The 54738-nt window shown below is 63.4% G+C and carries 61 protein-coding genes (1 of these 61 only partly in view); 42 read left to right on the forward strand and 19 right to left on the reverse strand.

The features are described from left to right. Positions 1-111 precede the first annotated feature (111 nt). The gene (locus NKH04_RS14135) at positions 112-861 is read right to left on the reverse strand and encodes a DUF1223 domain-containing protein (protein WP_352470828.1); all 750 of its coding nucleotides are present in this window, start codon (positions 859-861) and stop codon (positions 112-114) included. Positions 862-1036: 175 nt separating this feature from the next. Between NKH04_RS14135 and NKH04_RS14140 the strand changes: the two genes are divergently transcribed. After that, the gene (locus NKH04_RS14140) at positions 1037-1717 is read left to right on the forward strand and encodes a ceramidase domain-containing protein (RefSeq protein ID WP_352470827.1); all 681 of its coding nucleotides are present in this window, start codon (positions 1037-1039) and stop codon (positions 1715-1717) included. Positions 1718-1786: 69 nt separating this feature from the next. Here NKH04_RS14140 and acnA read toward each other — a convergent pair whose 3' ends face one another. Next, positions 1787-4477, reverse strand: coding sequence for an aconitate hydratase AcnA (acnA, locus tag NKH04_RS14145; RefSeq protein WP_352832352.1), 2691 nt, complete (start codon positions 4475-4477; stop codon positions 1787-1789). A gap of 282 nt (positions 4478-4759) precedes the next feature. Here acnA and ccmA point away from each other — a divergent pair, with 282 nt between their 5' ends. From ccmA to NKH04_RS14175, 6 genes are all read left to right on the forward strand, one after another. Then, positions 4760-5368, forward strand: a complete 609-nt coding sequence (gene ccmA, locus NKH04_RS14150) for a heme ABC exporter ATP-binding protein CcmA (protein ID WP_352832355.1) — start codon at positions 4760-4762, stop codon at positions 5366-5368. 196 nt (positions 5369-5564) lie between these two features. Then, positions 5565-6230 carry a heme exporter protein CcmB gene (gene ccmB / locus NKH04_RS14155; RefSeq protein ID WP_352470824.1) on the forward strand — a complete coding sequence of 222 codons (666 nt, stop codon included), beginning with the start codon at positions 5565-5567 and terminating at the stop codon, positions 6228-6230. After that, positions 6230-6607: an Imm50 family immunity protein gene (locus tag NKH04_RS14160; protein ID WP_352832358.1), complete on the forward strand. Its 378-nt coding sequence runs from the start codon at positions 6230-6232 to the stop codon at positions 6605-6607. Before ccmB ends, NKH04_RS14160 begins: the two co-directional genes overlap by 1 nt. Before the next feature lie 102 nt (positions 6608-6709). After that, positions 6710-6877 carry a heme exporter protein CcmD gene (gene ccmD / locus NKH04_RS14165; RefSeq protein WP_352456348.1) on the forward strand — a complete coding sequence of 56 codons (168 nt, stop codon included), beginning with the start codon at positions 6710-6712 and terminating at the stop codon, positions 6875-6877. After that, positions 6874-7449 (forward strand): DsbE family thiol:disulfide interchange protein, encoded by a 576-nt coding sequence (locus NKH04_RS14170; RefSeq protein ID WP_352491647.1) that lies wholly within the window; start codon positions 6874-6876, stop codon positions 7447-7449. The genes ccmD and NKH04_RS14170 overlap by 4 nt, the downstream gene beginning before the upstream one ends. A 15-nt stretch (positions 7450-7464) precedes the next feature. After that, entirely contained in the window at positions 7465-8508 is a 1044-nt protein-coding gene (locus NKH04_RS14175; protein WP_352491646.1) for a DUF2332 domain-containing protein, read from the forward strand. Positions 8509-8524: 16 nt separating this feature from the next. On the opposite strand, the gene NKH04_RS14180 is transcribed toward NKH04_RS14175, so the two are convergent. Beyond that, positions 8525-8692 (reverse strand): hypothetical protein, encoded by a 168-nt coding sequence (locus NKH04_RS14180; protein ID WP_023721879.1) that lies wholly within the window; start codon positions 8690-8692, stop codon positions 8525-8527. Between the two features lie 264 nt (positions 8693-8956). Between NKH04_RS14180 and NKH04_RS14185 the strand changes: the two genes are divergently transcribed. Together NKH04_RS14185 and NKH04_RS14190 are read left to right on the forward strand one after the other, a co-directional pair. Next, on the forward strand, positions 8957-9874 hold the full coding sequence (locus tag NKH04_RS14185) for an SMP-30/gluconolactonase/LRE family protein (RefSeq protein ID WP_352767356.1): 918 nt from the start codon (positions 8957-8959) through the stop codon (positions 9872-9874). Positions 9875-9906: 32 nt separating this feature from the next. Then, positions 9907-10116 (forward strand): tautomerase family protein, encoded by a 210-nt coding sequence (locus tag NKH04_RS14190; protein ID WP_352540817.1) that lies wholly within the window; start codon positions 9907-9909, stop codon positions 10114-10116. A 107-nt stretch (positions 10117-10223) separates the two neighbouring features. On the opposite strand, the gene NKH04_RS14195 is transcribed toward NKH04_RS14190, so the two are convergent. The 8 genes from NKH04_RS14195 to NKH04_RS14230 form a co-directional block, all read right to left on the reverse strand. Beyond that, on the reverse strand, positions 10224-10757 hold the full coding sequence (locus tag NKH04_RS14195) for an NADPH-dependent FMN reductase (RefSeq protein WP_352767671.1): 534 nt from the start codon (positions 10755-10757) through the stop codon (positions 10224-10226). Between the two features lie 40 nt (positions 10758-10797). Continuing rightward, on the reverse strand, positions 10798-11418 hold the full coding sequence (locus tag NKH04_RS14200) for a pyridoxamine 5'-phosphate oxidase family protein (protein WP_352685342.1): 621 nt from the start codon (positions 11416-11418) through the stop codon (positions 10798-10800). A gap of 88 nt (positions 11419-11506) precedes the next feature. Further along, positions 11507-12172 (reverse strand): septation protein A, encoded by a 666-nt coding sequence (locus tag NKH04_RS14205; protein ID WP_352493215.1) that lies wholly within the window; start codon positions 12170-12172, stop codon positions 11507-11509. A gap of 60 nt (positions 12173-12232) precedes the next feature. After that, complete coding sequence (ftsY, locus tag NKH04_RS14210; RefSeq protein ID WP_352873138.1) at positions 12233-13816, reverse strand: signal recognition particle-docking protein FtsY; 1584 nt, start codon at positions 13814-13816, stop codon at positions 12233-12235. A gap of 11 nt (positions 13817-13827) precedes the next feature. Continuing rightward, entirely contained in the window at positions 13828-15129 is a 1302-nt protein-coding gene (mtaB, locus tag NKH04_RS14215; RefSeq protein WP_352850296.1) for a tRNA (N(6)-L-threonylcarbamoyladenosine(37)-C(2))-methylthiotransferase MtaB, read from the reverse strand. After that, the gene (gene dapF, locus NKH04_RS14220) at positions 15129-16013 is read right to left on the reverse strand and encodes a diaminopimelate epimerase (RefSeq protein ID WP_352832365.1); all 885 of its coding nucleotides are present in this window, start codon (positions 16011-16013) and stop codon (positions 15129-15131) included. Before dapF ends, mtaB begins: the two co-directional genes overlap by 1 nt. 74 nt (positions 16014-16087) lie before the next feature. Next, positions 16088-16249, reverse strand: coding sequence for a DUF1328 family protein (locus tag NKH04_RS14225; RefSeq protein WP_031195454.1), 162 nt, complete (start codon positions 16247-16249; stop codon positions 16088-16090). Positions 16250-16319: 70 nt separating this feature from the next. Further along, positions 16320-17330 (reverse strand): MBL fold metallo-hydrolase, encoded by a 1011-nt coding sequence (locus NKH04_RS14230; protein ID WP_352832366.1) that lies wholly within the window; start codon positions 17328-17330, stop codon positions 16320-16322. A 305-nt stretch (positions 17331-17635) separates the two neighbouring features. Here NKH04_RS14230 and NKH04_RS14235 point away from each other — a divergent pair, with 305 nt between their 5' ends. Then, positions 17636-18175 (forward strand): protease inhibitor Inh/omp19 family protein, encoded by a 540-nt coding sequence (locus NKH04_RS14235; protein WP_352450179.1) that lies wholly within the window; start codon positions 17636-17638, stop codon positions 18173-18175. Between the two features lie 142 nt (positions 18176-18317). Next, the gene (zapE, locus tag NKH04_RS14240) at positions 18318-19520 is read left to right on the forward strand and encodes a cell division protein ZapE (protein ID WP_352832368.1); all 1203 of its coding nucleotides are present in this window, start codon (positions 18318-18320) and stop codon (positions 19518-19520) included. A gap of 34 nt (positions 19521-19554) precedes the next feature. Here zapE and NKH04_RS14245 read toward each other — a convergent pair whose 3' ends face one another. After that, the gene (locus NKH04_RS14245) at positions 19555-19980 is read right to left on the reverse strand and encodes a GNAT family N-acetyltransferase (protein ID WP_352832371.1); all 426 of its coding nucleotides are present in this window, start codon (positions 19978-19980) and stop codon (positions 19555-19557) included. 232 nt (positions 19981-20212) lie between these two features. Between NKH04_RS14245 and mdh the strand changes: the two genes are divergently transcribed. From mdh to lpdA, 11 genes are all read left to right on the forward strand, one after another. Further along, positions 20213-21181, forward strand: coding sequence for a malate dehydrogenase (gene mdh / locus NKH04_RS14250; protein ID WP_352456335.1), 969 nt, complete (start codon positions 20213-20215; stop codon positions 21179-21181). A gap of 41 nt (positions 21182-21222) precedes the next feature. Further along, positions 21223-22416 carry an ADP-forming succinate--CoA ligase subunit beta gene (sucC, locus tag NKH04_RS14255; protein WP_352832374.1) on the forward strand — a complete coding sequence of 398 codons (1194 nt, stop codon included), beginning with the start codon at positions 21223-21225 and terminating at the stop codon, positions 22414-22416. A gap of 261 nt (positions 22417-22677) precedes the next feature. After that, positions 22678-23049: a cupin domain-containing protein gene (locus NKH04_RS14260; protein WP_352540826.1), complete on the forward strand. Its 372-nt coding sequence runs from the start codon at positions 22678-22680 to the stop codon at positions 23047-23049. A 2-nt stretch (positions 23050-23051) separates the two neighbouring features. Next, positions 23052-23549: a DUF1579 family protein gene (locus tag NKH04_RS14265; protein ID WP_352832376.1), complete on the forward strand. Its 498-nt coding sequence runs from the start codon at positions 23052-23054 to the stop codon at positions 23547-23549. A gap of 12 nt (positions 23550-23561) precedes the next feature. Further along, positions 23562-24464 (forward strand): succinate--CoA ligase subunit alpha, encoded by a 903-nt coding sequence (gene sucD, locus NKH04_RS14270; RefSeq protein ID WP_352832377.1) that lies wholly within the window; start codon positions 23562-23564, stop codon positions 24462-24464. Positions 24465-24589: 125 nt separating this feature from the next. Continuing rightward, positions 24590-27577: a 2-oxoglutarate dehydrogenase E1 component gene (locus tag NKH04_RS14275; protein WP_352615459.1), complete on the forward strand. Its 2988-nt coding sequence runs from the start codon at positions 24590-24592 to the stop codon at positions 27575-27577. A gap of 29 nt (positions 27578-27606) precedes the next feature. Next, positions 27607-28908, forward strand: coding sequence for a 2-oxoglutarate dehydrogenase complex dihydrolipoyllysine-residue succinyltransferase (odhB, locus tag NKH04_RS14280; RefSeq protein ID WP_352470805.1), 1302 nt, complete (start codon positions 27607-27609; stop codon positions 28906-28908). Positions 28909-28917: 9 nt separating this feature from the next. Beyond that, entirely contained in the window at positions 28918-29499 is a 582-nt protein-coding gene (locus NKH04_RS14285; RefSeq protein WP_352832380.1) for a hypothetical protein, read from the forward strand. A gap of 65 nt (positions 29500-29564) precedes the next feature. Further along, positions 29565-30017, forward strand: coding sequence for a hypothetical protein (locus NKH04_RS14290; protein WP_352832430.1), 453 nt, complete (start codon positions 29565-29567; stop codon positions 30015-30017). After that, positions 30014-30769 carry an SDR family oxidoreductase gene (locus NKH04_RS14295; protein ID WP_352470803.1) on the forward strand — a complete coding sequence of 252 codons (756 nt, stop codon included), beginning with the start codon at positions 30014-30016 and terminating at the stop codon, positions 30767-30769. Before NKH04_RS14290 ends, NKH04_RS14295 begins: the two co-directional genes overlap by 4 nt. Positions 30770-30788: 19 nt before the next feature. Next, positions 30789-32195: a dihydrolipoyl dehydrogenase gene (gene lpdA, locus NKH04_RS14300; protein WP_352850294.1), complete on the forward strand. Its 1407-nt coding sequence runs from the start codon at positions 30789-30791 to the stop codon at positions 32193-32195. Positions 32196-33116: 921 nt separating this feature from the next. On the opposite strand, the gene NKH04_RS14305 is transcribed toward lpdA, so the two are convergent. Together NKH04_RS14305 and NKH04_RS14310 are read right to left on the reverse strand one after the other, a co-directional pair. After that, positions 33117-34184, reverse strand: a complete 1068-nt coding sequence (locus tag NKH04_RS14305; protein ID WP_352832385.1) for a TraB/GumN family protein — start codon at positions 34182-34184, stop codon at positions 33117-33119. 85 nt (positions 34185-34269) lie between these two features. Then, on the reverse strand, positions 34270-35208 hold the full coding sequence (locus NKH04_RS14310; RefSeq protein WP_352540833.1) for a tyrosine recombinase XerC: 939 nt from the start codon (positions 35206-35208) through the stop codon (positions 34270-34272). 115 nt (positions 35209-35323) lie between these two features. Between NKH04_RS14310 and rimM the strand changes: the two genes are divergently transcribed. Together rimM and trmD are read left to right on the forward strand one after the other, a co-directional pair. Further along, positions 35324-35923: a ribosome maturation factor RimM gene (gene rimM, locus NKH04_RS14315; RefSeq protein WP_352540834.1), complete on the forward strand. Its 600-nt coding sequence runs from the start codon at positions 35324-35326 to the stop codon at positions 35921-35923. Continuing rightward, on the forward strand, positions 35920-36618 hold the full coding sequence (gene trmD / locus NKH04_RS14320; RefSeq protein ID WP_352540835.1) for a tRNA (guanosine(37)-N1)-methyltransferase TrmD: 699 nt from the start codon (positions 35920-35922) through the stop codon (positions 36616-36618). Before rimM ends, trmD begins: the two co-directional genes overlap by 4 nt. Here the strand turns inward: trmD and NKH04_RS14325 are convergent. Beyond that, positions 36600-37352 (reverse strand): sulfite exporter TauE/SafE family protein, encoded by a 753-nt coding sequence (locus NKH04_RS14325; protein ID WP_023679781.1) that lies wholly within the window; start codon positions 37350-37352, stop codon positions 36600-36602. The genes trmD and NKH04_RS14325 overlap by 19 nt on opposite strands. A gap of 366 nt (positions 37353-37718) precedes the next feature. On the opposite strand from NKH04_RS14325, the gene rplS reads away from it, so the two are divergent. The 6 genes from rplS (at position 37719) to leuC (ending at position 42747) form a co-directional block, all read left to right on the forward strand. Next, positions 37719-38258: a 50S ribosomal protein L19 gene (gene rplS / locus NKH04_RS14330; protein WP_254817835.1), complete on the forward strand. Its 540-nt coding sequence runs from the start codon at positions 37719-37721 to the stop codon at positions 38256-38258. A gap of 262 nt (positions 38259-38520) precedes the next feature. Continuing rightward, entirely contained in the window at positions 38521-39318 is a 798-nt protein-coding gene (locus NKH04_RS14335) for a transporter substrate-binding domain-containing protein (protein ID WP_031212709.1), read from the forward strand. A 266-nt stretch (positions 39319-39584) separates the two neighbouring features. Continuing rightward, positions 39585-40400 carry an amino acid ABC transporter permease gene (locus NKH04_RS14340; protein ID WP_352540836.1) on the forward strand — a complete coding sequence of 272 codons (816 nt, stop codon included), beginning with the start codon at positions 39585-39587 and terminating at the stop codon, positions 40398-40400. 52 nt (positions 40401-40452) lie between these two features. Further along, entirely contained in the window at positions 40453-41088 is a 636-nt protein-coding gene (locus NKH04_RS14345; protein ID WP_352817296.1) for a class I SAM-dependent DNA methyltransferase, read from the forward strand. 47 nt (positions 41089-41135) lie between these two features. After that, positions 41136-41264: a hypothetical protein gene (locus tag NKH04_RS14350; protein WP_353044482.1), complete on the forward strand. Its 129-nt coding sequence runs from the start codon at positions 41136-41138 to the stop codon at positions 41262-41264. A 73-nt stretch (positions 41265-41337) separates the two neighbouring features. After that, positions 41338-42747, forward strand: a complete 1410-nt coding sequence (leuC, locus tag NKH04_RS14355) for a 3-isopropylmalate dehydratase large subunit (protein WP_352470795.1) — start codon at positions 41338-41340, stop codon at positions 42745-42747. A 58-nt stretch (positions 42748-42805) separates the two neighbouring features. Here the strand turns inward: leuC and NKH04_RS14360 are convergent, their stop codons facing one another. After that, complete coding sequence (locus tag NKH04_RS14360; RefSeq protein ID WP_023679773.1) at positions 42806-43117, reverse strand: hypothetical protein; 312 nt, start codon at positions 43115-43117, stop codon at positions 42806-42808. Between the two features lie 161 nt (positions 43118-43278). Here NKH04_RS14360 and NKH04_RS14365 point away from each other — a divergent pair, with 161 nt between their 5' ends. Then, on the forward strand, positions 43279-44475 hold the full coding sequence (locus NKH04_RS14365; RefSeq protein WP_352832390.1) for a GGDEF domain-containing protein: 1197 nt from the start codon (positions 43279-43281) through the stop codon (positions 44473-44475). Positions 44476-44550: 75 nt separating this feature from the next. Continuing rightward, the gene (locus tag NKH04_RS14370; RefSeq protein WP_352470793.1) at positions 44551-45771 is read left to right on the forward strand and encodes a GGDEF domain-containing protein; all 1221 of its coding nucleotides are present in this window, start codon (positions 44551-44553) and stop codon (positions 45769-45771) included. Here NKH04_RS14370 and NKH04_RS14375 read toward each other — a convergent pair. Beyond that, positions 45755-46114, reverse strand: coding sequence for a hypothetical protein (locus tag NKH04_RS14375; protein WP_352450158.1), 360 nt, complete (start codon positions 46112-46114; stop codon positions 45755-45757). The genes NKH04_RS14370 and NKH04_RS14375 overlap by 17 nt on opposite strands. Positions 46115-46370: 256 nt before the next feature. On the opposite strand from NKH04_RS14375, the gene NKH04_RS14380 reads away from it, so the two are divergent. The 7 genes from NKH04_RS14380 (at position 46371) to NKH04_RS14410 (ending at position 51767) form a co-directional block, all read left to right on the forward strand. Beyond that, on the forward strand, positions 46371-46751 hold the full coding sequence (locus NKH04_RS14380) for a hypothetical protein (protein ID WP_352470792.1): 381 nt from the start codon (positions 46371-46373) through the stop codon (positions 46749-46751). Positions 46752-46993: 242 nt separating this feature from the next. Further along, entirely contained in the window at positions 46994-47413 is a 420-nt protein-coding gene (gene sdhC / locus NKH04_RS14385) for a succinate dehydrogenase, cytochrome b556 subunit (RefSeq protein ID WP_292663224.1), read from the forward strand. Position 47414: 1 nt separating this feature from the next. After that, positions 47415-47810, forward strand: coding sequence for a succinate dehydrogenase, hydrophobic membrane anchor protein (sdhD, locus tag NKH04_RS14390; RefSeq protein WP_292663226.1), 396 nt, complete (start codon positions 47415-47417; stop codon positions 47808-47810). 4 nt (positions 47811-47814) lie between these two features. Beyond that, positions 47815-49653 (forward strand): succinate dehydrogenase flavoprotein subunit, encoded by a 1839-nt coding sequence (sdhA, locus tag NKH04_RS14395; RefSeq protein ID WP_352832396.1) that lies wholly within the window; start codon positions 47815-47817, stop codon positions 49651-49653. Between the two features lies 1 nt (position 49654). Further along, a complete protein-coding gene (locus NKH04_RS14400; protein ID WP_352470790.1) occupies positions 49655-50095 on the forward strand; it encodes a DUF3052 family protein in 441 nt (146 codons plus the stop codon). Then, positions 50095-50874, forward strand: coding sequence for a succinate dehydrogenase iron-sulfur subunit (locus tag NKH04_RS14405; RefSeq protein ID WP_292663232.1), 780 nt, complete (start codon positions 50095-50097; stop codon positions 50872-50874). The genes NKH04_RS14400 and NKH04_RS14405 overlap by 1 nt, the downstream gene beginning before the upstream one ends. A gap of 251 nt (positions 50875-51125) precedes the next feature. Beyond that, positions 51126-51767 (forward strand): YceH family protein, encoded by a 642-nt coding sequence (locus NKH04_RS14410; protein WP_352470789.1) that lies wholly within the window; start codon positions 51126-51128, stop codon positions 51765-51767. Between the two features lie 47 nt (positions 51768-51814). On the opposite strand, the gene NKH04_RS14415 is transcribed toward NKH04_RS14410, so the two are convergent. After that, positions 51815-52240 carry an OsmC family protein gene (locus NKH04_RS14415; RefSeq protein WP_352470788.1) on the reverse strand — a complete coding sequence of 142 codons (426 nt, stop codon included), beginning with the start codon at positions 52238-52240 and terminating at the stop codon, positions 51815-51817. A gap of 222 nt (positions 52241-52462) precedes the next feature. On the opposite strand from NKH04_RS14415, the gene NKH04_RS14420 reads away from it, so the two are divergent. The 3 genes from NKH04_RS14420 (at position 52463) to NKH04_RS14430 (ending at position 53732) form a co-directional block, all read left to right on the forward strand. Then, positions 52463-52702 (forward strand): hypothetical protein, encoded by a 240-nt coding sequence (locus NKH04_RS14420; RefSeq protein ID WP_352450153.1) that lies wholly within the window; start codon positions 52463-52465, stop codon positions 52700-52702. A 2-nt stretch (positions 52703-52704) separates the two neighbouring features. Then, positions 52705-53061: a YciI family protein gene (locus NKH04_RS14425; protein ID WP_352470787.1), complete on the forward strand. Its 357-nt coding sequence runs from the start codon at positions 52705-52707 to the stop codon at positions 53059-53061. A 143-nt stretch (positions 53062-53204) separates the two neighbouring features. Then, positions 53205-53732 (forward strand): hypothetical protein, encoded by a 528-nt coding sequence (locus NKH04_RS14430; protein WP_352818400.1) that lies wholly within the window; start codon positions 53205-53207, stop codon positions 53730-53732. A 136-nt stretch (positions 53733-53868) separates the two neighbouring features. Here NKH04_RS14430 and NKH04_RS14435 read toward each other — a convergent pair whose 3' ends face one another. Then, positions 53869-54738 carry the 3' portion of a ubiquinone biosynthesis hydroxylase gene (locus NKH04_RS14435; RefSeq protein WP_352818429.1) on the reverse strand. 375 nt of this gene lie beyond the right edge of the window, so 870 of the gene's 1245 nt are visible here — the last part of the coding sequence; the start codon falls outside the window, past its right edge — the gene reads right to left on this strand; its stop codon occupies positions 53869-53871.

Consider the following 54738-nt stretch of genomic DNA (forward strand, 5'->3'; position numbering starts at 1 on the left):
TGACCCAGAACACGATCCACCATCGCGAATCTCCCTGCTCCAACCTCACAACAGAATCACTGATCGGCTTCTGTGCAAAGATCTCACAAGGGGAGAAGGAGAGGTCCCCGCTTAAGGCTTGCGGATAAAGGCCGCGCCCAGGATCGGCCCGGGCATGCCGTCCTTGCCGACCGACTGCAGCAGCACGGCGCAGCCGCCCTTCTTGGCGATCTCGCTCATCGGCAGTTCGTAGCGCTGCGCCTTGCCGTGCCACATGCCGGCGGTCTGGATGCTGGAGACGGCGTTCCAGTAGGTCATGCTGCGGCCGCTGTTTTCGCCCTTGCCGATCTTTATCGTCTGCGGCGGATTGAAATAGACGATGACGACATGCGCGTCGGTTGGGCCGGTCACAGCGTCGCCGGCATCGATCATGACGCGATCGCTGGTCCGGCTGACCTTGATGCCGACGCGCATGCCTTCGCCGACCCTCTCCATGCGGGCCAGCGCGCCGTCGACTTCCTTGCGGCTGGCGCCGTTGACATGGCTGCGGCCGTTTATGACGGCTTGCGGGGTGTAGACGGAACGACTGCCGAAGGCGCGCATATACTCGTATTGCCGCTCGGTATTTTCCTTGCGGCTCAGCGTGTCCTGCCAGCCGAGGTAATCCCAATAATCGACATGATAGGCGAGCGCGACGATGTCCTCTTTGGCGGCGAGCTCGGCGAAGAATTCATCTGCCGGCGGACAGGAGTTGCATCCCTGGCTGGTGAAGAGCTCGACGACGCCTAATGGCTTGTCGGTTGGCTCGGCAAGGGCCCTGCCGGCAAACGCCGAGAGGGCCAGCGCAAGGGCCGCAAGCCGCAATGGTCTTCGAGATGGCATAGCCGTTCCGATCCCGCCGGTGACGCCGGCTTTGTTCTGGTTGTCGAAATATGTGGCAGAAGCGGCAGTCAACGGGAAGTCACGTTGCGGTGAAATTTTGCCGTTGCAACCGCTGGCAAGGGCGCAATAGGTGGACTTGCACTTTACGATGGAAGCGATTCGGGCGGCAATCAGCATGTGGCAATCTCTCCTGGCGCCGGTCGACCTCTATTGCGAACGGACGGGGCCGGAATTCTGGGCCGAACCGCTAAATGCGCTGAGCAATCTGGCTTTTTTTGCCGCCGGGCTATGGGGTGTCTGGCAGGTGCGCAAGCGCGGCACCGGCACCTTCGCCGAAGTGCTGGCCTGGTGGGTGGTGGCGATCGGCGTCGGCTCGTCGCTGTTCCACACCTTTGCCAACCGTGGCACGGTCTGGGCCGACGTGCTGCCGATCGCCGGGTTCACGCTGGCCTACACGCTGTTCAACCTGCGGCGTTTTCTCGGCATGAAATGGGGCAAGGCGATCGCCATTTTCGTCGCCTTCTATGCCGTCGCCGGGCTGGTGACCTTTGCCGTGCCCGACTGGCTGCGCCAGGCGTCGAACGGGACGACCGGCTATCTGCCGCCCTTCCTGGCGCTCGCCTTCTTCGGCGCCATGGTGGCGGCCAGCGGCAACCGTGCCGGCTGGTACAATCTGGCGGGCTCGGCGATCTTCGTCGTGTCGGTCATCTGCCGGATGATCGATCCGCTGGTCTGCGGCGGCTTTCCGCTCGGCACGCATTTCCTGTGGCACATATTCAACGGGCTGATGCTCGGCGTGCTGCTGGCGGCGACAGCGCGGTTTGGAAAGCCGGGAATTAGGGCAGTAGGGCAGTAGGGCAGTAGGGGAATAAGTCGCTTCTCCTTGCTTCACCCTACTGCCCTACTCCCTTATTGCCCTACTCCCTTAAGCGGCCAGATCGCGCAGCACGTATTGCAGGATGCCGCCATTCTTGAAGTAGTCGAGCTCGTCCAGCGTATCGATGCGGCAGATGATCGGAACCTCTTTGACGCTGCCGTCGCCGTAGGTGATCCTGGCGATCATCTTCTGCCGCGGCTTGATGTTGCCCAGTCCGTCGATCTCGACCAGTTCGTCGCCCTTGAGGTTGAGCGAGGCCCATGAGGTGCCTTCCTCGAAGACGAAGGGGATCACGCCCATGCCTACCAAATTGGAGCGGTGGATGCGCTCGAAGGACTGGGCGATGACCGCGCGGACGCCCAGCAAATTGGTGCCCTTGGCCGCCCAGTCGCGCGACGAGCCGTTGCCATATTCGACGCCGGCGAAGATGACCAGCGGCACGCCTTCCTTCTTGTACCGCATGGCGGCGTCGTAGATCGATTCCTCTTCTTTCGACGGGTAATGGATGGTGTAGCCGCCCTCGCGGCCGTTCTCGCCCAGCATATGGTTGCGGATGCGGATATTGGCGAAGGTGCCGCGCATCATTACCTCATGATTGCCGCGGCGTGTGCCGTACTGGTTGAAATCGGCGACGCCGACGCCGTGGTCGGTGAGATACTTGCCGGCCGGCGAGGCCGCCTTGATCGAACCGGCCGGCGAAATGTGGTCGGTGGTGATCTTGTCGCCGAACAGACCGAGCACACGCGCGCCCTTGATATCGCCGATCTTGCCGAAGCCCGACGTCATGCCGGCGAAATAGGGCGGGTTCTGCACATAGGTGGAATTGTCGTCCCAGGCATAGGTCTGGCCTTCCGGCGCCTTGACGTTCTGCCAGTACTCGTCGCCCTTGAAGACGTCGGCATACTTGCGGGCGAACAATTCGCGCGTGACGTTCTTCTCGATGAATTCCTGGATCTCGACCGAACTCGGCCAGATATCCTTGAGATAGACCGGATTGCCGTTGCGATCCTCGCCGAGCGGCTCGGTGGTCAGATCCTTGGTCACTGTCCCGGCCAGCGCGTGGGCGACGACCAGTGGCGGCGAGGCGAGATAGTTCGCTTGCACGTCGGGCGAGACGCGGCCTTCGAAATTGCGGTTGCCGGACAAGACTGCCGCAGCAATCAAGCCCTTATCGTTGATGGTCTTGGAGATCGGCGCCGGCAATGGGCCGGAATTGCCGATGCAGGTGGTGCAGCCGAAGCCGACCAGGTTGAAGCCGATCTGGTCGAGCTCCTTCTGCAGGCCGGATTTCTCGAGATATTCGGCGACGACCTGGCTGCCCGGCGCCAATGAGGTCTTGACCCACGGCTTCTGCTTGAGGCCGAGCCGGTTGGCATTGCGCGCCAACAGCCCGGCGCCGATCAGCACGCTCGGGTTCGAGGTGTTGGTGCAGGAGGTGATGGCGGCGATGACCACATCGCCATGGCCAAGATCGTAGCTCGTGCCCTCGACGGCATAGCGCTTGTCGATTTCGGCGGCCTTCCTGTATTCGGACTCCATGGCCTTGGCGAAGCCAGCCGGAATGTCTTCAAGTGCGACCCGGCCTTCCGGCCGCTTCGGGCCGGCCATCGACGGGACGACACTGCCGAGATCGAGCTCCAGCAGGTCGGTGAAGACCGGATCGGCCGAGCCGGCATCGCGCCACAAGCCTTGCGCCTTCGAATAAGCCTCGACCAGGGCGATGCGGCTTTCGTCGCGACCGGACATTGTCAGATAGCGGATGGTTTCGCTGTCGACCGGGAAGAAGCCGCAGGTGGCGCCATATTCCGGCGCCATGTTGCCGATGGTGGCGCGGTCGGCCAGCGTCATGTTGGACAGGCCCGGCCCGAAGAATTCGACGAACTTGCCGACGACGCCCTTCTTGCGCAGCATCTGGGTGACGGTGAGCACCAGGTCGGTGGCGGTGACGCCTTCCCTCAGCCTGCCGGTGAGCCGGAAGCCGATGACTTCAGGCAGCAGCATGGAGACCGGCTGGCCAAGCATCGCGGCCTCCGCCTCGATGCCGCCGACACCCCAGCCGAGCACGCCGAGGCCGTTGATCATCGTGGTATGTGAATCGGTGCCGACGCAGGTGTCGGGATAGGCGGTGGTCTCGCCGTCTTCGCTGTTGGTCCACACGACCTGACCGAGATATTCGAGATTGACCTGATGGCAGATGCCGGTGCCGGGCGGCACGACGCGGAAATTGCGGAACGCCTGCTGGCCCCATTTCAGGAACTTGTAGCGTTCCTCGTTGCGCTCATATTCAAGCTCGACATTGCGGGCGAAAGCCAGTGGCGTGCCGAATTCGTCGACGATGACCGAGTGGTCGATGACCAGATCGACCGGCACCAGCGGATTGATGCTTTGCGGATCGCCGCCGAGCGAGGCCATGGCGTCGCGCATAGCGGCAAGGTCGACCACGGCTGGAACGCCGGTGAAATCCTGCATCAGCACGCGAGCCGGGCGATAGGCGATCTCGACGCCGGCGGTGCCCCGGTCAGTCAGCCAGCCGGCGACCGCCTGGATGCTCTCCTTGGTAACGGAACGGCCGTCCTCGTTGCGCAGCAGATTCTCCAGCAGCACCTTCATCGAATAGGGCAATTGGGCAATACCGGTGAGGCCGTTCTTTTCGGCCTCGACAAGGTCATAGTAGATGTACTCGGTGCCGCTGGCGGTCAGCGTGCGGCGGCAATTGAAGCTGTCGAGTGATTTGGACACGTGCGATCCCTAACTGTCGGTTGCCGGAAGGGAACGGACGCCAGTGGGCATGCAAATCACGCGCAAAGGTGCGGGTACGGCCATTTCCGCTATCCGTTCCCAAGCGTCCGGGCCGTTCAAGGCGGCACGCGCGCTGGTTCGGCGCAAATTCGGTTCCCGTGCCGACCGCTGGCACGGATGATGCGGATATAGAGAATTTTCTGGAATAGTTCTAGACACGGAATCGCCATTTTTGGTGCGGCGCACCGAAGCCGCGCCTGAACTTTCGGCGAAGGGGGACGGATGCGGCTGATCGCCGAAAATCTGGGCGGCGAACGCGGCGGCGAGACGGTATTTTCCGGCATCGAATTCGCGCTGGGGGATGGCCAGGCGCTGGTCGTCACCGGGCCGAACGGCGCCGGCAAATCGACGCTGCTCAGGATCGTCGCCGGACTATTGCCAGTGGCGGCAGGCCGTGTGCGGTTCGAAGGTGGTGGCGAGGACTTTCCGTCGGCCGCCTCGGCCTGTCACTATCTCGGCCACCTCAACGCGATGAAGACGGCGCTGAGCGTTACGGAAAACCTGTGCTTCTGGCGCGATTTTTCGGGCGCCGGTTCCGCGGCTGTTGAAGAGGCGCTGGAAACCGTCGGGCTGGGCGGCATCGGCCATCTGCCGTTCGGCTATCTCTCGACCGGGCAACGCCGCCGCGCGGCGATTGCAAAACTGCTGGTAAGCCACCGGCCATTGTGGCTGCTCGATGAGCCGACGGCAGGACTGGACAAGGCTTCCGAGGAGAGATTCGGCGAATTGATGGGGAAGCACCTCGAGAGGGGCGGGATCGTGGTTGCGGCGACGCATTTGCCGCTGGGGATCGAGGGGGCACAAGGGCTGGTGATGGGCGAGGCCGTTTGATGTTGGTGCTCTACGGCGCCCCCCTCTGTCCTGCCGGACATCTCCCCCACGAGGGGGGAGATTGGCAGCTTCGTCGCTGCGCTCAACTCTCAACGATCGAGATTGGCGAAGGCAGTCGTGACAGCCAATCTCCGCCCTTGAGGGGGAGATGTCCGGCAGGACAGAGGGGGGTGCCCAGGCGAAAGCATCTCACATCATGCTAGCCCTCTTCCTGCGCGACATCCGCCTGAGTATCCGCGCCGGCGGCGGGGCGCTTACCGGCGTGATTTTCTTTCTCGCCGTTATCGCGACCATCCCCTTCGGCGTCGGTCCCGAGCTGAAGCTGCTGGCCCGCATCGGCCCGGCGATCCTGTGGATCGCCGCATTGCTGGCCTGCCTGCTCGGCCTCGACCGGCTGTTCCAGGCCGACCGCGAGGACGGCTCGCTCGATCTTCTGGTGCTTGGCAACGACCGGCACATGCTGGCCTTGACCGTTCTGACGAAATGCCTGGCGCATTGGGCGGGAAGCGTGCTGCCGCTGGTCATCGCCGCTCCCTTGCTCGGCCTGTTCATGAACATGGAGCCCATCGGCATCGGTGCGACGGCGCTGACGCTTCTGGTCGGTACGCCGGCGATCACCTTCATCGGTGCCGCCGGTGCCGCGGTGGCGGTGGCGCTGCCGCGCGGGGGCCTGCTGATCTCGGTGCTGGTGCTGCCGCTAACCATTCCCGTGCTGATCTTCGGCGTATCAGCAAGCTATGGCGCGGTGGCGAACCCCGATCCTTTTCTGCAGCCCTTCCTCATTCTCGCCGCGCTGACCCTGTTCCTTGCCGTGCTCGGGCCGGTGGCGGCGGCGCTGGCGCTTCGGCACGGAACGGATTGATGTGGCCGCTGCGCATAGAGAACCCGATCTTTCTCCAGACAATCTACGGCAACTATCCGGACCTGTCTTCCGTCCAGGTAACCAAGGCCGAAATCAATCGTGAAGGGCCTAGCATGTACCTTTCCTTCATCTCGACCGTCCTCCCCTACCGGCCCCCCGCCAAATGGGCGGCGTTCAATGCCGTGTCTTTCGGGCTTGAGTTCATCGCGGTCGAATCGATTAGCCTTCGCAAGTTCCGGAGCCATGGCTGGAGTGCAATCAGGATGTGGGATGACGCCGGTAGAATCCTGCTTACCTGCGAAGGGGCTGTCAGGCTGTCTCTGACGTGCCAATACATGCGTATCAAAAACATATCAGGTGTTTTGCGTTCGCAGTGACCTTCGGCTTGCGATAACCGCAAATCTGCCGCAGACCCGTTCATTGCGACAAACAGCCGGTGAGGCTATGAATTCCGCCGTGAGAAGCCTTGGATCGGGAAAATGAGCGTTCACGCCCTTTATGTCACCGCCGCCTATGCGATCACGGCCGTGGTGCTGGGTGGGCTGATCGGCTGGATTCTGCTCGACCAGCGCGGCCGCAAGCGAGAGCTTGCCGAGCTGGAGGCATCCGGCGTGCGCCGGCGCTCCGATAAGGCAGTAAAATCATGAGCACGGAAACCCAAACACCGGCGCGCCGCCGCCTGATCGTGCTGCTGCCGCTGGTGGTCTTTCTCGGGCTGGCGGGATTGTTCCTGGCGCAGCTTTTGTCCGGGCGCGACGTGTCGGAAGTGCCGTCAGCGCTGATCGGCCTGCCGGCGCCGCAGACCAACCTGCCGGCGCTCGAAGGCACCAATTTGCCGGGCCTCGATTCAAAACAGTTCGCCGGCAAGGTGACGCTGGTCAACGTCTTCGCGTCCTGGTGCGCGCCGTGCCGCGAAGAGCATCCGGTGCTGCTGGCGCTGTCGCAGGACAGACGCTTCGTCATGGCGGCGCTGAACTACAAGGACCAGCCGGAAAACGCCCGTCGGTTCCTTGGCGATCTCGGCAATCCATTCCAGGCGATCGGCGTCGACCAAGCCGGACGCACGGCGATCGACTGGGGTGTCTACGGCGTGCCGGAAACCTTCGTCATCGGCAAGGATGGCAAGATCGCCTATAAGCATGTAGGGCCGCTGACGCCGGACTCGGCGCGGACGCTGCTGTTACCCGAAATCGAGAAGGCGCTCGCGGCTCCGGGCTGAGACACCTGAAACGCGATGGACGAACGAGACATCCGCGATCATTTTCTGGCACAGGCGAAAGCCTGCGATGGACTTGGCTCGCCTTTCACCGCGAATTTATGCCGTGCGCTCGCTAAGGTTCTCGACGCAAACACCAGGACCGGGCAGGCGGTGCTCGGTTGGCCGGGCGACGCGCGCGCCGACGCCCTCGCATTGCGGCTTTGCGGCGCGCTGCATGGGTTGGTCCTGACGGGTGCCAATGAGCGATTGGCACTGATCTATCCGCCCAACCAGACAAGCGAATCCGAGATCGCGGCGGTGCTGCCGGAGGCAATTGCGCGATCCGACGAGCGGATCGTCGCCGGCCTCGCCGGTGCGCCGCAGACCAATGAAATCGCCCGGTCGGCGATGCTGCTGCCTGGATTTCTGACAGTCGCGCGGGAAACCGGCCTGCCGCTGGACTTGTGCGAGATTGGCGCCAGCGCTGGGCTCAATCTCCTGTTCGACAGCTTTCACTACCGCTACGGCGATGCCGAGTGGGGCGACCGGACCTCCACCGTTCGGTTGGCGCCGGAGGTGCGCGGACTCGCTGTTCCGCTTGGTGGAGCGATCGACGTCCGCCACCGCGCCGGCTGTGACATCGCGCCGGTAGATGTCGCCGACGCAGCCACACGGTTACGGCTTCGGTCTTACGTCTGGGCCGATCAGGCTACGCGGCTGGCCCGGCTCGACGCTGCGCTGTCACTTGCCGAAAAGTTTCGACCGCCACTTGTCAAAGCGGACGCGGCGGATTTTGTCGGGAAGGCGCTGGCCGCGCGGCAGGAGGGTGGCGCTTTTGTGCTCTATCATTCGATCATGTGGCAATACCTGCCGCGGGCGACCAAGGACGCGATCATCGTCGCCCTGGAGCAGGCGGGCAGACAGGCCACGGCCGCTGCGCCTATCGCAAGGCTGAGGATGGAGCCGCGCGATCCCACAAACAATTGGGCGGTACTCAGCCTGACTTTATGGCCGGGCGGCGAGACGCACCGCCTGGCCCATTGCGATTACCACGGCCGCTGGATCGAATGGGTGGGCTAAGCCCGAGCCCATTCACTCAGCCGTAGATCTGCTTGTGGACCTGGTAGAGCATTTCTGAGCGGTCGGCGCGCATGTCGGCGAGGTCGCGGCTGCTGAAGCTGTCGATTTCGGCGACGAGGCGGTTGTAATGCCGGCGCTTGGCGATGCTGGCGCGAGCGCGGCTCATGAGGCTGTCGATGATCATAGCGAGTTTCCTTTTGCGCCGCATTTCGCGGCCAGTTGTTCCTCCCTTGATCGATACGGAGCATGACATAGTTATGGTGCATTGCAAAAATAAGATGTTGCAATGCACCATTGCGCTGGGCGCATAGCCGGTTAACGGGATGTGACCTGCCGTCCGGGCCAGCATTCGCATTCCATAATGCTCTGACGCATCATCGATCTTGCCATATCGATCGCAGGCTGGCTTGATCGCGCCCTTGCCAAGCGACTGCTACCGGGAGGAACCATGGCCAGCGAATTCTACGAAGTTCTCGATCCGCGCTTTTCGCGGCTTTTCAACGGCAATGCACAGGTGGACAGGCTGTTTACCGGCTGCCGATGGGCGGAAGGACCGGCCTGGTTTGCAGCCGGGCGCTATGTGGTTTGGTCCGACATCCCGAACAATCGCATGCTGCGTTACGACGAGACCGACGGCAGCGTCAGCGTGTTCCGTCAGCCGTCCGGCAATTCCAACGGCAACACCGTCGACCGGCAAGGCCGGCTGGTTACTTGCGAGCATTCCGGCCGCCGCGTCAGCCGCACCGAGCATGACGGCTCGGTCATCACCATCACCGACAAATGGCGCGGCAAGCGGCTGAACTCGCCCAATGACGCGGTGGTCAAGTCCGATGGCTCGATCTGGTTCACCGATCCGAGCTACGGCATCGATACCGATTACGAGGGCGACAAGGCCGAAAGCGAAATCGGCGCCTGCCATGTCTACCGGGTCGATCCCGGCACCGGCGAGACCGAGGCGGTGATCACCGACATGGTCAGGCCCAACGGGCTCGCCTTCTCGCTCGACGAGCGCCAACTCTATGTCGCGGATACCGGCCGCACGCATGGTGCGCAAAATCCGGCACACATCCGGGTGTTCAATGTCGGCCAGGGCGGCAAGACGGTCTCAGGCGAAAAGGTCTTTGCCGACTGCACCGCCGGCCTGTTCGACGGTTTCAGGCTGGATGCGGACGGCCGCATCTGGACCAGTGCCGCCGACGGGGTCCATTGCTACGATCCAGACGGGACGCTGATCGGCAAGGTCAAGGTACCGGAAGTCGTTGCTAATTGCGTGTTCGGCGGCAACAAGCTGAACTGCCTCTACATCGCCGGCACGACCTCGCTCTACATGGTCCGGCTCATGGTCAACGGCGCCAAAACCTACTGAGCGGCCGCCAAGCATATGCAAGGGAGGGAACCATGCCATTCGTGAATATCCGCCTGGTCAAGGAGGTGATTGCCGACGACCCGGCCGGCAAAAAGGCCGCGATCGCCGCCCAGGTGACGGCGGCCATCACCGGCGTCACCGGCCTGACCAACAACGATGTCTGGGTGGTTTTCGAGGAGGTCGCTGCACGCGACTGGTTCGTCGGCGGGACCGACGTCGAGACGCGGAGGAGCAAGGGATAGTTCCCGGCACAGATTGGCCGCAGCTCCTAGCGTCGTCATCCCGGGGGCGGAGCAGGAGCGAAACTCCGTCGCGGAGACCCTGGGATGGCGAAAGCACGGTCCGGCGTTCACCGCGAGCGGATGAACTCCGCGAAGGCGGATAGGGCATCGCGCATCGTCAGCCGGTTTTCCGGCTGCGACAAGATATCCTCCACCTCCGGCGGCTTCTTGCCGAGCAGCGCTATTTCGAGCGCTGCTTCCTCATGGAGCGCAAAAGACATTGTCCGCATGATCTCGACCAGTGCGGCGCGGGCAAACAGCGAGCGCGGCGAGGCATGCACCAGCATGGCTGGCTTGCCAACGGCGGCATCGCGCGACACCAGCCAGTCAAGCGCGTTCTTCAGGCCGCCTGGCACACCGTGGGCATATTCCGGGCAGGAGACGATGACGCCGTCAGCGGCGGTGACCGCATCGATCAGCACTGCTGCTTGCGGCGGCGTCCGCTCGCCTTCGTCGTCGGGGTTGAAGATCGGCAGCCGGCCAAGTCCATCGTAGACGAAGACGTGACAGTCCGGCGGCGCGTTTTGCGCGAGTGCCGCGACCAGGGCCGAATTGGTCGAGGCGGCGCGCAGGCTGCCGGAGATGGCGAGGATGTTCAGCAAAGGAATGGAGACCGGCTTGGGCGATTCGTTGCCGGGCACGCTACCACATGGTCTCCCTGTATTCCTCATCCAGCCAGCGGTCGGTCGCCTCGGCCGAATCGGCGAGCGCCAGCTGGTCGCGCAGGATCTGGCCGAGCGTCGGCAGCGTCGCGCGGTCGTACCAGCTCTCCGGCTTCCACAGTTCGGAGCGCATGAAGGCCTTGGCGCAATGCATATAGGCGGCCTTGACCGTCACCACGACGACGCTTTGCGGCGCCTTGCCGTCGACCGCCAGCCGCTCGCGTAACGCCGCATCGACGGTGATGCGGGCATCGCCGTTGACACGCAGCGTCTCGTTCATGCCGGGAATGAGGAAGAGCAGCCCGACCGAGCGATTGAGAAGGATGTTCTCCAGCGTGTCGAGCCGGTTGTTGCCCGGCCGGTCGGGGATGGCGATGGTCTTCTCGTCGAGCACTGCCACAAAACCCGGCCTGTCGCCCTTGGGCGTCACATCGGCATTGCCGGCGCCGTCGGACGAGCCGATCAGCACGAACGGGCTCTTGCCGATGAATGAACGGCAGTGGCCGTCCAATGTCTTCAATTCCTTGCGGATCGAGCCGTCGGTCAGCCGAGGCGTCTTGTAGATCGTCCTCAACTCGTCGCGAGTGGTGATGAATTCCATGCCCTCTCCCCTTATTCTGATGCAATTCCCTAGGGAAAACGCTACGCGCTTTCCCGGGAAAACCGCTACACACTTTCCTGGAATTGCTCTATTTGCCGGCCTTCTCTTCCTTGCCGGCCTTGTCCTCGAGCGAATGGCGCAGGATCAACGGCATTTGGCTTAACGTGAAGACAAGGGTAATGGGAATCGTGCCCCAGACCTTGAAATAAAGCCAGGCTTCCTCAGAAAAGTTGCGCCACACGATCTCGTTCAGCGCAGCCAGAAAAAGGAAGAAGAGTCCCCATCGGAAAGTGAGCTTGCGCCAGCCTTCGGCGTCGAGATTGAAGGCGGAATCAAAGACATAGCCCAACAGCGATCTGCCAAACGCCAACCCGCCAAGCAACGTGATGCCGAACAGGCTGTTGATGATTGTCGGCTTCATGAAAGCGAAGGTCTTGTCCTGCAGCCACAGCGCCAGCGCGCCAAACACAAACACCACGATGGCCGAGACCAACGGCATGATCGGCCAGCTTCGCGTCAAAATCCACGAAACGCTGAGCGATAGCGCCGTCGCCACCATAAAGAACGCTGTGGCAATCAGGATAGGCTCGCCGATATGGCCGAGGATCGGAAACTTCCCGACAAGCCACGCGCCGCGGATGGTGGTGAAAAAGAACACCAGGCCAGGCCCGAGTTCGAGCAGGAATTTCAGGCCGGGGTTCAACGCCCTGCGTCGCGGATCGGACGGGTCGCCTTCGAGGATGGGTGGGTTCATAGCGTCCTTCTTACGCATGATCCAATCCAAAGAGCCTGCAACTTTTCGGAATCATGCTCGTCAAGCCACTCCAGCGATCGCCCTGGCGAATTCGCTTGCGGAAAAGGGTTCGAGGTCGTCGACCTGTTCGCCGACGCCGATGAAATAGACCGGCAATTTGTGCTTTGCCGCGATCGCCACCAGAATACCGCCGCGCGCCGTGCCGTCCAGCTTGGTCATTACCAGGCCGTTGACGCCGGCGACATTGCGGAAGATCTCGACCTGGTTGAGCGCATTCTGGCCGGTGGTGGCATCGACCGTCTGCAGCACGGTGTGCGGCGCTTCCGGATCGAGCTTGCCCAGCACCCGGACGATCTTTTCCAGTTCCGCCATCAGTTCGGTCTTGTTCTGCAGCCGCCCGGCGGTGTCGATGATCAGCACGTCGGAGCCGGCCTCCTTCGCGCGCTCGAATGCATCGTAGGCGAGGCCGGCGGCATCGGCGCCGAGCTTCGAGGCAATGACCGGCGAGTTGGTACGCTCGCCCCAGATCTTCAGCTGCTCGATCGCGGCGGCGCGAAAAGTGTCGCCGGCGGCGAGCATCACCGAGAGGCCGCCATCGGTCAGCTTTGCCGCCAGCTTGCCGATGGTTGTGGTCTTGCCGGTTCCGTTGACACCGACGACCAGGATGACATGCGGCTTGTGGCTGAGATCGAGTTCTAGCGGCATGGCGACATGGGTTAGTACCTTCTCCACCTCGGCCGCCATGATGGCGCGGACTTCGGTGTCGGAGACGTCCTTGCCGTAGCGGCTGGCGGAGAGCGCGTCGGTAACGCGCAAAGCCGTCTCCATGCCGAGATCGGCGCGGATCAGCACATCCTCCAGGTCCTGCAGCGTGTCCTCGTCAAGCTTCCGCTTGGTGAAGACGCCGGCGATGTTGCCCGACAACTCCTTGGAAGAGCGGGCAAGCCCGTCTCGCATGCGCTGGAACCAGGAGCGCCTCGGCGCCGGTTCGGGCGCCTTCTGCGGCTCGGCTTTCTGCTCGACCTTCTTGGTTACGGTGACTTTGCCGGGGGCGGGCTTTGGCTCAGGTTGCGGAACGGCTTCCGGCTCGGGCTTTACCTCCCCCTCGATGGGAGGGTGGGGCGCCGGCACGACCTCCGGTTCGGGCGCGATCTCGGTCAAGATCGGTTTCGTCTCGGCCGGCGCTGGCTGGCGGATCGGGGGCGGTATTTCGGCGGGCGGGACTTCGTGCACTGGCGCTGGTGAGGGAGCCTCGGTGGGCACTACCGGCACTTCGACGGGTGCAGGTTCCGGCTGGGAGGGGACGATTTCTGGCTGCTGCGGCTCGGCCCGGATCTCCTCCGGTTCCTCAGCAGGCGTTTCCGGCTCGGGTGGAATGGTCGGCGGCGGCTCAGGCTTCTGCTCTTCCGGCGCCGGTTGCGGTGCCGGAGGCAACTCTGGTTCGACTGGCGGTGGAGGTACGGCTTCGACTTCGGGCCGCGATTCTTCGCGTTTCAAAAACTCCGGGACGGCCTGCTCGGCGGCCGGTTTCAGCGCCTCCAGTTCGTCCCATTTGATCGGCGGCAGCGGCGCGGCCTCGTCTGGCCGCTCCTCGACGACTTCCTTCTTGCCGAACGAAAATATCTTCTTGAAAAACCCAGCCATGTCTTGCGCTCTCAGGCGGCGCGGGCGGCAAGCGGCGCGGCGATCAGTCGGATACCGTCATGGCCGGCGATATCAGCCTCGACAATGTCGCCCGGAGCGCCGGCAGAGACCGCGGCCAGCGTAAACCCTTCGGTGCGGCCAAGGCCGTCACGCTCGATCAGGATCGACTGATGCGTTCCAGCGAGCGAGGCAAGATGGCGGCGATAGGCGGCCTCGCCGGCGGCGCGCAGGCGTGCCGCGCGTTGCTTGACGACGACGCGGCGGAGCTGCGGCATGCGCGCGGCGGGCGTGCCCTGGCGCGGCGAAAACGGGAAGACGTGGAGATGCGTCAGGCCGCATTCCTCGACGATCTCCAGCGAGTTTTCGAACATGGCGTCCGTCTCGGTCGGGAAGCCGGCGATGATGTCGGCGCCGAAAACAATGCCGGGGCGCAGTTTGCGCACATCCTCGCAAAAGCGGATCGACTGGTCGCGGCTGTGCCGGCGCTTCATCCGCTTCAGGATCATGTCGTCACCCGATTGCAGCGACAGATGCAGATGCGGCATCAGCCTCGGCTCGGTGGCGATGGCGTCCAGCAGATCGTCGTCGGCTTCGATCGAGTCGATCGAGGAAAGCCGCAGGCGTTTCACGTCTGGCACCTGCTTCAGGATGGTCTTGACCAATTTGCCGAGCTTCGGTGCGCCCGGCAGATCGGCGCCAAAACTGGTCATGTCGACGCCCGTCAGCACGATCTCGGCATAACCATTGCCGACGAGTCGCTTGATCTGCTCGACCACGGCGCCCATCGGCACCGAGCGCGAATTGCCGCGACCGTACGGAATGATGCAGAAGGTGCAGCGGTGGTCGCAGCCGTTCTGCACCTGGACAAAAGCGCGCGCCCGGCCCTCGATGGCGTCGACCATGTGGGCGGCCGTCTCGCGCACCGAAAAGATATCGTTGACGCGCGCCTTCTCAGTGTCGTTGATGCCGAAATCCGGCAGCGCGCGATAGGAATGCGCCTTCAGCTTTTCCTCATTGCCGAGGACGAGATCGACCTCGTCCATGGCGACGAAATCCTGCGGGCCGGTCTGCGCGGCGCAGCCGGTGACGATGATGCGGGCGGCCGGGTTCTCACGGCGGGCTTTTCTGATCGACTGCTTGGCCTGGCGTACAGCCTCGCCGGTGACGGCGCAGGTGTTGAAGATGATGGCACCGCCTTCGAGGCCGCCGAGGCCCGCACTTTCGGCTTCACGCCGCATCACCTCGGATTCATAGGTGTTCAGCCGGCAGCCGAAGGTGACGACCTCGATACCCTTGTTGCCAAGAGGAGCCATCAGGCGGCGCTTTCGGTGTCGCGCGCCCACGCCCCGGTCGACGGATCGAAGCTGCCGGAAAATTCCCATTCGGCGGCACCGGTGAGGATGACGTGGTCGTCGTCGCGCCACAAAACATGCAGCGAGCCGCCGCCGGGCGTCATCAGCGTGACGCCGCGGCCGGTACGCCGGGTGCGGGACGCGGCGACCACAGCGGCGCAAGCAGCCGTGCCGCAGGCCTTGGTCAGGCCGGCGCCACGCTCCCAGGTGCGGATGGCCATGGTCTCCGGCGAGGTCACCTGCGCGATGGTGATGTTGGCGCGCTCGGGGAAGATCGGATGGTTTTCGAGCAGCGGGCCGAAGCGCTCGAGCTCGTACGACCAGACTTCGCGGTCGACCCAGAAGATGGCGTGCGGATTGCCCATCGAGACGACCGACGGCGAATGCAGCACCGGGGCATCGATCGGGCCGATCTGCAGCTCGATCATGCGGGTGTCGCGGAATTCCTCGGCCAGCGGGATGTCCTGCCAGCCAAAGCGCGGCCTGCCCATGTCGACCGAGATCATTCCGTCGGCATGTTCCTCGGCATTGAGGATGCCGGCGACTGTTTCAAAGGCAAATGTCTTCTGGCCGGTCTCGGCGGCGAGCGCCTGGACGACACAACGCATGCCGTTGCCGCAGGCTTGCGCCCTGGTTCCGTCGGAATTCAAGATGTCGATGAAAAAGGCGGTGCCCGGCGTCCTGGGGTCGTGGATCGCCATGATCTGGTCGAACCTGGTCGCCGCATCGGCATTAAGCGCGACGGCTGCCGCAGGCGCCACGCGATCGGCACGGCCACGCATATCGGCAACGATGATTTCGTTGCCGATGCCGTTCATCTTGGCGAAAGGGGCCGCGCTTGCCATCGATCGAAAGGTCTCTTGCCGGTTTGGCGCCTATATGGCGGATAGCGGCAGAAATTACCAGCGCGGCGTGATTTTCAAGTCACCGCGAAGACGCCAAGCACGATCAGCAGGAAGATGATCAGCACGATGCCGATGAGGATGCGCGCGCCGGTGGCGGCGGCTCCGGCCAGTGCCGGCATGCCGAGCAGGCTCGCCGCGGCCGCGATAATCAAAAGAATGATGATCCACCTGATCATGAGAGACACCTCGCAGCCGACAGGTTTGAACACCTACAAACGTCTATGTGATGCCTTAGGTTCCGCCGCGCTAGACCGCCGGCACGTCCCAGACTTCGCCCGGCCGCAAGGCGCGAAAACGTTGCCGCGGCAGGCCGGCAGCATCGAGCGCTTCGCCGAGCTTTCTGGGCGGCTCGTCGATCGGCTCGTTGGTGAGCCGGAACGTGCCCCAGTGACAGCCGGCTGCATAGGCGGCGTTGCACAAAAGCATGCCTTGCACCGCCTCCTCCGGATCCTGGTGATGTGGCGCCATGAACCAGCGCGGCTCGTAGGCGCCGATCGGCAGGATGGCGAGGCGGAAGCCGCCGTGCTTTTGCGCCATCAGCCGGTAATTGATGCCACCGTGGAAGCCGGTATCGCCGGCGAAATAGATCTTTGCGTCGGGCGTCTCGACGACGAAACCCGCCCACAGCGCCATGCGCCGGTCGCGAGTACCGCGGGCCGACCAGTGGTGCACCGGCTCGACATGGACGGCGACGCCATCGCCGATATCGACCCGGTCGCCCCAGTCATGCGCGGAAAGCCTCATACGGGGCACGGCAGCGCCGATGATCGTGTCGTTGCCGAGCGGCGTCAGCAGCAGCGGGTCGTGTCTTGTCGTCAGGCGCTTCAGCGTGGCGAGGTCGAGATGGTCGTAATGGTTGTGGCTGACCAGCACGAGGTCGATCGGCGGCAAATGCGAAAACGCGATGCCCGGCGGATTGACGCGTTTCGGACCGGCGAAGGAGAGCGGCGAGACGCGTCGCGACCAGACTGGGTCGGTCAGGATGTTCAGGCCGGCTGTCTGGACGAGCAGCGAGGAATGACCGACCATGGTGAGGCGCAGCGCAGAACCATCGATGCGCTCGACCGGTCTTGCCGGTGGAAACGGGCTCGGATCCGCCGCCGGCCATTTCGAGCGCTCGCGGCTCAATTGCCATTTCAACAGATCGGCAAAGCGACCCGGCGGCCGTCCGTCGGGATTGAAGAACAAGGTGCCGTCGAAATGATCGCTGGGCGGCCCGCTGTAATAGCGGTTGGCGGCTCTCTTTCTCGCGGCCAAGAAATCGGCTCCCTGCAGTTTGCTGATCGCCAAGAGATAATGCCGGCGCCGGCCCGCACAAGCATTTGAGGTGAACGCCAGGGATTTGGCGCCAGCGCGCCGTATCGAATCAACCGGAGGTGTCGGCCAAACGGCCAAGGCGTAACGCAATTTCAGACAATGTGCATTTTGCGACAAATTTGCAACATTACCGGCGCAAACCGTATTTTAACCATATCGGGTTGAAATTTCGCCACCTTCTCCATCTTGGTGAGGGGGACATTGCGCGGACGGCACCCCCAGCCCGATCCGACGGAGGTTGAAGAATGAAATTTTCGAAAACCGGCCTGCTGGCCGTATCGCTGGCCGCGCTCGTTGCGAGCGGCTGTTCAACCTCACGGTTCACATCGATGGACGAGCAGCAGCCGGCGCCGCTGGAAGCTGCGCCCGCCGGCAAGGTGACCGCAAACCAGCTGCCGCCGCCGGCGACACCCGGCCCGGCCGATCCGTCGAAATTTCCTACCGCGCCGCAGAACACCCAGGTCGCCTCGCTGCCGCCGGACGGGACGGCGCCTGCCGGTGCGGCCGACCTTACCGCGTCCAGCGTCGCCGGCGTGTGGAAGGCAAGCGTGTCCGGCCAGAGCTGTCAGGTGGCGACGCCGCAGACCAAATTCGGTTCGGGCTACCGCGCCGGACCGCTGCATTGCCCGGCGCCGCTCGATGGCATCAAATCGTGGAACGTCGCCGGCAAACAGCTGACGCTCTTTGACGAGAATGGCGGCACGCTGGCACGGCTCTATTCTTCGGGCGGCGAGAAATTCGACGGCCAGACTTCCAACGGCCTGCCGATCTCGCTTACAAGGTAAGAGAACGGCCCCCATTGTTACGCAATTCCGGACGGAAAACCGTTACACACTTTTCCTGGAATTGCCTCTTTTGTTTTTACGCAATTCCGGACAGAAAACCGCTGCACACTTTTCTTGGAATTGCTCCGGAACGACGTGACCAATGCATCTGCGTGACGGCCTCCAGACCCATGCGACCGTCAAGCAGCGCTGTGACCATCTGGTCGAGACGGGCGCCATCGGGCGCGATCCGGCGCAGGAGCGGATCGCCGCTGCGCTCGACCGGCTGATCGAAGAGATATCGGCAAAGCGGCTGGCGCAGAAATCAAGCGCGCTGGGGTGGTTGTTCGCCCGCAAGCGCGAGGTGCACGAGGCGGTCAAGGGCCTTTATATCCATGGCGGCGTCGGCCGCGGCAAGACCATGCTGATGGACATGTTTTTCGAGCTGCTGCCGGTGCGGCGCAAGCGCCGGGTGCATTTCAACGACTTCATGGCCGACGTGCAGGACCGCATCCAGAAGCACCGACAGGCTCGCAAGAACGGCACGGCCAAGGAGGACGATCCGATCCCGCCGGTGGCGCGCGCGCTGGCCGAGGAAGCCTGGGTGCTATGCTTCGACGAGTTCTCCGTCACCGACATCGCCGATGCGATGATCCTGTCAAGGTTGTTTTCGGCGTTGTTTGCCAATGGCGTGGTGCTGGTTGCCACTTCCAATGTTGCGCCGCAGGATCTCTACCGCGACGGCCTGAACCGTCAGTTGTTTTTGCCGTTTGTCGCTATCCTGGAGCGCCACGCGCAGGTGCTGGCGCTTGACGCCGACAAGGATTACCGCCTCGACAAGCTCAGCCGCATGCCGGTCTACGTCACCCCGGCCGATGCCGCCGCCGACCATGCGCTCGACGACGCGTGGGCGGTGATGACACATGGCAGGCCGACGGCCGAGACGATGCTGACGGTGAAGGGCCGGCACGTCATGGTGCCGCGGGCTGCAGGGGAGGCTGCGCGGTTTTCCTTCGCCGATCTCTGCGAGAGGCCGCTCGGCGCCCGCGACTATCTTGCCATTGCCGCCCGCTTCTCGACCATCTTCATCGACCATGTGCCGGTGCTCGGCGAAGGCAAGCGCAACGAAGCCAAGCGCTTCATCCTGCTGGTCGATACGCTCTACGATCATCATGTACGGCTGGTGATGAGCGCCGCGGCACCGCCGGCGCAGCTCTATACGGCCAAGCGCGGCAACGAAGTCTTCGAGTTCGAGCGCACCGCATCGCGGCTGATCGAGATGCAGAGCCACGACTGGCTGGAGGACTGGGCGAAGAGGCAGAGGGCGCAGGGATCATCGACGGAGGCACGGCAGGCACAGGCGTGAGGGATAGTACCGAAGGGGGCGCTGCCGCCGGCGCCTATAATCGATAAACATACATGACGAACCCCTCCGCCGGCCCATGCGGCTCTTTTCGCGACTCGTAAAGTGCGCGAGCAGCAACATTGTCCGGCTCGGTGCCGACCCACGCCTCCTCACAATGCTCGCGACCGAGTGCGAACATGGCGCCGAGCATCCTCGTCGCAATGCCCTGGCGTTGAAAGGCCGGCGCCACGCCGACCTCGTCTACGTAGAGTTCGCTCACCTTGTCCGGGTGGCGGTGGATGACGGCTGCGCATTGGCCAACGACGATGCCGTCGGCGAGGGCCACGACCATGAAATGACCGGGCTCCGCGAGATAGGCGGAGAGCCGATCCGGCCTGACCGGCTCGTCGAAGACTTCGTCGGCAACCCGCATCACAAGGGCGTCATCGCCAGGAAACAGCCTTCTGATTTCCAGTGCCATTGTGTAGAATTCCTCTAGTCGGCTTCAGAATTTTGACGTTTACGTAAGTCCCATTGTTTCTAACCGATTGAAATTACTCACTCCAAAATAATCGTTTGAATTTTTGTGCGGCCGGGGCTATTGCGTGCGGCGAATTTCGCGGTTCCGCAGCATTCCGGCCTCTTCCTCCGACGCCGTCATCAAATCGTCAAGGATTTGGGCGCCGTCATAGTCAAAGGGAAAACATCCTGACATGGCACGCAACAAGATAGCGCTCATCGGCTCGGGCATGATCGGCGGCACCCTCGCCCACATGGTCGGCCTCAAGGATCTCGGCGACGTCGTGCTGTTCGATATCGCCGAAGGCATCCCCCAAGGCAAGGGACTGGACATCGCGCAGTCGTCGCCGGTCGATGGGTTCGACTCGAGGCTGACCGGCGTCAACGACTATGCCGGCATCGAGGGCGCCGATGTCTGCATCGTCACCGCCGGCGTGCCGCGTAAGCCCGGCATGAGCCGCGACGATCTTCTAGGCATCAATCTGAAGGTGATGGAGCAGGTCGGCGCCGGCCTCAAGAAATACGCGCCGAAAGCCTTCGTCATCTGCATCACCAATCCGCTCGACGCCATGGTCTGGGCGCTGCAGAAGTTTTCCGGCCTGCCCAAGAGCCATGTCGTCGGCATGGCCGGCGTGCTCGACAGTTCGCGCTTTCGTTATTTCCTGGCCGAGGAATTCAAGGTCTCGGTCGAGGACGTCACCGCCTTCGTGCTCGGCGGCCATGGCGATTCCATGGTGCCGATGATCCGCTATTCGACGGTTGCCGGCATCCCGCTGCCCGACCTCATCAAGATGGGCTGGACCTCGAAAGAGCGGCTCGACCAGATCGTGCAGCGCACCCGCGACGGCGGCGCCGAGATCGTCGGCCTGCTCAAGACCGGCTCTGCCTTTTATGCGCCGGCCGCCTCGGCCATCGCCATGGCCGAAGCCTATCTCAAGGACAAGAAGCGGGTGCTGCCCTGTGCGGCGTACCTCTCCGGCCAATATGGCGTCAAGAACACCTATGTCGGCGTTCCCGTGGTAATCGGCGCCGGCGGCGTCGAGCGGATCATCGAGATCGAGCTCGCGAAGAGCGAGCAGAAGATGTTCGACAATTCGGTCGCGGCGGTGCAGGGCCTGTGCGACGCCTGCGTCAAGATCGCTCCGCATCTCGCGGCCAAGTAAGCCGGTAACCAAGCCCGCCAAGCAAGCTGGAGACATAGCGCATGAACATCCATGAGTATCAGGGCAAGGCGCTGCTGAAAGGCTTTGGCGCACCCGTGGCCGAGGGCGTGCCGGTGTTCAAGGCGAGCGAGGCGGAAGCTGCCGCCAAGGCGCTGCCCGGCCCACTCTATGTGGTCAAGAGCCAGATCCATGCCGGCGGCCGCGGCAAGGGCAAGTTTAGGGAGCTCGGGCCCGATGCCAAGGGCGGCGTCAGGCTGGCGAAGTCGGTGGCCGAGGTCGTCGCCAACGCCGAGGAGATGCTCGGCCATACGCTGGTCACCAAGCAGACCGGCCCGGCCGGCAAGCAGGTCAACCGGCTCTACGTCGAGGACGGCGCCGACATCGACCGCGAGCTCTATCTGTCGATCCTGGTCGACCGCTCGGTCGGGCGCGTCGCCTTCGTCGTCTCGACCGAGGGCGGCATGGACATCGAGGCGGTCGCCCACGACACGCCGGAAAAGATCATTACCGTCGCCATCGACCCGGAAAAGGGCGTGACGGCCGACGATGTGAAGAAACTCAACGCGGCGCTGAAGCTCGACGGCGACGCCGCCAGGGATGGCGCGACCCTGTTTCCGATCCTCTACAAGGCGTTTGTCGAGAAGGACATGAGCCTGCTCGAGGTCAACCCTTTGATCGTCATGAAGAACGGCCGGCTGCGCGTGCTCGACGCCAAAGTGTCGTTCGACAACAATGCGCTGTTCCGCCACCCCGACGTGCTCGAATTGCGCGACACCACCGAAGAGGACGAGAAGGAGATCGAGGCGTCGAAATACGACCTCGCCTATGTCGCGCTCGACGGCAATATCGGCTGCATGGTCAACGGCGCCGGCCTTGCCATGGCAACGATGGACATCATCAAGCTCTATGGCGCCGAGCCGGCCAACTTCCTCGATGTCGGCGGCGGCGCGTCGAAAGAAAAGGTGACGGCGGCGTTCAAGATCATCACCAAGGATCCGGCGGTCAAAGGCATCCTGATCAACATCTTCGGCGGCATCATGAAGTGCGACATCATCGCCGAGGGCGTCATCGCCGCGGTCAAGGAGGTCGGCCTGCAAGTGCCGCTGGTGGTGCGGCTGGAAGGCACCAATGCCGAGCTCGGCAAGAAGATCATCAACGACAGCGGGCTGAACGTGGTGTCGGCCGATGACCTCGATGACGCAGCCAAGAAGATTGTCGCGGCTGTGAAGGGCTGAGCATTTGGAAAACGCTCCGTTTGCCCATCCAATATGGTCAATATTTATGATTGCCATGGGTATCGGCGGACTGTGGGCCTTTCCCGAGCGGAGAAAGATGTCGGAAAAGATGCGCCGCCACACCTCGTTCAGAATTGTTCTTCCAAGATCGCTTGACCTTGGGGTGCATCTTGGCGTGAGCGTCATGCTCTTCTTGGTGGGCCTCCTGTTGCTGTTTCGGATTATCCAGTGAGAACAGAGCGAGTCAGAGGTCGATAGGCGATGCCTCCGCACAAGATAAACCTCGTCGAGGCGGCGGATCAGAAGATCAAGAAGGTCTTCGATCCGCATATCGCCGGCGACGTGAACGACAGCCAGGTCAAGATCGCCAAGTTCGGCGATGTCTTCGACTGGCACGCGCATGACAATGAAGACGAAGCATTCCTGGTGCTGCGCGGCCGCATCGCCATCGATTTCCGCGACGGCACGGTTGAGCTTGGCAGCGGCGAGTTCATCGTTGTGCCGCGCGCCGTCGAGCACCGTCCGCGCTCACTGAGCGAGGAGCCTGTCGTGCTGATGTTCGAGCCGGCGACGACGCTCAACACCGGCAACGCTAAGAGCGACCTCACCGTCGCCGATCTCAAGCGGCTCTGACCATGAACGCTGCGCCCTTCTCCTCACTCTCGGCCGATCACCAGCGCCTGCGGGCGCTGGTCGGAGCGTGGCGCGGCGAGGAAGAGGTGTCGGCCACGAAATGGGCCGATGGCGGAACAGCGAGTTCGGAAATACTGGCAGAGGCACAGTTCGGCGGCCTGTTCGTAGTGCAGCGCTATCGCCAGCGCCGCGACGGCACGGTTTCGTTCGGCGCGTACAGCGTGTTCGGCTTCGACCAGCAAAACAAAATCGTCACCATGCACCAGTTCGATTCGATGGGTTTCGTGCCGATGTCGCCGGCCAAAGGCAGCTGGAACGGCACGGAGCTGGCTCTGGAGCGGTCGTCGCAGCGCGGCTCCGCGCGTGTGACTTATATTTTCGACAATGCCGATGCCTTCCGCATGCGACTGCATTTCAAACCTGCCGGCGGCGATGGCTGGCAAGACATGGTGAGCGGCGTCTATCGGCGCGTCTCGCCTTCCTCGATCAACGGTTTTTAGAAAAGGGCTCCGATGTCCATTCTCGTCGACAAGAACACCAAGGTGCTGGTGCAGGGCCTGACCGGCAAGACCGGCACGTTCCATACCGAACAGGCGCTCGCCTATCACGGCACAAAGATGGTCGGCGGCATCCACCCCAAGAAGGGCGGCGAAACCTGGACCGGCGCCAAAGGCGAGGCGCTTCCGATCTTCGCCACCGTAGCCGAAGGCAAGGCCAGGACCGGCGCCAACGCTTCGGTCGTCTACGTGCCGCCGGCGGGTGCTGCCGAAGCGATCCTGGAAGCGATCGAGGCCGAGATCCCGCTGATCGTCTGCATCACCGAGGGCATACCGGTGATGGACATGATCAAGGTCAAGGCGAGGCTCGACCGTTCGACGTCGCGGCTGATCGGGCCGAACTGCCCCGGCGTGCTGACCCCCGACGAATGCAAGATAGGCATCATGCCCGGCAGCATCTTCCGCAAGGGCTCGGTCGGCGTTGTTTCCCGCTCGGGAACGCTTACCTATGAGGCGGTGTTCCAGACCACGAATGTCGGCCTCGGCCAGACCACCGCTGTCGGCATCGGCGGCGACCCGGTCAAAGGCACGGAGTTCATCGATGTGCTGGAGATGTTCCTCGCCGACGACGAGACCAAGTCGATCATCATGATCGGTGAAATCGGCGGTTCGGCCGAGGAAGACGCCGCGCAATTCCTCAAGGACGAGGCAAAGCGCGGCCGCAGCAAGCCGATGGCCGGCTTCATCGCCGGGCGCACCGCACCGGCGGGCCGCACTATGGGCCATGCGGGCGCGGTCATCTCCGGCGGCAAGGGCGGCGCGGAAGACAAGATCGCGGCGATGGAATCGGCCGGCATCAAGGTTTCGCCATCGCCGGCCCGGCTCGGCACGACGCTGGTCGAGGCGATCAAGGGTTAGGGGAGTAAGGGAGTACGGGAATAGGGGAGTAGGGAACAAGACGAGGGCATTGCCCTACTCCCTTACTCCCCTATTCCCTTACTCCCCTCCAACAAAGGAGACGAAGCAAAGGCTTCGACAGTGACATGGCAAGACAAGATCAGGCCAACGACCAGTTTTCGCTTACCTCTTTCCTCTATGGCGGCAATGCCGATTATATCGACGCGCTCTATGCCGCCTATGAGGACGATCCCGCGTCGGTCGATCCCGAATGGCAGGACTTCTTCGCGGCGCTGAAGGATGACGCCGGCGACGTGCGCAGGAACGCCAAGGGCGCCTCTTGGGCCAAGCCCTCCTGGCCGATGCAGGCCAATGGCGAGCTGGTCTCGGCGCTGGACGGCAATTGGGGCCTGGTCGAAAAGCACATCGAAAAGAAGGTCAAGGACAGGGCGGTCGGCAACGGCGCAGCGCTTTCCGACGCCGACGTGCATCAGGCGACGCGCGATTCCGTCCGCGCCATCATGATGATCCGCGCCTTCCGCATGCGCGGCCATTTGCACGCCAATCTCGATCCGCTGGGCATTGCCAAGCCGCTCGAGGATTATAACGAGCTGTCGCCGGAGAATTACGGCTTCACCGAAGCCGATTACGACCGGCCGATCTTCCTCGACAATGTGCTCGGGCTGGAATTCGGCACCATCCGGCAGATGCTCGATATCCTGACCCGGACCTATTGCTCGACGCTCGGCGTCGAATTCATGCATATTTCCGATCCCGAGGAGAAGGCCTGGATCCAGGCGCGCATCGAGGGCACCGACAAGGAGATCTCCTTCACCGCCGCCGGCAAGAAGGCGATCCTGCAGAAGCTTGTCGAGGCGGAAGGCTTCGAGCAATTCATCGATGTCAAGTACAAGGGCACCAAGCGCTTCGGCCTCGATGGCGGCGAGTCGCTGATCCCGGCGCTGGAGCAGATCATCAAGCGCGGCGGCCAGCTCGGCATGAAGGAGATCGTGCTCGGCATGGCGCATCGCGGCCGGCTGAACGTGCTGTCGCAGGTGATGGCCAAGCCGCACCGCGCCATTTTCCATGAGTTCAAGGGCGGCTCGGCTGCGCCCGACGAGGTCGAGGGCTCGGGCGATGTGAAGTACCATCTCGGTGCCTCGTCGGATCGCGAGTTCGACGGCAACAAGGTGCATCTGTCGCTGACCGCCAATCCCTCGCATCTGGAAATCGTCGACCCGGTGGTGATGGGCAAGGCGCGCGCCAAGCAGGACTATCTGTTCGGCCGCAGCCGCGAGGAGATCGTGCCGCTGGAAGAGCGCGCCAAGGTGCTGCCGCTGCTGTTGCATGGCGACGCCGCCTTTGCCGGTCAGGGCGTGATTGCCGAAATCCTCGGCCTGTCGGGCCTGCGCGGCCACCGCGTCGCCGGCACGCTGCATTTCATCATCAACAACCAGATCGGCTTCACCACCAACCCGCGCTTCTCGCGCTCGTCGCCCTATCCGTCCGACGTGGCCAAGATGATCGAGGCGCCGATCTTCCACGTCAATGGCGACGATCCGGAAGCCGTGGTCCATGCCACCAAGGTGGCGATCGAATTCCGCATGAAGTTCCACAAGCCTGTCGTGGTGGACATGTTCTGCTACCGCCGCTTCGGCCACAATGAGGGCGACGAGCCCGCCTTCACCCAACCGATCATGTATCGCAAGATCCGCAACCAGAAGACGACGGTGCAGATCTATGCCGACCGGCTGATTTCCGAAGGCCACATCACCCAGGCCGAGTTCGAAAAGATGAAGGCCGATTGGCGGGCGCATCTCGAGCAGGAATTCGAGGTGGGCCAGCATTACAAGCCGAACAAGGCGGACTGGCTGGACGGCGCGTGGTCCGGCCTGCGCTCGGCCGACAACCAGGACGAACAGCGGCGCGGCAAGACCGCCGTGCCGGTCAAGATGCTGAAGGAGATCGGCAAGAAACTGACCGAGGTGCCGAAGGATTTCGAGGCGCACAGGACGATCATCCGCTTCCTCGACAACCGCCGCCAGGCGATCGAGTCCGGCGAAGGCATCGACTGGTCGACGGCCGAGGCGCTGGCCTTCGGCGCCATCCTGCTCGACGGCAATCCGATCCGGCTGTCCGGACAGGATTCGGAGCGCGGCACCTTCTCGCAGCGCCATTCCGTGCTCTACGACCAGCGCGACGAGACACGCTACATTCCGCTCAACAATCTGTCGGCGGCGCAGGCCGGCTTCGAGGTCATCAACTCGATGCTGTCGGAAGAGGCCGTGCTCGGCTTTGAATATGGCTACTCGCTGGCCGAGCCGAAGGCGCTGACGCTGTGGGAAGCGCAGTTCGGCGACTTCGCCAACGGCGCCCAGGTGGTGTTCGACCAGTTCATCTCGTCGGGCGAGCGCAAATGGCTCAGAATGTCGGGCCTCGTCTGCCTGCTGCCGCATGGCTATGAAGGCCAGGGGCCGGAGCACTCGTCGGCCCGGCTCGAGCGCTTCCTGCAGCTTTGCGCCGAAGACAATATGCAGGTCGCCAACGTCACGACGCCGGCCAATTACTTCCACATCTTGCGCCGGCAATTGAAGCGGGACTTCCGTAAGCCGCTGATCCTGATGACGCCGAAGTCGCTGCTGCGCCACAAGCGGGCGGTATCGACGCTGCCGGAAATGTCGGGCGAAAGCGCCTTTCACCGGCTGTTGTGGGACGATGCCCAGCTGCTGTCAGGCCAGGCCATCAAGCTCACCAAGGATTCGAAAATCCGCCGTGTCGTGCTCTGTTCGGGCAAGGTCTATTACGACCTCTACGAAGAGCGCGAGAAGCGCGGCATCAACGACATCTATTTGCTGCGCGTCGAGCAGCTCTATCCGTTCCCGGCCAAGGCGCTGATCACCGAACTGTCGCGCTTTCGCAATGCCGAGATGGTGTGGTGCCAGGAGGAGCCCAAGAACATGGGCGCATGGTCGTTCATCGACCCGTATCTCGAATGGGTGCTGGCGCATATCGACGCCAAGCATCAGCGGGTGCGCTATACAGGCCGGCCAGCCGCCGCCTCGCCGGCGACCGGATTGATGTCGAAGCATCTCGCCCAGCTTGCCGCCTTGCTCGACGACGCGCTTGGTGAATAGAACAGAACCGAAAGAAACGGACAGGCACAATGGCAACCGAAATCCGCGTCCCGACACTTGGTGAATCCGTCACCGAGGCGACCATCGGCAAATGGTTCAAGAAGGTCGGCGACGCGATCGCCGCCGATGAGCCGCTGGTTGAGCTCGAAACCGACAAGGTGACGGTGGAAGTGCCGGCCGCCGCCGCGGGCACGCTCGCCGAGATCGCCGTCAAGGAAGGCGAGACGGTCGGCGTCGGCGCACTGCTCGGCACGATTTCGGCGGGCGCCGGCGCGGCAGCCAATGCCGCCGCCGCTCCGGCGGACAAACAGGATGCGGTATCGCAGGCTTCGGCTCCCACCGCAGCCTCGAGCGTCAAGCAGGCCGCTGCCGAGACGGCCAAGATCGCCGGCGACGCCGGCGCGATCGAGACGCGCACAATGCCGCCGGCGCCGTCGGCGGCAAAGCTGCTGGCCGAGCACAATCTCGCGGTCGACCAGGTGTCGGGCTCGGGCAAGCGCGGCCAGGTGCTGAAAGGCGACGTGCTCGACCTTATCGCCAGGGGCGCGCCGTCGCAGCCGGCCGAAATGCCGAAGGCAGCGCCTGTACCGGCACCCGTTGCCGCGCGCGCGCCGTCCCCGGCCGACGATGCGTCGCGCGAGGAGCGCGTGCGCATGACCAAGCTGCGCCAGACGATCGCGCGCCGCCTCAAGGAAGCGCAATCGACCGCCGCCATGCTGACCACCTTCAACGAGGTCGACATGAGCGCGGTGATGGCGCTGAGGGGCAAATACAAGGACGTGTTCGAGAAGAAGCACGGCGTGAAGCTCGGCTTCATGGGCTTCTTCACCAAGGCCGTCACCCATGCGCTGAAGGAGATCCCGTCGGTCAATGCCGAGATCGACGGCACCGACATCATCTTCAAGAACTACGCTCATATCGGCGTTGCCGTCGGTACAGAGAAAGGCCTTGTCGTGCCGGTTGTGCGCAATGCCGACCAGATGTCCATCGCCGAAATCGAGAAGGACATCGGCAGGCTGGGGCTTGCGGCGCGCGACGGCAAGCTCTCCGTCGCCGATATGCAAGGCGGCACGTTCACGATTTCCAACGGTGGCGTTTACGGGTCGCTGATGTCGACGCCGATCCTCAATGCGCCGCAGTCGGGCATTTTGGGCATGCACAAGATCCAGGAGCGGCCGGTGGTGGTCGGCGGCCAGATCGTGATCCGGCCGATGATGTATCTGGCGCTGTCCTACGACCACCGCATCGTCGACGGCAAGGAAGCGGTGACTTTCCTGGTCCGGGTCAAGGAAAGCCTGGAGGATCCCGAGCGGCTGGTGCTCGACCTCTAGGGGGCTCCGGTGGCTGAGCCGATCGACCCGATAGATCTGTTCGAACTATTGTCGACAGGCCGTGCTGGCCCAATCGAGCTCGGCAAGAGCGACCGCGAGACGGTTCGCAGCTTGATAGATCCGGAGGATCTGCGGGCGGACAATCATTATCGCCACGGGGACGCCGGATCGGCGTGGTGCATCTATGGTGCCAATTGCGAGTTCTTCTTCAGTCCCGATTTTCGTCTGAGGTCGATTAGTGTCGAGCCTGTCTTCGGAAGACTGGAATCGGGTGGAACGATGGCGACTTGGTACGGCCATCTTAACGTCGATGTGGGCCGGCATCCCGTGACTTTTGCAGGCACAAAACCGATTGCCATACATACCTTGCCCAAGGCACTGCAGTTCCTGAACAAGAGCGAGTTCAAGTGGGCAATCGGCGGCGGTCGTGAGCGCGACGTCTATATTGAGCTGGCGGAGAGTTCTCGCATCTTGACCCTCAAATACGAGGTGAACGCGGTTCCGGTCGACAGGAATGAAAACGTAGCGTTTGAGATAGACTATTTTCTTTCGACGGTCTTCATCCTCGATCAAGCTGTTCAAGGCGGATAGCAGTGACGATCCGTTCTTTCTTGTCCGAAAGCCTGTCGACCGCATCGATAGCGGTCGGCGCGGCGATGATCCCGGCGGTCGCGCACGCCGCCTGCCCGCTCGAGCTCGCCGTCTATGGCGATCCTGAAAACGCCGCCGAGATCGATTTCAGGCCGACCGGCGAGTCGGCCGCCGTCACCAACAGCTTCAAGATGGTGCTCGACAAGGGCGTCGTGCTCGACGGCATCGTCATGTGGACCGAGAGCGCGGCGCGGCCGCATGGCTCGCTGATGTACAAATGCCCGGCCGGCGACGTCACCGGCGACGAGCTCGCCGCCTGCACCGTGTGGGAGGGCGTCATCTACACTGCCGACGACCAGGGCAATATCGCGTTGCTGCCGGGCGAAGGAAAGGATGCGCCGAAGAAGCTGATCCTGCCCGATCTGGGAGCGTCGTTGCAGATGTCGGCGGCCTACGGCGCCAACGGCTTTTCCAAGGTGCCCTGGGACGTCTTTGCCCTGAAAGGATGTCAGGAATGAGCGCGAGCGGAAAGATCCTGCTGGTGACCGGCGGCAGCCGCGGCATCGGCGCCGCTACATGCAGGCTTGCCGCCAGGGCCGGCTATCGTATTGCGGTCAATTACATGTCGAATGCAAAAGCCGCCGAAACGGTGGTCGCCGACATCGAGGCTGCTGGCGGAGAAGCCTTTGCGGTCAAGGGCGATGTCGGCAGCGAGACGGACGTGTTGGCCATGTTCGAGGCTGTCGATGCCCGTTTCGGTCGGCTCGACGCGCTCGTCAACAATGCCGGCGTGGTCGACCAGAGCGCGCGCGTCGACGAGCTGAGCGCTGCGAGGCTGGAGCGCATGATGCGCATCAATGTGATCGCGCCGATGCTTTGCGCCCGCGAGGCGGTGAAGCGGATGTCGACCAGGCATGGCGGCAAGGGCGGTGCCATCGCCAATGTTTCTTCGATCGCGGCAAGGCTTGGCGGGCCGGGTCAATATGTCGACTACGCCGCCTCCAAGGGCGCGGTCGATTCCTTCACCGTCGGGCTTGCCCGCGAAGTGGCCGGCGAAGGCATTCGTGTCAACGCGGTCAGCCCGGGCATCATCGACACCGAAATTCATGCCTCCGGCGGTCAGCCGGATCGGGCCGAGAGAATGCGCAAGGTGGTGCCTATGCAGCGCGTCGGCACCGCCGAGGAAGTCGCAGCCGCAATTCTCTGGCTGCTGTCGGACGAGGCGTCCTACACAACCGGCGCCAATCTGGAAATCGGCGGCGGCCGCTAAAGCAAAAGGGGACAGTATCATGGCCTATGACGTCGTTATCATCGGATCGGGACCAGGCGGCTATGTCTGCGCCGTCAAGGCGGCGCAGCTCGGTCTGAAGACGGCGGTGGTCGAAAAGAACCCGACCTTCGGCGGCACCTGCCTCAACATCGGCTGCATCCCGTCAAAGGCGCTGCTGCATGCGTCCGAGATGTTTGCCGAGGCCGGCCATTCCTTCGAGGCGCTCGGCGTCGAGATCGGCGCGCCCAAGCTCAACCTTGGGAAGATGATGGCACACAAGGATGCGACGGTGACGGCCAACGTCAATGGCGTCGCCTTCCTGTTCAAGAAGAACAAGATCGACAGTTTTCGTGGCACCGGCAAGGTGGTTGCGGCCGGCAAGGTGTCGGTGACCTCCGATGACGGCAAGGTCGAGGAGATCGAGACCAAGAACATCGTCATCGCCACCGGCTCCGACGTCGCCGGCATTCCCGGCGTCGAGGTCGATTTCGATGAGAAGGTGATCGTCTCGTCGACCGGCGCGCTGTCGCTGGACAAGGTGCCGGGCCATCTGGTGGTGGTCGGCGGTGGTGTCATCGGTCTGGAGCTCGGCTCGGTATGGGCGCGGCTCGGCGCCAAGGTCACCGTGGTCGAGTTCCTCGATACCATCCTGGGCGGCATGGATGGCGAGGTCTCCAAGCAGTTCCAGCGCCTGCTGTCGAAGCAGGGCTTTGAATTCAGGCTGGGCGCCAAGGTGACCGGCGTCGCCAAGGCCAAGAAGGGGGCGACGGTTACCTTCGAGCCGGTCAAGGGCGGTGCGGCCGAGACGATCGAGGCGGACGCGGTGCTGATTGCGACGGGACGACGGGCCTATTCGGACGCTCTCGGGCTGAAGGAGGCCGGCGTCGACGTCGACGAGCGCGGCCGGGTCAAGACCGACGGCCATCTCAGGACCAACGTGCCCGGCATCTACGCCATCGGCGATGTCATCGCCGGGCCGATGCTTGCCCACAAGGCCGAAGACGAGGGCGTGGCGGTGGCCGAGACCATCGCCGGCCAGGCCGGTCATGTGAACTATGACGTGATTCCGAGCGTCGTCTACACCACGCCGGAAATCGCCACGATCGGCAAGACCGAAGAAGAATTGAAGAAGGCCGGCATCGACTACAAGGCCGGAAAATTCCCGTTCAGCGCCAATGGCCGCGCGCGCGCCATGCTGCACACCGACGGCTTTGTGAAAATCCTGGCCGACAAGGCCAGCGACCGTGTACTCGGCGTCCACATCGTCGGCTTCGGCGCCGGCGAGATGATCCACGAGGCGGCCGTGCTGATGGAATTTGGCGGCTCGTCGGAAGACCTAGCCCGCACCTGTCACGCCCATCCGACAATGTCGGAAGCGGTAAAGGAGGCGGCATTGGCGACGTTCTTCAAGCCGATCCATATCTGAGCGGTTGAATCGCAGGCGACGGTGGCGATTGGCGAAATAGCCAATCTCCCCCAAGTGGCCCCAAGTGGGGAGATGTCCGGCAGGACAGAGAGGGGCGCGAAGGATCACCACAGACGGCTTCCATTCTCAACCGCAGATGGATTCCAGGGTCTCCGCGATGTCGCTTCGCTCCTGCTCCGCGCTGGATGACGAAGATGAAGTTGGCCCATGGCTAATCGCAGCTCAGAGCATCGACGGCTGCTCCCCAAAAAAACGGCCCGCCTTTCAGCGGACCGTTCATATATTAAATCAGCAGTCTGATTACTGAGCCGGTGCCGGCGCTGGTGCTGGTGCCGGGGCTGGCGCAGGGGCCGGAGCCGGAGCCGGTGTTGCCGGGGCCGGAGCCGGAGCGGGTGTTGCCGGAGCTGGCGCAGGAGCCGGTTCGGCTGGTTTCATCGGCTCGGCCGGCGCTGGGGCCGGAGCTGGTGTGCTGGCTGCGGGCGGTTCGGCAGGCGCAGGTGCCTCGCTACGTCTTCCAAAAACATAATAGGCGACAATTGCCAGGATAACGACGACCAGGGCAATCAGCCAGCCGCTGCCGCCGCCGCTTGGCCGTGCGGAGCCCGGCGAGGTGAATGGGTCGTTCGGATTGGGTGTGTTCGCCATAAAAGTGTCCTCCGTGGATGAAAAACATCAAGTAATAGCCATCAACGTACAATCGTTGAATCGGTTTCACATTAGGCGTTGAAAACGCCGAAAACAGGGCAATTCTGATCCGGAATCGCTCGCAGGCATGCATTTCCACCGCAAAATGGGTTCGATCGAGCCAAACCGAACCTTTTTCGGTTTCTTGGTACGAAGCGCGGCTGGTCCGCCGTCGCGCCACGCGTAAGGGCTGGTCCCGCCTCGGCAATGATTCGGTGCGCAACTCCGCCGTGTCGTTCAGTTGACGGCGGTCACCGTATAGCCGGTCTTGCGGAAACCCTCGACCAAGCCTTGCGCTCCGGGAAGGTGCATGGCGCCGACCGCCATGAAGACATTGCCGTGGGCGAGGATCGGCGCTGCACGATCGACCATCACCTTGTTGCGGCTGGTGATCATGGTCTGCTCGAATTCGGCGTAACCCGATTGGTCGTCTACCTGTTCGGGGACGATAGCCCGAAACAGCGGTACATACATGCCAGTGTCGCCACGCCGGTAAAGCACGATCATGGTTTCGTTGACGTCGTTCACCTTGTCGCCAAGCTTCAGCGTATCGACCAGTCCCTTCAGGTGAAAGGCGATCGGCAGCGAAGCCATGGCGCGCAGCTGGTCGGCGATTGTCTCCAGCCCCTCGACCGATTTGCCCGAAGCCTCGGCGTCCTTGGCAAGCTTGACGTCGAGCACTGGCGCACCGCCAGCCTGGCGGGCGACTTCGCATGCAGGTAGCGCCACCATCGCCGACAGCAACCAAGGTTTCATCTTGGCGACGGTCGCTGGCGGGATGCCACGCGCATCGAGCGCCTTGTTGACCACCGCCGCATCCTCCGGCGACAGCAGCGACGAAAGCGTCGTCTTGTCGGTGAACATCATCAGATCCGGCTCTTTCAGCATTGCTGCCATCATCTTCTGCTTGTCGAGCACTTCGGTGGTCTCGATGATGACGGTGCCAGCCGCATCGAATGCCTTCTGTGCGGCGGGTGGCAGCGTGGTGACGCGCGGGTCGGTAACGTGCATGGTGCCGAACAGGAAGGACGGTTTTTCGCCCGATTTTTCGAGCTTCCACAGCAGGCCCTTGCCGTTCGGCGTCGCTGCCGCCTCCGCCTCGATCTTGCGGTAGGCAGCCGGGTCGTCCTTTTGCAGCGCGCTCAGCATATCGCTACCGGTGCAGGCCGAAGTCTCGGCGCGTGCCTTGCCCGCCGCGAGCAGCGCGACGATGAGGAAAGAGAGGAAAAACAGGGCGTTCAGCGCGACGAGCAGCTTCAGCGACACATGGGTCGCGCGGTCGGCGATGGCGATGAGGCGTTTCATGCTGCGGTTCTAGGCGCAAAAAGCGGCAAAACGGTTAACCGGCGCATCAAAATTGTTGCGAGATGGCCACCGACACATGCATCGATCACGCACGAGGATGAGCTGCTTCGTAAATCTCGAGCAGCCTGGCGGTGTCGACGCCGGTGTATATCTGGGTTGTCGACAGGCTGGCGTGGCCGAGCAACTCCTGGATGGTGCGCAGGTCGCCGCCGCGCCCTAGCAGATGCGTGGCGAAGGAATGGCGCAGCGCATGCGGCGTCGCCGTGTCGGGCAGGTTGAGCGCCGAGCGCAGCTTGGCCATGTCGCGCTGGACGATCGCCGGGTTGAGCGGGCCGCCGCGGGCACCGCGAAACAGCAGGCCCTTGGGATCGAGATACCAGGGGCAGAGGCGGCGGTATTCAGCAATCGCCCGCAGCGCCACCGGCAGAACCGGCACCAGCCGGGTCTTGCCACCCTTGCCGGTGACGCGCAGCACGGTATCACCAGGCGAGGACAGATCGGCGCTCGACAGGCCGAGCGCCTCGGAAATGCGCAGGCCCGAACCGTAAAGCAATGTCAGCACGGCAGCGTTGCGGGCGGCGATCCACGGCTCCTCCGCCACCTGGCCTTCCACCGAGACGACGTGTTTTGCATCGCTTGCCGTCAGCGGCTTGGGCAGTGATTTCGGCTGCCGCGGCGCCCGCAAGGCCGCCGCACCCGCCGCATTGGCGAGGCCGCGCCGTTCCAGGAAACGCAGCAGCGAGCGGATGCCGGCCAGCCCCCGCCCGAGCGTACGCGGGCCGGCGCCTCCGGCACGGCGAGCAGCGAGAAAGCCGCGCAGATCGGCGGGGCGCAGATCGGCGATGTCGGAAATGCCGGGCGAGCCGCCGCAATGGCCGGTGAGGAAATGCAGGAACTGGCGCGTGTCGCGCTCATAGGCCTCGACGGTTTCGGGCGACAGCCGGCGTTCTCGCGCCAGCATCTTCAGCCAGGCCTCGCGCGCCGCCTGAAGGTCGGGTTTTGCCGGGATGAGGAATTCCTGCATTGCGCTCTTCCAATTCCCTACCATCTTCCGGCACTCGGGTTAGGAAGCGGTGAAGAGCGGCGTCATTGAAATGACGACGGGCTGGGGTTAGAGCAAGGCAAAGGATTTTCCGCAGATGAGCAAGCCGCAAAACCCCGTCCAGATGGCCGTGATCGGTGCCGCGCATGGCATCAAGGGCGAGTTGCGCGTCAAGAGCTTTACCGGCGATCCGCTGGCGCTGGCCGATTACGGTCCGCTCTATGCCAGGGACGGCCGCGCCTTCCAGATCGTCGACATCAGGCCCGCCAACACCGTGGTGGTGGTGCGCTTCAAAGGCATCAGCGATCGTAATGCCGCCGAGGCGCTCGCCGGCACCGAATTGTTCGTCGACCGTTCGGTGTTGCCGGACGAGGGCGAAGAGAACGAATTCTATCATGCCGACCTCGTCGGGCTGGAGGTCAGGGATGACACGGGTGCCGCCATCGGCGAGGTCGTCGCCGTGCACAATTTCGGCGGCGGCGACATTCTCGACGTGACGCTGGCGGGGCGCAAAGGCGTGCTTATTCCGTTTACGCAGGCCGCCGTTCCGGAAGTGTCGATCGCCAGTGGCTTTGTCCGCGTCGATCCGGCCGCGGCAGGGCTGGTCGAGGACGACGACGGAGCGTCTGCCGACCGCGACAGCTTCGACCCCAAGGGCAGGCCGCGCGGGCCGAAGGACGCCGGAGGCAACCGGTGAGCTTTTCCGCTTCGGTGCTGACGCTCTATCCCGAGATGTTTCCCGGCGTGCTTGGGCTGTCGCTGGCCGGACGCGCGCTGGAGACCGGCATCTGGTCGCTCGAAGCAATCCAGATCCGCGACTTCGCCAGCGATCGCCATCGTACCGTCGACGACACGCCGGCCGGCGGCGGCGCCGGCATGGTGATGCGGGCGGACGTGCTGGCCAGCGCCATCGACCATGCCTCGCCGCCGGGCGATCGGCGTCCAAAACTGCTAATGAGTCCGCGTGGAAAACCGCTGACACAGGCGCGAGTGCGCGAGCTCGCCGCTGGGCCGGGTGCGGTGATCGTCTGCGGTCGCTTCGAAGGCGTCGACCAGCGGGTCATCGAAGCGCGGGGGCTCGAAGAAGTGTCGATCGGCGACTTCATCCTGTCCGGCGGCGAGCCGGCAGCACTTGTGCTGCTCGATGCGGTGGTGCGGCTGTTGCCCGGCGTCATGGGCAATGCGGAATCGGGCGAGGAAGAGAGCTTTGAAAACGGCCTGCTCGAACATCCGCATTACACACGGCCGCAGGAATTCGAGGGGCGGCCGATCCCCGAAGTGCTGATTTCGGGCAATCACAGGAAGATCGCGGCGTGGCGGCGGGCCGAAGCGGAGAGGCTGACGAAGGAGCGACGCCCGGATCTGTCAGCCGCTCAGCCCTTATCGAAATAGTAGAAAGCCAGGAACAGGCCGACGGCGATGACGAAGCCGCGCACCGCGTTCTGCGGCACGCGCCTGGCGATCCAGACGCCGGCATAGCCACCCAGCGCGCCACCCGGGATCATGATGATCGCCTGCAGCCAGGCAATGACGCCGCCCGAGACGAAGACGAGGATGGCAACCGCAGCAATGACCACGGCCAGCATGTTCTTCAATGCGTTCAGCCGGTGATAGTCGCCGGACTGGGTGAGACCGAGCGTCGCCAGCATCATGACGCCCATGCCGGCGCCGAAGAAGCCGCCATAGACGGCGGTGGCGAACTGCGCCAGCGACCCGACCAGCGAACCTACCGCGGCCTCATGCTCCGGCTTGGGCGCCGGCTTCAGCCATGGCCCGGCAGCGAACAATGCGGTTGCCGCCAGCAGCAGCCACGGCACCAAGGCGCGGAACGACGGGTTGTCGAGCCCTAGAAGGATGAGCGCGCCAGACAGCGCACCGAGAGCCGAAATGAGGCTGAGCAGCAGTGCGCCACGCCAGAAATGCTTGATGTCGTGCCAATAGGCGAGCGTCGAGGTGATGTAGCCAGGAAATTGCGTCACCGACGATGTCGCATTGGCGACGATCGGCGGCAGGCCGGCCAGGGTCATGGCGCCAAAGGTTATGAACGTGCCGCCGCCGGCAACGGCATTGACCGCGCCTGATAGAAAGCCGGCGAGAAAGAGCAGGACCGCGTCCAAGATTGGCATGAGGGTGTCGTCGCTGGAGGAAAATGCTTATCTTCCGGCTTAGGAAGCTTGACGCGCGGGCGCAACCCCCTGGACCACAAGCGATCACGGGATTGCCACAGCGGCCTCAGCCAAAAAGAAACAGCGCCAAAAAAGAAACAGCGAAGGCGTGACAAAGCGCCGAAATAGCTGTATGTGCGCGCCGAACCGGAAGAAAATATGCCAAGAGCGATCTTCTGGCCCGTCAACAATGACGGTGTAGTCGCCCCTGCCCGATGTTCTCGAACAGAAGTTCTCGAACGAAGGGCATAGCCGAGCGGTCGATGCGACTGCAAGGCGAGTGTCGGACGCTCTGACTGTCGGAAGAACAAGAAGTGGATTATTGAGATGGACATCCTCCGTCAGCTCGAGGCCGAGCAGGCCGCCAAGATCGAAGCCAAGCGCAAGCTCCCCGAATTCCAGCCCGGCGATACCGTGCGCGTCCAGGTCCGTGTGACCGAAGGCACCCGCACCCGCGTCCAGGCCTATGAGGGCGTCGTCATCGCCCGCGCCGGCGCCGGCTTCCAGGAAAACTTCACCGTCCGCAAGATCTCCTACGGCGAAGGCGTGGAGCGGGTGTTCCCGGTCTATTCACCGATGGTCGAAGGCGTCGAGATCGTGCGCCGCGGCAAGGTGCGTCGCGCCAAGCTGTACTATTTGCGTGACCGTCGCGGCAAATCGGCCCGCATTTCGGAAAACACCGGCGTGCGCGCCCGCAAGCTGAACGACGAAGAGCGCGATGCGCTGAACGCCGAGAAGGCGCGCATCGAGGCCGAGAAAGTGGCCGCCGCCCAGGCGCTGGCCGCCGAGAAGGCCGCGCAGGACGCCGCCGAGAAGAAGGCCGCCGACGAGGCCGCCAAGGCCGCGGAAGCAGCTGCCGCCGAATAAGGCTCTTCAAGAACTTATTTTCGGAAAGGCGGCTTCGGCCGCCTTTTTGTTTCGCGAGGCGGATTCTATTTTGCCGGGCTGCATCGGCCGCAATCGATACGGATCGTTCCGTAATGCCGCCGATGAAAGCATTGAAATCCATTTTCGTGCCGAACGCCGCATCGGAGCGGCTTGCAAGGCGCCGGCGGAAAGCTAAAGTCGGCGCCGGATTTCCTGCATGCCTCGGCCGATCGAGGCGGTTCAGTTCCTGGGGAGCATCGTCATGATCAATTCGAAACTGCTGCTGGCCGGCCTGCTGGCTTGCCTTCTCGTGCCTGTCGCGGCTCTGGCGCAGGCGCTGCCCGACCTCGGCGGCAAGAAAGTGGTGGTGGTGACCGAAAACGCCTATCCGCCGCTGCAGTTCATCGATGCCAAGACCGGCAAGCAGATCGGTTGGGAATATGACGCGATGAACGAGATCGCCAAACGGCTGAATTTCAAGGTCGAATACCAGAATACCTCCTGGGACGCGATGATCCAGGCGGTTTCCGACAATCAGTACAACATCGGCATGACCGGCATCACCATCAAGGACGACCGCAAGCAGAAGGTCGATTTCTCCGATCCGTATATGCGCTCGGAACAGTTCATGCTGGTGCGCGGCGACGAGAAGCGCTTCACCGATGCAAAGACGTTCGCCGCCTTCAAGGACGGGCTGATCGGCGCGCAGGCCGGCACCACGCCCTTCTACACCGCCGTCTACAGCGTGCTCGACGGCAACGAGCAGAACCCGCGCATCAAGCTGTTCGAGACATTCGGCGCGACGGTGCAGGCGCTGAAGGCCGGCGACGTCGACGTCGTGCTCACCGACGGCACTGCCGGCAAGGGCTATGTCGATGCGTCCAATGGCGGCCTTAAGCTGATCGGCGGCCCACTCGGCACCGAGGATTTCGGCTTCATCTTCCCCAAGGGCTCCGACCTGGTGAAGCCGGTCAACGCGGCAATCGCTGCGCTCAAGGCCGACGGTACGCTCGACGCGCTCAACAAGAAGTGGTTCCTTGATTACAAGATGGGGCAGTAGGCCCGCTTGTTGCGCGCATTTCATGACGATTGTGCGCGGGAACTCGCGCTGACTCTGCGCTCGTACACCCCCCTCTGTCCTGCCGGACATCTCCCCCTCAAGGGGGGAGATCGGCTTTCGCATCGGCTTTCGCCAATTTTCAGTGTTGCAGAACGGGCCGCGAGGTCAAAGCTGCCGATCTCCCCCCTTGAGGGGGAGATGGCCGGCAGGCCAGAGGGGGGTGTGACAGAACGCTGCCTTCGTGACTCTGTTATCGGTACCGCTTGATGCCGTCGGCGCCTCTCGCCTCAGCCAAATCCGACTTCCCGTGGTGGCTTGCCGTGGCCGTGGCGATCGCCTTGGCCGCCGCCATCTTCATCGCTGCCAGCGACGTCTATGCCCAGGTCTTCGCAACCGTCGCCAAGGGCATCGGCGTCACCATCTTCGTCACGGTGGTCGCCTTCGCGCTGGCTTGCGCGATCGGCCTCGGCGTCGCGCTGATGGGCCTGTCGGGCTCACGCTGGCTCAGCCAGATCGCCCGCTTGTACGTCGAGATCATCCGCGGCGTGCCGATGCTGGTGCTGTTGTTCTGGATCGCCTTTGCCGGCGCGCCGGCCTTCGTCGCGGCATGGAACGCGCTGACGGCGCCGCTGCAAAGCGCCGGCCTCTTCGGTGAGCTGCTGGTACGCGACGTGTCGTTGCTTTGGCGCGCCGTCATGGCGCTGACCATCGGCTATTCCGCCTTCATTTCGGAGGTGTTCCGCGCCGGCATCCAGGCGGTCGAGAAGGGGCAGATCGAGGCGGCCAAGGCGCTCGGGCTGACGCGCACCCAGCGCTTCCGGCTGGTCATCTTTCCGCAGGCGATCCGCACCATCCTGCCGCCGCTCGGCAATGATTTCGTCGCCATGGTCAAGGATTCCTCGCTGGTCTCGGTGCTCGGCGTCGCCGACATCACCCAGATGGGCAAGATCTACGCCGCCGGCTCGTTCCGCTTCTTCGAAACCTATTCGATCGTCGCCTATATCTATCTCATCCTGACCGTCGGCCTGTCGTTGGCCTTGCGGGCGCTGGAGAAGCGGCTGCGCCACCAGCATGGGGAATAGAAGGCAGGCGAAAACGGCGCTACCATCGAGCGGACGCGACCGGGAAGGACCCATGATCATCGACAAGGCCAATGCGGCGCTGGAAGCGGTCTATACGGCCGACACGCCTGAGACGCTCGCCAAGGCCTATGCGCAATGGGCCGCGACCTATGACGGCGAAACCGCGGCGCTCGGCTATCTCCTGCCGTTCCTGATCACCGCCTGGGTGGCGCGCCATGTGCCGCCGGGCGAAGGGCCGCTGCTCGACGCCGGTTGCGGCACCGGCCTGTCGGGGCCGTCGCTCAAGGCACTCGGCTACCACGATATTGCCGGGCTCGACCTGTCGCAGGACATGCTGAAAATCGCCGGCAGCCGGCAGGCCTACAGCGAGCTGAAACAGGCGATGCTCGGCGGGCCATTGCCTTGGGCGGACGGGTATTTCCGCGCCTTTTTCTCGACCGGCGTGTTCACCATCAGCCACGCACCGGCGTCGGGCCTGCATGAACTGGTACGCATCACCAGGACGGGCGGCCACGCCATCTTCACGGTCCGCGACCAGGTTTTTGAAAGCGGCGGGTTTCAAGCCGTGTTTGGCGAACTGGAGCAGGCGAAAAAATGGCGGCCGGTCGAGGAGAGCCCGTGGTTCCGCTGCTACGCAATCGCCGAGCCCGACGCGCTGGTGAAGACGTTTGTGTTCGAGGTGCTGTGAAGCGCCTGCGAAGGCCGCCACGATTGCTGAAAAGCCAAAACATTGATATGAGCAGCGCCATGGAAGAGCTTTTTGGCGATCCGGCCTATAAGGGTTTCGTGCTGCAGGACAGAAAACGCCTGCCGTCGCGATTTTCCGCGCGCGTCTGCGGGGCGCTGACCAGCCGACTTAGCTAGGGCAGACTCGCCAGGCTGTTTCGCCGGTCCGACCGGCGTCGTTTTCCCTTTTTAAATCGACGGATTTAAGCAAATGAGCGCACCGCGCACCCTCTACGACAAGATTTTCGACGACCATGTCGTCGACCGCCAGGACGACGGCACCTGCCTGCTCTATATCGACCGCCATCTGGTCCACGAAGTCACCAGCCCGCAGGCTTTCGAAGGCCTGCGCATGACCGGCCGCAAGGTTCGGCATCCGGAAAAGACGCTGGCCGTGGTCGACCACAATGTGTCGACCTCGCCCGAGCGCAAGTTCGGCATCAAGAACGAGGAAAGCCGCATCCAGGTCGAGGCGCTGGCCAAGAACGCCAAGGATTTCGGTATCGAATATTATTCCGAGAAGGATATCCGCCAGGGCATCGTCCACATCATCGGTCCCGAGCAAGGCTTTACGCTGCCCGGCATGACCATCGTCTGCGGCGACAGTCACACCTCGACGCATGGCGCGTTCGGGGCGCTGGCGCATGGCATCGGCACCTCGGAAGTCGAGCATGTGCTGGCGACGCAGACGCTGATCCAGCGCAAGGCCAAGAACATGCTGGTGCGCGTCGACGGCGCACTGCCGGAAGGCGTCACCGCCAAGGACATCATCCTCGCCATCATCGGCGAGATCGGCACGGCCGGCGGCACCGGCTATGTCATCGAATATGCGGGCGAGGCAATCCGTGCGCTGTCGATGGAAGGCCGCATGACGATCTGCAACATGTCGATCGAAGCCGGCGCGCGCGCCGGCCTGATCGCGCCCGACGAGACCACCTTCGCCTATGTCAAGGACAAGCCGCGCGCCCCCAAGGGCGAAGCCTGGGACGCCGCGCTCGCCTACTGGAAGACGCTGCAGTCCGACGAAGGCGCGCATTTCAACAAGGTGGTCGTGCTCGACGCGGCAAAGCTGCCGCCGATCGTCTCCTGGGGCTCCTCGCCCGAGGACGTGGTCTCGGTGCAAGGCATCGTGCCGAACCCGGACGACATCACTGATGAGAACAAGCGCACCTCCAAGCAGCGCGCACTCGACTATATGGGCCTGAAGCCGGGCACCAAGATCACCGATATCGAACTCGATCGCGTCTTCATCGGCTCCTGCACCAATGGCCGCATCGAGGATCTGCGCGCCGCCGCCAAGGTGATCGAGGGCAGACAAGTCAATCCGCGGGTCAGTGCGATGATCGTGCCGGGCTCCGGCCTGGTCAAGGAACAGGCAGAGGCCGAAGGCCTCGACAAGATCTTTGTCGCCGCCGGCTTTGACTGGCGTGAGCCGGGCTGCTCGATGTGCCTTGCCATGAACGACGACCGGCTGAAGCCGCATGAGCGCTGCGCCTCGACCTCGAACCGCAATTTCGAAGGGCGCCAAGGCTTCAAGGGCCGGACGCATCTGGTGTCGCCGGCAATGGCCGCGGCGGCGGCGATCGCCGGCCATTTCGTCGACATCCGCGAGTGGAAATAGGGCAGGCGCGCGCAGTCGGATATGAGGAGCCCGAGCCGCATTGCGGTTCGGGCATTCTTCAGTCGGGCCGCCTGACGAATTCGTGGAATCCCTCACGACGGCCGGGTTGGTCCTTTGCGACGACCAGCGCCAGTTGGCGCTCGTCGAAGAGTTTGAACCATTCATCCCATTCGACCAGTTCGTAGCCGCCGGCATTGACCGGACGTTCGGCCTCATCCTGGTCCTGATAGGCATGCTGGCCGAAGACCAGCCTCAGCATGGGCTGCGTTCCGGCTTCGGGCGACACGTCGACGATCGCCGGAAAGCCGGCGCGTGCCGCGGCCCATGAGCGAATTGCATCGTGATCGGTCAGCATGATCGTGTCGGCCATCGGAGCGTCTCCTGGTTGCCGTCGTGAAACGCCGCTCGCCGTTCGCGGTTCCGCCCAGCGGCTTTGTCGACGCACCTGTCGTATATTCGCTTTCGCTTAACCGCTTGTTTGGGCTTCCGCTCTAAGGTCCTCCAAGGGGAAGCGAGGGGAAATTACAGCGCTTGGACACCGGCCTGCTCATAGCGCTGCTCAATCCAGGCATCGCCCTCACACTCGGCGCGGCATTTCTCGTGCTGTGGTTCTATCAGCGCCACCGTCCCTATCTGGCTGTGCTGGCGGCGGGCTACTCGGCCTCGGCCGCAGGCTTCCTGCTCCAGTATTTCACGCTGCCGGTCGGCATGGCGCCGACCAAGCTCATCTCGATCCTGTGCTTCACCTTCGCCACCTGCTGTCTCGCCGGCGCGGTCATTGCGCGCTATGGGCGGCGCGTGCCTTACCCGGCGGTCGGCATTCTGGCCTGCGGCGGCCTGGCCGCGTTCTCGTGGTTTCTTTTTGCCCGGCCGGATCTCACCTGGCGCATCCTTGCCATCAATTTCAGCTTCGGCGGCATCAGCCTGGCTGTCGCCGCCGAGTTGCGCGTGGTGCGCAACAACGGCCCGACGGAAATGATCCTGTTCGTGCTGTCGCTGCTTTCCGGCCTGAACTTCCTGGGGCGGACGCTTGCCGTCGTCATCGCGCATGGGCCGTTCACCAGCTATGAAGGGCTTTACTCCTCGTCCTACTGGACGACGGCTCTGCTGTCGCATGCATTGCTGTCGCTGCTTATTGCGCTTTGCCTGTTCGGCGCCGCCGCGCTCGATGTGATGAAGGCCCTGAAGACCGAAACCCTGACAGACCCGCTGTCGGGCCTGCTCAACCGCCGCGGCTTCGAGGAGCGCGCCATGCTTGTCCTGCAGCACTGTGCCACGGCGCAATTGCCGGTTGCTCTGGTGCTTGCCGATCTCGATCATTTCAAGGCGCTCAACGATCAACATGGCCACGCGGCCGGCGATCGCGTCATCGCCGACTTCGCTGCCAAGCTTCTGTCGGCTGCAGGTACGCGCGGCGTTGCCGGCCGCATCGGCGGCGAAGAGTTCGCCGTGCTTTTGCCGCTCAGCGACCTTGGCGCGGCAAGACTGTTTGCCGAAACCATTCGCACGCTCTATTCGGCGGACAGAATCGACGGGCTTCCGCCCGAGACAAGAGTGACCGCCAGCTTCGGCGTGGCCGCCCGCGCCAGCGACGAAGGGCTGGACCCGCTGATGCGCCGCGCCGACGAAGCGCTCTACAGAGCCAAAAGGAGTGGCCGCGACAGCGTATGCCTGTCCTATCAGCGGCCTGAGACGGTCGTCCTTCCCAATAGGACCAGTGCTGGCTGAGCGTCAGCGACGGCTTCGAATTAACGTCTTTTTCGCGCGTTGGTGATTTGCTGTTCGGGGGAGTGCCAAAACGCCATGGGCAGCGCTAATTTCATCCTGCTGATCAACCTGTTCGTTGCCGGGCTGCTGGCGGCGGCCTTCATGACGATCGCGGTCTATGACGCCGGCCGGGTGTCGGCACGCTGGCTGGCGTTCGGCTATGTGCTCGGCACGGCTTATTTCGCGATCGAGTTCAGCATTCCTGCCTTCGACAATGCGCGCCCCGTGGTTGTCGCCGCCTTTGCCGCCTTCCTTGGCGCTACCGTCGCCTTCAATGGCGGGCTTGCCCATAAATACCGCGTTTCGCCGCCTTGGCCGCCGATGCTGTTCTTCCTGGTCTTCGCCACCCTCGCGGTCTACTTCGTGCAGGACCTGCCACGCCAATCGTTCGTGCGAATGGCGGCCTACCAGCTTCCCTATGCGGCCATGCAGTTCACCGGGCTGGCGATCGTCTTGTCGTCCAGGCAAAGACGCGAGCGGCTCGACTATATGCTGATGGCTGTCCTTGCGGCCAGCACCTTGCAGTTCGCCAGCAAACCCTTCATCGCCCATGCGCTTGGTGGCTGGGGCGCCAACCCGCAATCTTATGCGCAGACCAGCTATGCGTTGGTGTCGCAGTCGGTCGGCACCGTGTTCGGCCTGGCGCTTGCGCTGGTGACATTGGCTATCCTGGTCCGCGACGTGCTCGCCGAGGCGACGTCGAAATCGGAAACCGACACGCTTTCGCGGCTGCTCAACCGTGGGGGCTTCGAGCGCCATGCCGAGATCGCACTGCGTGACGCCATGCGGCGCGCCGTTCCAGCCGCACTGGTCATTGCCGATCTCGACCATTTCAAGCGCATCAACGATACTTACGGCCACGCGTCGGGCGATCGGGTCATCGAGACCTTTGCCGGTTTTCTCCGCGATGCCGCGGCCGACCATCATGTCGCCGGCCGCATCGGCGGCGAGGAATTCGCGATTTTCCTGCCGGGGACCAATCTAGCCGCCGCCCGGCTCTTTGCCGAGGGCACGCGGAGCGCCTTCGGTGCCACGCCGATCGACTGCCTGCCCGCGGATCACCGCTGCAGCGCCAGCTTCGGCGTTGCCGAGCTTGGTCCGGGCGAAAGCTTTTCCGACCTGTTGCGGCGCGCCGACAAAGCGCTCTATCAGGCGAAGGGCAGCGGTCGCGATTGCGTGCGTGTCTCGGTGGGGCCGGCTGTTGCCCTGCCGGCGCCGTCAACCAAGGGCGGCGTGGCCGTCAGCGGCAGGGGCTGAGCTCCGGCATTTCGCCGTCGGAGAGGCCGTACATATAGCTGCGGCCCTTGACGAAAACCGGCGGCCTATAGCAGTCGCCGCCGCGGACATCGTCCGATTCGTTTTCGTAGATCACGTCGGGCTGGCCGGCGCTGGTGTAGTCGGACAATTCCTTGGCCAGCTTGCCCTCGCCAACGAGGATACGCTTGTAGCCGGCGGCGCTGTCGATGACGAGATTGCCGAAGGAATCGGCATAGACGCGGTCATGATGGCGCGTCCCGGCGAATGCCGGTGCGACGACGCCGACGGCGAGCGCCGCCAATAGGAACCAGGGAAGGCGCGATCCTGCTGAATTCGAATGCATGGCGTGCTGCTCCAGTTGCTGAGAGGCAAGCCTCCTCGAATCAGAAATTAACCTTTTATTAACCTTTGTTAAGAGGGCAACCGCAGCACGGGCGAGGTCTCGGAAAATATGGTTAATACCCGATCGCCCACCGGCCATCATTCGGCCACGCCTTGTTCCCACCATTCCCAGCATCGGGCGCGACTCAAAAAGCATGAAATCCGGTGGCTTGCCGGAGCATCGCGGCGGGCTCGATACGCGGTGGGGAAGGCAGCAAATGAGATTACGCCGCACGTTTCGGATGGCGCTGGCCATTCCGCCGCTGCTGGCTGCAGCCGCCTGCGCGCCGCAGACCAGCGCGCCCAAGCTCGGCAACACGGCCGCCGCTTCCGTGTCGCTTGCTCCGGCTGCTAGCGAACCGACGGCACCGCAGCCGCGCACAGCTACTTACAACTGCGCCGACGGCAGCGTGATGACCATCGAGAATCTCGGCACGTCGGTGCGCGTCCTCGGCCAGAACGGCGCCAGCGCCGAGCTGCCGGCCTCACCGGCCAATCAGACCAGCCGTTACGGCGAGGCGCATGACGCAATCGTGATCGATGGGCGTGAGGCGCTGGTGATGAAGGGCGGTGCACCACCGCTGGCCTGCAAGCGCTGATCCGCCCCTTGCGCCAGCCATATTTTGCAGTGCGACGACATTGTGCCGGCGCAAGGCGACAGCCCTAATCGATTGAAGCTGAAAGCCTCGCTTTCATCAGACTAAATTACGTTTTCGAAACGGTTTTCCGGCTTTGACGCGGTGCAAAAAGAGCATTAGAAACCGGCTGTCCGAAGTCGCAACCGGAAGCGGTAATGCCGCATTCCCACCTGAGGCTCCAGAGACGCCGAACTGGGGGAGCCATGAGCAAATCACCAGCCACCCGCGAATTTGCCAGGCGTGAACGGCCGCTTTCGCCGCATCTGACCGTCTATCGGCCGCCGATCACCATGACGATGTCGATCGTCCACCGCATCACCGGCGGGGCGCTCTATTTCGGCACGCTGCTGGTCGCGCTGTGGCTGATGGCGGCGGCGAGCTCGGAGGCGACCTTCAACGCCGTAAACTGGGCCTTCGGCTCGTGGCTGGGACGGCTGGTGCTGTTCGGCTACAGCTGGGCGCTGATGCACCACATGCTGGGCGGTGTGCGCCATCTTATCTGGGACACTGGGGCAGGGCTGGAAAAGCATACGGCATCGAGGATCGCCTGGGCGACGCTTGCCGGCTCGGTCACGCTGACGCTGCTGATCTGGATCGCCGGCTACATGGCGCGGGGAGCCTGACATGAACGGCAAGAACACCGACATGCGCACGCCGCTGGCCAAGGTCCGCGGCCTCGGTTCCGCCCGCGAGGGCACCGGCCATTTCTGGCGCCAGCGGCTGACGGCGATCTCCAACATCCCGCTGGTCCTGTTCTTCGTCGGCTTCCTGATCGCACTCAACGGCGCCAGCTATCTCGAGGTGCGCGCCGCACTTGCCAATCCGTTCGTTGCACTGGTGCTGGCGCTGGTGCTGTTGTCGGTGCTCTACCACATGCGGCTCGGCATGCAGGCGATCATCGAAGACTATGTGCATGGCGAAGGCACCAGGCTGGCGCTGCTTGCCCTCAACACATTCTTTCCCGTAGTCGTCGGCGTCGCTTCGGTCTTCGCCCTGCTTAAACTGGCATTTGGAGGCTGATTTTTTGGCCAAGGACGCGAAGAACGCCAACACGGCTTCCGCCTATAGCTATGTCGATCACAAATTCGACGTCGTGGTCGTCGGCGCCGGCGGCGCCGGCCTGCGCGCCGCGCTCGGCATGGCCGAGCAAGGCCTGCGCACCGCCTGCATCACCAAAGTGTTCCCGACGCGCTCGCATACGGTTGCGGCGCAGGGCGGCATCGCCGCCTCGCTCGCCAATATGGGGCCCGACAACTGGCAGTGGCATCTCTTCGACACCGTCAAAGGCTCAGATTGGCTGGGCGACACCGACGCTCAAGAATACATGGTGCGCGAAGCGCCGGCGGCGGTCTACGAGCTCGAGCACTACGGCGTTCCCTTCAGCCGCACCGAGGACGGGAAAATCTACCAGCGGCCGTTCGGCGGCATGATGATGAATTTCGGCGAGGGGCCGCCGGTGCAGCGCACCTGTGCGGCCGCCGACCGCACCGGCCACGCCATGCTGCACACGCTCTACGGCCAGTCGCTGAAGCACAATGCGCAGTTCTTCATCGAGTATTTCGCGCTCGACCTGATCACGGAGCCGGACGGCACCTGCACCGGCGTGGTCGCCTGGAACCTCGACGACGGCACCATCCACCGCTTTTCGGCCAAGATGGTGGTGTTGGCGACCGGCGGCTATGGCCGCGCCTATTTCTCGGCCACCTCGGCGCATACCTGCACCGGCGATGGCGGCGGCATGGCCGCACGCGCAAGCCTGCCGCTGCAGGATATGGAGTTCGTGCAGTTCCACCCGACCGGCATATACGGCGCCGGCTGCCTGATCACCGAGGGCGCGCGCGGCGAGGGCGGCTATCTCGTCAATTCCGAGGGCGAGCGCTTCATGGAGCGCTACGCGCCGTCAGCCAAGGATCTGGCTTCGCGCGACGTGGTCTCGCGCTGCATGACGCTGGAAATCCGCGAGGGCCGCGGCGTCGGCCCGAAGAAGGATCACATTTTCCTGCATCTCGACCATCTCGACCCGGCCGTTCTGCACGAGAGGCTTCCGGGTATTTCGGAATCGGCAAAGATCTTTGCCGGCGTCGACCTGACCAAGGAGCCGATCCCGGTGCTGCCGACGGTCCACTACAATATGGGCGGCGTGCCGACCAATTACTGGGGCGAGGTGCTGAACCCGACGGCGTCGAATCCGGACCAGGTGTCGCCCGGGCTGATGGCGGTCGGCGAAGCCGGCTGCGCCTCGGTGCACGGTGCTAACCGGCTGGGCTCCAACTCGCTGATCGACCTGGTGGTGTTCGGCCGTGCGGCGGCAATCCGGGCCGGCCAGGTGATCGACCGCACATCGGCGATCCCTTCGCCCAACGAGGCCGCCGTCGAAAAGATCATGGACCGCTTCGACCGGCTGCGTCACGCCAACGGCTCGACGCCGACCGCGGTGTTGCGCGAAAAGATGCAGAAGGCGATGCAGGAGGACGCGGCGGTGTTCCGCACCCAGGACTCGCTGGAAAGCGGCTGCAGGCGCATTTCCCAGATCTGGGGCGAGCTCAAGGACGTAAAAGTGTTCGACCGCTCGATGATCTGGAACTCCGATCTGGTCGAGACGCTGGAGCTGGAAAACCTGATGGCCAACGCCATTACCACCGTCTACGGCGCCGAGGCGCGCAAGGAAAGCCGCGGCGCGCACGCGCGGGAGGACTTTTCGGCCCGCGACGACGCCAACTGGCGCAAGCATACGCTGGCCCGGCTCAACGAGGCCGGCGAGGTGGCGCTCACCTACCGGCCGGTGCACACCGAAACGCTGCTCAAGGAAGCAGACGGCGGCATCAACCCGGCCAAGATCGCGCCGAAGGCCAGGGTGTATTGAGATGAGGCTGCTGGCGGTTGCGGGATATTCCGGCACGCCCCTTCCGGCCAAGCTCGGCCTGAAGGACGGGATGATTGCCGCTTTCGTCGCCTTGCCGGCCGAACTCGAGGATTTGGCCGAAGCCGTGGATTTTGCCGAGCTCGATCGGCTGGCCAACTGGTCGGCGATTTCGGGCGTTCATGAGAAATACGATGCCGTACATGCTTTCACCCGGCAGCGTGTCGAGATCGAGGACCGTCTTGGCGACGTCGAAGCGGCAATCAAGCGGGACGGCATGGTCTGGGTGTCATGGCCGAAGAAGGCATCGAAAGTGCCGACCGACGTCACCGAGGACGTTATCCGCACAGAGGCGCTGAAGCTCGACCTTGTCGACGTCAAGGTCGCCGCCGTGAACGAGATCTGGTCCGGGCTGAAGCTCGTCATCCGAAAGGACCTGAGGTAATGGTCGAACTCACGCTTCCGAAAAACTCGAAGATCATGGCCGGAAAAACTTGGCCGAAGCCGGAGGGCGCGACCAACCTGCGCGAATATCGCATCTACCGCTGGTCGCCGGACGATGACGAGAACCCGCGCATGGATACGTATTTCGTCGACATGGACGATTGCGGGCCGATGGTGCTCGACGCGCTGCTCTGGATCAAGAACAAGATCGATCCGACGCTGACGCTGCGCCGCTCCTGCCGCGAAGGCATTTGCGGCTCGTGCGCCATGAACATCGACGGGTCGAACACGCTGGCCTGCACCAAGGGCTGCGACGACATTTCCGGCGCGATCAAGGTCTATCCGCTACCGCACATGGCCGTGGTCAAGGACCTGGTGCCCGACCTCACCAATTTCTACGCCCAGCACGCCTCGATCGAGCCGTGGCTGAAGACGGTGTCGCCCGAGCCGGCCAAGGAATGGCTGCAGAGCCATGAGGACCGCGAAAAGCTCGACGGGCTCTACGAGTGCATATTGTGCGCCTGCTGCTCGACCTCCTGCCCGAGCTACTGGTGGAACGGCGAGCGCTATCTCGGCCCGGCGACGCTGCTGCAGGCCTATCGCTGGCTGATCGATTCCAGGGACGAGGCGACGGGCGAGCGGCTCGACAATCTCGAAGACCCGTTCCGGCTCTATCGCTGCCACACCATCATGAACTGCGCCCAGACTTGCCCCAAGGGGCTCAACCCGGCCAAGGCGATCGCCGAGATCAAGAAGATGATGGTGGAGCGACGGGTTTAGGCGGCGGGCGGGTTGCAGCCGAGATCGTCTCGTCCGCAGCGATCCTTCGCGCCCCCCTCTGTCCTGCCGGACATCTCCCCCCTTGAGGCCCCTTGAGGGGGGAGATTAGCAGCTTGGAGGACAGCGCCCTTTCTGCAGCCTTGAAAAGTGGCGAAGCGGTGATGACAGCCAATCTCCCCACTAGAGGGGGAGATTGGCCGGCAGGACAGAGGGGGGCGCTGTCCCGCCGAGTTCGAAAGGATAGCAAACTTATGACCGATTCCGACCTTCCCATCCTCTCTCCCATCGAAGCCCGCGTGCTCGGCTGCCTGATCGAGAAGAAGGAGCTGACGCCGGACGTCTATCCGCTGACGCTCAATGCGGCACATGCGGCGGCCAACCAGAAGACGGCGCGCGAGCCGGTAATGTCGGTCGAGCTTGCCGAGGTCAGGCGGGCGCTTGGCCAGCTGGAGCAGAAGGGCCTCGTCAGGCAAGTGTTCGCGTCGCGCGTCGAGCGCTACGAGCATATCGTGGCGCAGCGCTTTTCCCTGACCTCGGCGCAGATCGCGCTGCTCGGCCTGTTGCTGCTGCGCGGCCCGCAGACGGCCTATGAATTGCTGGCGCGAAGCGAGCGCATGGCGCGGCTGCCGTCGATCGACGAGCTTCGCGGCAATCTCGATCTGCTGATCGGCCGCCGGCCACCGCTGGTGCAGCAGATCGATCGCGGCCCAGGCCAGCGCGAGGATCGCTACGTCCATCTGCTCAGCGGGCCGCCGCAGCTGTCGGCTGCCGCAGCACCCCTGCAGTCGTCCTCGCCGGCGTCGGATATGGAAATGCGCGTGCGGGCCCTCGAGGAGGAGGTCGCGGCATTGCGCGCCCGCCTCGACGCGCTCGTTGGCGAAAAAAGCCAATAATCATTCGAGAGGGGGCGCGAAGGATCGCCCGCTTCGCAGACCAGCTCTCACCCGAGCCTGGCGTCGAGCGATACTTTGATGGCGCCGAGCGCTTTCGAGACCGGGCATTCGGCCTTGGCCTTCTCGGCCAATTCCTTGAACTTGGCGGCATCAATGCCCGGTACCTTGCCGACCAGCGTGATCGCGCTGCCGGTGATGCCGGTGCCGGGGACCAGCGTTACCACGGCCTTGGCGTCGAGCTCGGCAGCCGGAGTGCCGTTCTCGGCGAGAAAATGCGAAAGCTGCATGGCGTAGCAGCCGGCATGGGCGGCGGCGATCAGCTCTTCCGGGTTTGTGCCGGATTTGCCGCTTTCATCCTCGAAACGCGTCTTGGCCGAATAGGGTGTGCCCTTCAGCACCCCGCTCTGGGTTTCGAGTGTGCCCTTGCCTTCCTTGAAACTGCCTTTCCAAACGGCGTTGGCGGTGCGGTCCATCAATTCCTCCTTGATTGTCGTGGCTGAGCCCGTGATCGGCATCCAGTCGACTATAGCGCGCGCGGGAGCGAAGGCCACCCACGCTTTCGTATCGGCGGCGGCGTGACACATCATGTCGAGCGAAAAAAATTCGAAAAAAATATGCGTGCAAAAATGTCGACTTCCATCTGTCCCGGCCGTCCTGCGGGCGGCCATGGACTTGGTGGCCGGATGGAGGACCACATGAACAATCTGTTTTCTGCTCACTGGACAAGCACCGGCCACAGGGCCGGTGAACAACAAGCCGACTGGTCGCGCCTGCAGCCTTCCGGCTTCGGCCGACTGCTTGCGGCGATTGCCATCATTGGGATTGCGGTATCTCTTCTCGACTATGCTGCGGCCGGTCTCGATTCTGCGGCAGGCAAGGGCTCCGCGGAGATTTCCGTAGCCTCGTCTTCGGCTTCAAGCCAGGAATGGAGATAAAAATGAAGTATGTTTGCCTAGTCTATGGTGAAGAAAAAGATCTCTACGCAATGACCCCCGAGAGGCTGGCCAAGCTCGACGCCGATTCGATGGCCCATGACCGGTCATTGGACCAACGCGGGATGCTGATCATCGCGCAGGCGCTGCAATCGGTGAAAACGTCGAAAACCGTTCGCAGGCGCAAGGGCAAGCGGCTGGTCACCGACGGCCCCTTCGCCGAAACCAAGGAGCAGTTGCTCGGTTTCGTCATGATCGAGGCCGAGAGCCTCGACGAGGCGCTGGGGATCGCGGGCGAGATTCCGCTCGCCGAAATCGGCACGATCGAGGTGCGGGCGATCTACAAGGTGCCCGGGTCATAGAGATGTCTCGATAAGTTCCTCCGCGGAGCGGTGGCGACCAACGACTGGCGCAGGCTGTCGTTTTCTTCAATCGGCGCAACTTTTGCGTGTTGAAGCGAAGCAATACTTCTCCTATCGTCGCCCGAGATTGGGGGATCTTGGGCATGCATATATTGATTGCTGCAATCGGCCTGCTTGGGGCGGCGGCGTTCTGGTGGTACCGGCTGAAGATCATGAACGACGCGGCGCGTGAGGTTGCCGACGTGGTTGGCCGCGTCCAGGGCAACGTCCGCCGCAAGAAACTGCGCAAGCAGGCGGCGCTCTCGCCGCTGACAGCGATCGACGATCCGGTCGTCGCCGCCGCGACGCTGATCACCGCCATCGTTTCCGAACATGGTCCTGCGCTGCCGCAACGCGAAGCTGCCATTCGATCGGTGATCTCGGAGATTGCCGACAAAAAACAGACCGATGAAGCGGTGATCTACGCCAAATGGGCGGCATCGCAAATCGACGACGCCACGGTCGTCATCGACAAGCTGGCACCGTTCCTGCGCGAACGGCTCGACGCGGTCGAAAGGAGCGATCTGCTGCGGATGGTCAGCCGTGCGGCGGAAGCCGGCGGACAAAACCTGCAGATTCCCGACCAGCGCATGCTGCGGCTGCGCCAGAAGCTGGGCTTCGAGGTCAACTAAGGCCCCTGATACGAAATTCGGCAGACCGCATGGCGATTAAGCCGAGACGCCTGATCGCTTCGTCATCCTGGGTCTTCTCTCCGCTTCGCGTCGCTACGCCCAGGGATGACGAAGTTGGGGAAGCTTCAGGGCCTGTTTAGATCGCCTCGCCCTTCAACAATTTCGGCGTGTCGCCGGACAGACCCGACGCCTGGCGGATGAAAAACCCCTTCAGCCGGGGCATGCGCTCGACGAGGCCGAGGCCGATGTCGCGCAAAGTGCGCAGCGGGCCGAAATCGTTGGAAAACATCCGGTTCAGCACATCGGTGGTGATGCCCATCTGCACCGTGTCGAAACGCCGCCATTGCTGGTAGCGCTCGAGCACGTCGAGCGCGCCGATGTCCTGGCCGAGCCGGTCGGCCTCGACCACCACTTCGGCCAGCGCCGCCACGTCCTTGAAGCCGAGATTGAGACCCTGGCCGGCGATCGGGTGGATGCCGTGGGCGGCGTCGCCGGCCAAGGCGATGCGCGGCGCGACGAAGGCGCGCGCAATGATCAGCCCGAGCGGCCAGGCACGCGGCTTGTCGGCGAGATGGATTTCGCCGAGTTTCAGGCCAAAGCGCTGCTCGAGCTCATATTCCAGGACCAGCGTGTCGCCACTGACCAGTTTCTCGGCATCCTGCGACCGTTCGACCCAGACGATCGACGAGCGGTTGGTGCCGTCCTTGCCCGGCTTGAGTGGCAGCGTGGCAAACGGGCCTGCGGGGAGGAAATGCTCTTCGGCGCGGCCGTTGTGCGGCCGCTCGTGCGCCACCGTGCAGACGATGCCGGACTGGCCATACTCCCATTTCACCGTCTTGATGCCGGCCATGTCGCGCAGCTTCGAATTGACGCCGTCGGCGGCAACCAGCAGCCGCGCCTTCAGCGTCGCGCCGTCGGCAAGATGCACGGTGATGCCGGCGCCGTTGATGTCGAAGGCGCTGACGGCGACGCCTTCGATGATGCCGATGCCGAGTTGTTCGGCGCG

It is taken from the genome of Mesorhizobium sp. M1365, assembly GCF_040317865.1.
In the GTDB taxonomy this organism is placed as follows: Bacteria; Pseudomonadota; Alphaproteobacteria; order Rhizobiales; family Rhizobiaceae; genus Mesorhizobium.

Bases quoted from the DNA above. Each gene is read 5' to 3' on its own strand.
- NKH04_RS14135 (WP_352470828.1), bottom strand. From the start codon at position 861: ATGCCATCTCGAAGACCATTGCGGCTTGCGGCCCTTGCGCTGGCCCTC.
- NKH04_RS14140 (WP_352470827.1), top strand. From the start codon at position 1,037: ATGTGGCAATCTCTCCTGGCGCCGGTCGACCTCTATTGCGAACGGACG.
- ccmA (WP_352832355.1), top strand. From the start codon at position 4,760: ATGCGGCTGATCGCCGAAAATCTGGGCGGCGAACGCGGCGGCGAGACG.
- ccmB (WP_352470824.1), top strand. From the start codon at position 5,565: ATGCTAGCCCTCTTCCTGCGCGACATCCGCCTGAGTATCCGCGCCGGC.
- NKH04_RS14160 (WP_352832358.1), top strand. From the start codon at position 6,230: ATGTGGCCGCTGCGCATAGAGAACCCGATCTTTCTCCAGACAATCTAC.
- ccmD (WP_352456348.1), top strand. From the start codon at position 6,710: ATGAGCGTTCACGCCCTTTATGTCACCGCCGCCTATGCGATCACGGCC.
- NKH04_RS14170 (WP_352491647.1), top strand. From the start codon at position 6,874: ATGAGCACGGAAACCCAAACACCGGCGCGCCGCCGCCTGATCGTGCTG.
- NKH04_RS14175 (WP_352491646.1), top strand. From the start codon at position 7,465: ATGGACGAACGAGACATCCGCGATCATTTTCTGGCACAGGCGAAAGCC.
- NKH04_RS14180 (WP_023721879.1), bottom strand. From the start codon at position 8,692: ATGATCATCGACAGCCTCATGAGCCGCGCTCGCGCCAGCATCGCCAAG.
- NKH04_RS14185 (WP_352767356.1), top strand. From the start codon at position 8,957: ATGGCCAGCGAATTCTACGAAGTTCTCGATCCGCGCTTTTCGCGGCTT.
- NKH04_RS14190 (WP_352540817.1), top strand. From the start codon at position 9,907: ATGCCATTCGTGAATATCCGCCTGGTCAAGGAGGTGATTGCCGACGAC.
- NKH04_RS14200 (WP_352685342.1), bottom strand. From the start codon at position 11,418: ATGGAATTCATCACCACTCGCGACGAGTTGAGGACGATCTACAAGACG.
- NKH04_RS14205 (WP_352493215.1), bottom strand. From the start codon at position 12,172: ATGAACCCACCCATCCTCGAAGGCGACCCGTCCGATCCGCGACGCAGG.
- ftsY (WP_352873138.1), bottom strand. From the start codon at position 13,816: ATGGCTGGGTTTTTCAAGAAGATATTTTCGTTCGGCAAGAAGGAAGTC.
- mtaB (WP_352850296.1), bottom strand. From the start codon at position 15,129: ATGGCTCCTCTTGGCAACAAGGGTATCGAGGTCGTCACCTTCGGCTGC.
- dapF (WP_352832365.1), bottom strand. From the start codon at position 16,013: ATGGCAAGCGCGGCCCCTTTCGCCAAGATGAACGGCATCGGCAACGAA.
- NKH04_RS14225 (WP_031195454.1), bottom strand. From the start codon at position 16,249: ATGATCAGGTGGATCATCATTCTTTTGATTATCGCGGCCGCGGCGAGC.
- NKH04_RS14235 (WP_352450179.1), top strand. From the start codon at position 17,636: ATGAAATTTTCGAAAACCGGCCTGCTGGCCGTATCGCTGGCCGCGCTC.
- zapE (WP_352832368.1), top strand. From the start codon at position 18,318: ATGCATCTGCGTGACGGCCTCCAGACCCATGCGACCGTCAAGCAGCGC.
- NKH04_RS14245 (WP_352832371.1), bottom strand. From the start codon at position 19,980: ATGGCACTGGAAATCAGAAGGCTGTTTCCTGGCGATGACGCCCTTGTG.
- mdh (WP_352456335.1), top strand. From the start codon at position 20,213: ATGGCACGCAACAAGATAGCGCTCATCGGCTCGGGCATGATCGGCGGC.
- sucC (WP_352832374.1), top strand. From the start codon at position 21,223: ATGAACATCCATGAGTATCAGGGCAAGGCGCTGCTGAAAGGCTTTGGC.
- NKH04_RS14260 (WP_352540826.1), top strand. From the start codon at position 22,678: ATGCCTCCGCACAAGATAAACCTCGTCGAGGCGGCGGATCAGAAGATC.
- NKH04_RS14265 (WP_352832376.1), top strand. From the start codon at position 23,052: ATGAACGCTGCGCCCTTCTCCTCACTCTCGGCCGATCACCAGCGCCTG.
- sucD (WP_352832377.1), top strand. From the start codon at position 23,562: ATGTCCATTCTCGTCGACAAGAACACCAAGGTGCTGGTGCAGGGCCTG.
- NKH04_RS14275 (WP_352615459.1), top strand. From the start codon at position 24,590: ATGGCAAGACAAGATCAGGCCAACGACCAGTTTTCGCTTACCTCTTTC.
- odhB (WP_352470805.1), top strand. From the start codon at position 27,607: ATGGCAACCGAAATCCGCGTCCCGACACTTGGTGAATCCGTCACCGAG.
- NKH04_RS14290 (WP_352832430.1), top strand. From the start codon at position 29,565: ATGATCCCGGCGGTCGCGCACGCCGCCTGCCCGCTCGAGCTCGCCGTC.
- NKH04_RS14295 (WP_352470803.1), top strand. From the start codon at position 30,014: ATGAGCGCGAGCGGAAAGATCCTGCTGGTGACCGGCGGCAGCCGCGGC.
- lpdA (WP_352850294.1), top strand. From the start codon at position 30,789: ATGGCCTATGACGTCGTTATCATCGGATCGGGACCAGGCGGCTATGTC.
- NKH04_RS14305 (WP_352832385.1), bottom strand. From the start codon at position 34,184: ATGAAACGCCTCATCGCCATCGCCGACCGCGCGACCCATGTGTCGCTG.
- NKH04_RS14310 (WP_352540833.1), bottom strand. From the start codon at position 35,208: ATGCAGGAATTCCTCATCCCGGCAAAACCCGACCTTCAGGCGGCGCGC.
- rimM (WP_352540834.1), top strand. From the start codon at position 35,324: ATGAGCAAGCCGCAAAACCCCGTCCAGATGGCCGTGATCGGTGCCGCG.
- NKH04_RS14325 (WP_023679781.1), bottom strand. From the start codon at position 37,352: ATGCCAATCTTGGACGCGGTCCTGCTCTTTCTCGCCGGCTTTCTATCA.
- rplS (WP_254817835.1), top strand. From the start codon at position 37,719: ATGGACATCCTCCGTCAGCTCGAGGCCGAGCAGGCCGCCAAGATCGAA.
- NKH04_RS14335 (WP_031212709.1), top strand. From the start codon at position 38,521: ATGATCAATTCGAAACTGCTGCTGGCCGGCCTGCTGGCTTGCCTTCTC.
- NKH04_RS14340 (WP_352540836.1), top strand. From the start codon at position 39,585: ATGCCGTCGGCGCCTCTCGCCTCAGCCAAATCCGACTTCCCGTGGTGG.
- NKH04_RS14345 (WP_352817296.1), top strand. From the start codon at position 40,453: ATGATCATCGACAAGGCCAATGCGGCGCTGGAAGCGGTCTATACGGCC.
- NKH04_RS14350 (WP_353044482.1), top strand. From the start codon at position 41,136: ATGAGCAGCGCCATGGAAGAGCTTTTTGGCGATCCGGCCTATAAGGGT.
- leuC (WP_352470795.1), top strand. From the start codon at position 41,338: ATGAGCGCACCGCGCACCCTCTACGACAAGATTTTCGACGACCATGTC.
- NKH04_RS14360 (WP_023679773.1), bottom strand. From the start codon at position 43,117: ATGGCCGACACGATCATGCTGACCGATCACGATGCAATTCGCTCATGG.
- NKH04_RS14370 (WP_352470793.1), top strand. From the start codon at position 44,551: ATGGGCAGCGCTAATTTCATCCTGCTGATCAACCTGTTCGTTGCCGGG.
- NKH04_RS14375 (WP_352450158.1), bottom strand. From the start codon at position 46,114: ATGCATTCGAATTCAGCAGGATCGCGCCTTCCCTGGTTCCTATTGGCG.
- NKH04_RS14380 (WP_352470792.1), top strand. From the start codon at position 46,371: ATGAGATTACGCCGCACGTTTCGGATGGCGCTGGCCATTCCGCCGCTG.
- sdhC (WP_292663224.1), top strand. From the start codon at position 46,994: ATGAGCAAATCACCAGCCACCCGCGAATTTGCCAGGCGTGAACGGCCG.
- sdhD (WP_292663226.1), top strand. From the start codon at position 47,415: ATGAACGGCAAGAACACCGACATGCGCACGCCGCTGGCCAAGGTCCGC.
- NKH04_RS14400 (WP_352470790.1), top strand. From the start codon at position 49,655: ATGAGGCTGCTGGCGGTTGCGGGATATTCCGGCACGCCCCTTCCGGCC.
- NKH04_RS14405 (WP_292663232.1), top strand. From the start codon at position 50,095: ATGGTCGAACTCACGCTTCCGAAAAACTCGAAGATCATGGCCGGAAAA.
- NKH04_RS14410 (WP_352470789.1), top strand. From the start codon at position 51,126: ATGACCGATTCCGACCTTCCCATCCTCTCTCCCATCGAAGCCCGCGTG.
- NKH04_RS14415 (WP_352470788.1), bottom strand. From the start codon at position 52,240: ATGGACCGCACCGCCAACGCCGTTTGGAAAGGCAGTTTCAAGGAAGGC.
- NKH04_RS14420 (WP_352450153.1), top strand. From the start codon at position 52,463: ATGAACAATCTGTTTTCTGCTCACTGGACAAGCACCGGCCACAGGGCC.
- NKH04_RS14425 (WP_352470787.1), top strand. From the start codon at position 52,705: ATGAAGTATGTTTGCCTAGTCTATGGTGAAGAAAAAGATCTCTACGCA.
- NKH04_RS14430 (WP_352818400.1), top strand. From the start codon at position 53,205: ATGCATATATTGATTGCTGCAATCGGCCTGCTTGGGGCGGCGGCGTTC.